Source organism: Pseudomonas sp. FW300-N1A1, from assembly GCF_058789115.1.
The window spans coordinates 1-57,377 of record NZ_JBYTBK010000004.1; the positions used below are offsets into that span (position 1 = coordinate 1).

Sequence of the window (57,377 nt, forward strand, 5' to 3'; positions counted from 1 at the left end):
ATGTCGCCCATGATCATGAAGGTCGCGGTACCGCCGGAGAAACACTCGCCCAGGTTCGGGCAGGAGGCTTCTTCGCAAACGCTGTGCAGCTTGTGTTTGCGCAGTAGGGCCTTGATCCGGTCGACTTCCGGGGACGCCGGGATGCGCACGCGAATCCAGTCGGGTTTGCGTGGCAGTTCATCGGTGGGGATGATCTTCACCGGAATCCGCGCCACCTTGTCGGCGCCGCGCAGTTTGATGCCCACTTGCACGGTTGCCGGGCTGTTGCCTGATGAGTCCACAAGCGTTCTCCTGTGCGGTGTCCTTGATAGATGAGAGGGGCAAGCTGTCGGGGGCAATGCGGGAGGCGTGCGCCTCCCGCTGCCGATCAGTTGCGGTAGACGGGGAAGTCCAGGCACATCGCGGCGGCCTGCCTGGCAACCTGTGCCTCGACATCGGCATCGCCGAGGTGATCGAGGATGTCGCAGATCCAGCCGGCCAGCTCAACGCACTGGGCCACCTTGAAACCACGCGAGGTCACGGCCGGGGTGCCGATGCGCAGGCCCGAGGTCACGAACGGCGACTGCGGGTCGTTCGGTACGGCGTTCTTGTTCACGGTGATGCCGGCACGGCCCAGTGCCGCGTCGGCATCCTTGCCGGTCAGGCCCTGGCGGATCAGGCTGACCAGGAACAGGTGATTGTCGGTGCCACCAGACACGACATCGTAGCCGCGTTCGATAAACACCTTGGCCATCGCCTGGGCGTTGTCGATCACGTGTTGCTGATACACCTTGAAGCCTGGCTCCAGTGCTTCCTTGAAGCACACGGCCTTGGCGGCGATCACGTGCATCAGCGGGCCGCCCTGGCCTCCGGGGAACACCGCGGCGTTGAGTTTTTTCTCCAGCTCCGGGTTCGACCTGGCCAGAATCAAGCCACCCCGAGGACCGCGCAGGGTCTTGTGGGTGGTGGTCGTCACCACGTCGGCGAACGGAATCGGATTCGGGTACAGGCCTGCAGCCACCAGACCGGCAACGTGGGCCATATCAACAAAGAGATAAGCGCCGACTTTGTCGGCGATCTGGCGGAAGCGCGGGAAGTCCAGGGTCTTGGAGTAAGCGGAGAAGCCGGCGATGATCATTTTCGGCTGATGCTCGACCGCCAGGCGCTCGACTTCGTCGTAGTCGATCAGGCCGGTGTCGGTGTCGATGCCGTATTGCACCGCGTTGTAGAGCTTGCCGGAGAAGCTGACCTTGGCACCGTGGGTCAGGTGCCCGCCGTGGGCCAGGCTCATGCCCAGCACGGTGTCGCCGGTTTGCAGCAGGGCCAGATAGACCGCCGCGTTGGCCTGGCTGCCGGAGTGTGGCTGGACGTTGGCGTAGTCGGCACCGAACAGTTGCTTGGCGCGGTCGATGGCCAACTGCTCGACCACATCGACGTGCTCGCAACCACCGTAGTAGCGCTTGCCCGGATAACCTTCGGCGTACTTGTTGGTCAGGCCGCTGCCTTGGGCCTGCATGACGCGCTGGCTGGTGTAGTTTTCCGAGGCGATCAATTCGATGTGGTGTTCTTGCCGCGCCTCCTCGGCATTCATTGCCGCCAGCAGTTCGTCGTCGTAGCCAGTGAGCCGGTCGTGTTTACTGAACATGGTGCGGTCCTCGATGGTGCGTGTTGGATGGCCGATGTGGCGGGCAATCAATGCCTTTAGCCGTGGTCCTGGTCGTTGATCAGGCGCTCGTAGGCGCTCTGGTCGAGCAGGTGGTGCATGGCGTCGGTGTCGTCGGGGTGCAGGCGGAAGAACCAGCCAGCCCCCAGTGCGTCCTCGTTGACCAACTCTGGCGAGGTTTCCAGGGTGGCGTTGACATCCACCACTCGCCCGTCCAGTGGCATGCCGATGTTGCTGGCGGCTTTCACCGATTCCAGCACGGCCACTTCTTCGCCGGCACGGTAGGCCCGCAACTCGGGCACCTGGACGAAGACCACATCGCCGAGTGCCTGCTGGGCAAACGGGGTGATGCCGACGGTGATCGAGCCATCGGACTCAAGACGCAGCCATTCGTGATCGACGGTAAAACGCAGGTTGCTCATATCCACTCCCCATTGTTCTGACTCGCCCGCTGCGTATGGCGGACGGCAATTGCCAGGCTTGTCCTGGAAGAGGCGCCTGGCGTGAGGGTTTAGAGCAAGGGCGATGCCAGTTCTATTTATTCGTTATAAAACAATAAGATGACGTTAATTCTTCAAGTCATATCGAACTGTTGTGTAGTGAAATCAATACAGTGCTCCGGGCACGGTCGTGGAACGGACGGGGTGTGGGCGATGGTGTCTGCGCATCAGGTATGGGTGTTAGCCGACCATTGCTTTCGCGGGCGAGCCCGCTCCCACAGGGGATGGGCCAGGTATCTGGGCAGGGCGGGAGAGGGGCCTGAATGAAGGGCGATAGCGTGCGTGTCGACTTCGCTACGTTGTATCGATTTGCAGACAGCGGTCAGTGCTTTTCCGGAATGCCGTATTTGCGCAAGCGGGTGGCGATCGCGCTGTGGGAGGTTTGCAGGCGGGTAGCCAGTAGCCGGCTGGAGGGGTAACTGCGGTAGAGCTGTTGCAGCAGGTTGCGTTCAAAGCCTTCGACGGCATCGCCCAGGCTCCCGACTTCGTCGGTGTTCTGGCGCGCGACGGCGGTCCTGGCGATGTCCAGGTCGTCGATGTCCACCAAGGGGTTCTCGCAAATGGCGGCGGCACGGAAGATCACGTTCTGCAGTTGCCGCACGTTGCCCGGCCAGCGGTTGCCCAGCAGCGCCGGGAAGGTGGCGGGGGCCAGTCGACACGGGGGGCGCTGGATCTGCGCGCAGGCTTGCTGCATGAAGTGCTGGGCCATCAACAGGATGTCATGCCCGCGCTCGCGCAGCGGCGGCACTTGCAGGTTGAGCACATTCAGGCGGTAGAACAGGTCTTCGCGAAAGCTGCCTTCACTGACCATTTTTTCCAGGTCGCGGTGGGTTGCGCTGAGGACGCGCACATTGACCCTGACCTCACGATCACCGCCGATGCGCCGGAAACAGCCATCGCTGAGAAAGCGCAGCAACTTGGCCTGCAGGTAGGGTGACATTTCACCGACTTCGTCGAGGAACACCGTGCCCAGGTCCGCCAGTTCCAGCAGGCCGAGCTTGCCGCCGCGCTGGGCTCCGGTGAAGGCGCCCGGGGCGTAGCCGAACAGCTCGCTTTCGGCCAGGCTCTCGGGCATGGCCGCACAGTTGAGCGCGAGGAAGGGCGCATCGCGCCGTGGGCTGATGGCATGGCAGGCGCGGGCCACCAGCTCCTTGCCGGTACCGGTTTCACCCTGGATCAGCAGCGGCGCGTCCAGGGTTGCCACGCGCTGGGCCCGGGCCTTGAGGGCGCGCACCGGAGGCGAATCGCCCAGCAATGCATCGAACCCGGCAGCGTGGTCGTGGTGCAGGGCGGCCACGCATTTGGAGATGCGCGCGGGCAGGTACAGGGTCAGCAAGCCGCCGGCCAGTGCCGGGCTGCCAGACTCGCCGGCGTCGCTGATCGGCATGGCATCGAGCAGCAGCGTCTGGCCGCCCAGGCTCACTTCACCCATGGGCAGGCGGAAGCCGCGTTCGATCAGGGTGGCTTGCAAGGACGGGTCATCGAACAGCGCGGTCAGTGGCTCGCCGGCCGGTTCCCGCCCGCACAGGGCGATCAAGGCCGGGTTGGCCAGCAGCACATGGCCGCGGCCATCCACCGCCATGACCGGGTCGGCGCTGGCCGCCAGCAAGGCATCGAGCTGCAGGCGTCGCCGTTGCCCCGGGAGCATGTCGACCACCGTCACCGCCTGCACGCCCTGTACGCCCAGAAAGGCTTCGCGCAACTCTTCCAGTACATCGGCGTCGAGGGTCGGGGCGTCGATGTAGACGTTGGGCGGCACCATCTCGACGGCGTCCAGGTTGAAACTGCGGCGACCGAGCAGGGCCAGCACTTCCTGGGTGATGCCGACGCGGTCGATGAAGGTGACATGGATGCGCATGGGTGGCCTGCAAGGGTGGGCATGGAATCTGCGTGAATCAGTATGCCGGGGCACGCTCGACGGTGGCGAGCGTGCCGGGCGGATTATTTCTCCCGGGGGAGGCCGGCCTTGCGCGAACAGGCGGCCAGGTCCTCGAGGAAGGCCTCGAGGATCGGCGGCGGGGCAATACCGCGCCGGGTGATGACGTCGAAAGGGGACATCAACTGCAGGCTCGACGGCGCCAGTTGCTGCATCTCACCGGTCTTGACCCACTGGGAGGCGAAGTGCACGGGCAGAAACCCCAGGTAGGCGCCGGAAATGATCAGGATCGCCAGGGCCTCGATGTTGTCCACGGTGGCGGCGGCCTTGCTGACGCCCAGGTGTTCCAGGTCGTACTGCTGCATGTAGCCCCGGGCGACAATCCGGCTGCTGCCGATTTCGGTCAGCAGTTCGTCACGTTCGGCCTGGCTGCCATAGAGCGGGTGACGGCGCCCGCAATAGAGGCCCAGGGCTTCCTGGTACAGCGGCGCCTGCAACAGGCCGGGCACATGGATCGGGAAGTGCCCGATGGCCAGGTGCAAGCGGCCATCGAGCACACGCTCCTCCAGTTCGGCGGGGGTGCCGACGTACACGTTCAGGTGCACGTCATGCCCCCGGGAGACGAAACGCTGGGTGGTCCGTGGAATCGGTGAGTCCGGGTCGGTGATGGTGGTGTCGATGATCCCCAGGTTGAGCTTGCCGCTGATGTGCTGCTTGAGCACGTCGGCGTCCATGCAGAAGTTCTCCACTGCCGAGAGCAGGCGCTGGGTGGCTTCATGGATGGCCACGCCTTGCTCGGTCAGGCGAAAGCCGCTGCGCCCGCGTTGGCAGAGCTTGACCCCGAGCCGGGTTTCCAGATGCGTCATCTGTTCGCTGATGGTCGACTGGCCCGCATTCAACGCCGCCTGCGCGGCGGAAAAGCCCCCGCACCTGACAATCGTGGCAAACACTCTGAGCAACTTCAGATCGACATCGTGCAGCTGGATCACCTTGGACCTCCCGCGTGTGGATGCATCGGTAACGCCGATATGAGTATCTGATGTTTAGCATTTTTTCCACGAAAACCTGCGCCCATAGTCACTCCAACGGCGGTCGCCTTGCAGTCCGCCTGGCCGATAACAAGAAGTGGAGAGGCTAGAAATGTCGAACAATGGTTATGAATCCGGTCGTCTGAACCTGCCATTCGTGGGGCACTGCACCTTTGGCAAATCCCCGGTGTGCACCGATTGGGATGCGCTGGATGCCGACGTGGCGATCCTTGGCGTGCCCAACGACATGGGCACCCAGTGGCGCTCCGGCGCACGCTTCGGACCACGGGGGATTCGCGAGGCATCGACGCTGTTCTCCTTCGGTCACGCCGGCGCCTATGACCACGAAGATGACGTGATGTACCTCACCGCCGCCGACGTACGCATGGTGGACGTTGGTGATGCCGATATCGTGCACACCGACATGGCCACCAGTAACGCCAACACCGAATACGCGGTGCGCAAGATTCTCGATGCCGGCGTGATGCCGGTGGTGCTCGGCGGCGATCACTCGGTACATGCCCCGGTGATCAAGGCGTTCGAGGGTCGCGGGCCGATCCACATCATTCACTTCGATGCGCACCTGGACTTCGTCGACGAGCGTCATGGCGTGCGCTACGGCCATGGCAACCCGCTGCGCCGCGCCTCGGAAATGAACCACATCGTCGGCATGACCCAGATGGGCATTCGCAACGTGTCGTCCTCCAACCGCGATGACTACGAAGCGGCCCACGAGGCCGGCTCGAAGATCCTCTCGGTGCGCGATGTGCGCCGCCTCGGTGTCGAAGGCGTGCTGGCGCTGATCCCGCAGAACATCAACTACTACATCACCATCGACATCGACGGCTTCGATCCGTCCATCGCCCCCGGCACCGGCACCCCGAGCCATGGTGGGTTCCTGTACTACGAAGTGCTGGAAATCATCCAGGCCCTGGCCAAGCGCAGCCAGGGCAACATCGTCGGCATGGACCTGGTGGAGGTCGCCCCGGTCTACGACCCAAGCGGCATGACCTCGATCCTCGCCGCCCAACTGCTGCTCAATAGCATCGGTTTCATCTTCCACGAGCGGGCCAAAGTGCGTGCGGCCGAGAGTGAAGCCACCCCGGCCTGATCAAGGACCGGATCGATCATCGAACCACAATGACCCGGCAGCACCTGACTGCCGGGCAGAGAGAATAAAAATGGACACGATCGTCAAGCACTACCTGCAGAAATACGGCGTCAGCGAAGCCACCCAGACCTTCCTCGGCAAGGTCCAGAAGATGTTCATCGCAGGCCAATGGGTCGAGGCCAGCGACGGGCAGACCTCCGACGTCATCGAGCCATCCACCGAGGGCCTGATCACACGCATTCCCATGGGCACCACCGAGGACCTGGATCGCGCCGTGCAAGCCGCCCGTGCCCAGTTCGACGGTGGCGCCTGGCGCCAGGCCAAACCCGCCGAACGCGAGCGGATGATCCAGCGCCTGGCCGACCTGATCGAAGCCAACGCCGCTGAGCTTGCCGAAATCGAGTCGATCGACATGGGCAAATCCGTGGCCTTCGCCCGGGACGTCGATATCCAGGGCACGGTCGATACCCTGCGTTACTTCGCCGGCTGGGCCACCAAGCTGCACGGGCGCACCGTCGAACCTTCGCTGCCGGGCAACTACCTGGCCTATACCCGCAAGGAAGCAGTGGGCGTGGTCGGCGCCATCGTGCCCTGGAACTTCCCGTTGCAGACCATGGCCTGGAAGCTCGGTGCCGCCTTGGCAACCGGTTGCACGGTGGTGGTCAAGCCCGCCGAACTGACGTCGCTGTCGGCCCTGCGGTTCGCCGAACTGGTGCAGGAAGCGGGCATTCCGGACGGGGTGATCAACATCGTCACCGGTCGCGGCAGCGTGGTCGGCGCGGCCATGGCCACGCACCCGGGCATCGACAAGCTGACCTTCACCGGTTCCACCCCGGTAGGCCGTACCGTCGGCCGCGCCGCGCTGGACGAGATGAAGCGCCTGACCCTGGAACTGGGTGGGAAATCGCCGGTGATCGTGCTTGCCGATGCGGACATTCCCGCCGCGGCTCAAGCGGTCGCCAACGGCGTGTTTTTCAACTCCGGACAGGTATGCGATGCCGGCACGCGGGCCTATATTCATAGCAGCGTCTATGACGAATTCCTGCGCGAACTGATCGCCTATACGCGCACCTTGAAAATGGCCCCCGGCATGGATCCGGACTGCTTCATCGGTCCGCTGGTCTCGGCCCTGCAAAAGCAGCGCGTGAGCGAGTACATCGAAACCGGCAAGCAGGAGGGCGCCACACTGGTCTACGGTGGTCAACCCGTCGATGGCCCGGGCTACTTCGTCGAACCGACCATCTTCGCCCACTGCCGCAATGACATGCGCATCGTCCAGGAAGAGATCTTCGGCCCGGTGCTGGTCACGGCACCGTTCGACGATGAGGAAGAGGCCCTGGCCCTGGCCAACGACTCGCCTTACGGCCTGGCGGCAGCCCTGTATTCCAATGACCTGGGCAAGGTGCACAGCCTGATCCCGCGCCTCAAGGCAGGCTCGGTCTACGTCAACGCCCACGGCACCCTCGATCCGTCGATGCCGTTCGGCGGCTACAAGCAGTCCGGGTTCGGCAAGGACCTGGGCGCAGAGCAGCTCGATTATCTGCTCGAAACCAAGGCAGTCTGGATCACGCTGCCTTAAGCACACTGCACCTGTGGCGAGGGAGCAAGCTCGCGCTGGGTCGCGAAGCGGCCCCAAAAAAATGGGCCTGCTACGCAGTCCAGCGCGAGCTTGCTCCCTCGCCACAAGGTCGCTCATCGCAAGGAACGCAGTTATTCCGTCATGATCTTCCAACAATAAGAGTCCATCATGAACATTGACGCCAAGCCCGCCCCGAGCGTGTCCCTTCGCGATGATCAGCCTGTCATCGAGGGGCATTCGATTGACTTCATCCCCGAAAACGAACGCAGCGACAAGCTGTCGAGCCAGGGCCCGTTCTGGTTCCTCGGCAACTTCACCTTCTTTACCATGACCATCGGCTTCGTTGGCCCCAGTGTTGGCCTGACTGCCTTGTGGACCACCCTGGCCGGCACGCTGGGCATCATGTTCGGCACGCTGTTCATGGCCTTTCACGGCTCCCAGGGCCCGCACCTGGGCCTGCCGCAGATGATCCAGTCCCGCGCGCAGTTCGGCTATCGCGGAGTGATCCTGGTGCTGTTGGCGACGCTGTTTGTGTTCGCCGGTTTCAACATCGTCAACCTGGTGCTGATGATGCAGGGCCTGCACACGCTCTTCGGTTTCAATCCCGTGGTGGTGGCCGTGGCGGTGACCCTCCCGGCGGCGGTCCTGGCGATCCTCGGCCATGACTGGATGCACCGCAGCTTCAAATGGGCGTTGTGTCTGTCGATCCCTCTGTACGGCCTGGTGACCCTGGCCGTGATGATGGGGTGGGTGCCCGATGCGCCGTTGCCGGTACTCGCGGCCGGCGAGGCAGAGGCAGCCCCCCTGGGCTTCAACTGGACCGGCTTTATCGCCCAGTTCGCGGCGGCAGCCAGCTACAACATCGCCTACGCCCCTTACGTGTCCGACTATTCGCGCTACCTGCCGAAGAACACCTCCAGCGGCAAACTGATCGCCGTGGTGTTTCTCGGGGCCTCGCTGTCCGGTGCCTGGATGATCTCGGTGGGTGGCTGGCTGGCCGATCACCTGCACTCCACCGATGTGCTGGTGGCCCTGGGGCAAGTGGGCAACACCGTATCGCCATTGATGGGCACGGCGGTGGTGGTGATTACCATCCTGGCGTTCCTGCCGGTGATCGCCATGAACATCTACAGCGCGAAGCTGACCACGCTGACCTGCGTCGACTCCATCTGGCACATCGAGCCGACCCGCAAGGCGCGGATCCTGGCCATTGCGTTCGTGATCCTGCTGCAACTGGGCGTGGCCCTGAGCATCCAGAGCAGCGGCAAGGGCTTGTCGGTGCTGGGTATCTACCTGGTGGTGATGCTGTACTTCCTGGTGCCGTGGACCTCGGTCAACCTCACTGACTACTTCTTCGTGCGCAAGGGCCGCTACGCCATCCCGCACTTCTTCATGCCCCACGGCAACATCTACGGCAGCTGGGGCCTGCGCGGCATCGCGGCGTACGCGATCGGCTTCATCTCCATGATCCCGTTCTTCTACATCTACGACGGCGTCGAGCAGCGCGAGGTGTATGTCGGGCCGCTCGCCAAGGCCCTGGGCAGTATCGACATCGCCTGGCTCGTCGGGCTGATCGTGTCGGGGCTGGTGTACTACTGGTTCAGCCGCTCCATCGACCTGAAACGCGAAGAAGCGGTGATCCAGCACATCGAAATCACCTCGCCGCAATACACCACCGGTGACTCGCTGACCCAGCGCACGTCGTCCGCATTCACTGAATCGAAGGTCGGGAGATAACCATGGCCATCCAACAATACGACTACATCATCATCGGCGCCGGTTCGGCAGGTTGTGTGCTGGCCAACCGCCTGAGCGAGGATGCGGCCACCTCGGTGCTGGTCCTGGAATTCGGCGGTAGCGACAAGAGTGTGGTGATCCAGATGCCCAGTGCCTTTTCGATCCCGATGAACACCAAGAAGTACAACTGGCGCTACGAAACCGAGCCGGAGCCTTACCTCAACGGGCGTCGCATCCACTGTCCGCGCGGCAAAGTGCTGGGAGGCTCGTCCTCGATCAATGGCCTGGTGTACATCCGCGGCCACGCCTACGACTTCGATGAATGGGAGTCGCTCGGCGCCCAGGGCTGGGGCTACCGCAATTGCCTGCCGTACTTCAAGCGGGCAGAGAGCTATGAAGCGGGTGGCGACAGCTATCGAGGGCAAAGCGGGCCCTTGCACACCACCAACGGCAACAACATGAAGAACCCGCTGTATGGCGCCTGGGTCGAAGCCGGTGCCCAAGCGGGGTACATCAAGACCGACGACTGCAACGGCTTCATGCAGGAAGGCTTCGGCGCCATGCACATGACCGTGAAGAACGGCGTGCGCTGCTCCACGGCCAACGCCTACCTGCGCCCGGCCATGGGGCGCCCGAACCTGACGGTGATCACCAAGGCAATGACCCGGCGGATAGTCTTCGAGGGCAAGCGCGCGGTGGGCATTCTCTACGACCATCAGGGCCAGACCCATGAGGTGCGCTGCAAGCGGGAAATCCTCGTGTCGGCCGGGCCGATCGGTTCGCCGCACCTGCTGCAACGTTCCGGCATCGGCCCGGCCGAGGTACTGCGCACCGCCGGGGTCGAGTTGCTGCATGACCTGCCGGGCGTCGGCGAGAACCTGCAGGATCACGCCGAGGTCTACATCCAGTTCGGCTGCAAGCAACCGGTCACCCTCAACAGCAAGATGGACCCGCTGAGCAAGCTGTTGATCGGCCTGCGCTGGCTGTTGTTCAAGGATGGCCTGGGCGCCACCAACCATTTCGAGGCCGGTGGTTTCATCCGTTCCGAGGAAGGGCTGCGCTGGCCGGACATCCAGTTCCACTTCCTGCCCGCGGCCATGCGCTACGACGGCAACAAACCGATCAAGGGCCACGGCTTCATGGTGCTCACCGGGCCGAACAAACCCAAGAGCCGCGGCTACGTGCGCGTGCGTTCCGCCGACCCGTACGAGCACCCGCTGATCCAGTTCAATTACCTGCAACGCGAAGAGGACCGCGAAGGTTTCCGCCGTTGCATCCGCCTGACCCGGGAGATCATCGGCCAGCCGGCGATGGATAGCTTCCGTGACGGCGAGATTGCCCCCGGCCCCCTGGTCAATACCGATGCCGAGATCGATGCGTTCGTGCGTGACAACCTGGAGAGCACCTACCATCCGTGTGGCTCTTGCCGCATGGGCGAGGACGACATGGCGGTGGTCGATTCCGACCTGCGGGTTCGGGGCATCGCGGGGCTGCGGGTGGTCGACTCGTCGGTGTTCCCGACGGAGCCCAACGGCAACCTCAATGCGCCCACCATCATGCTCGCCGAGCGCGCCAGCGACCTGATTCGCGGACGCCAGACGCTACCGGCCTCCGATGCACCGGTGGGGCTGGCCGATGCCTGGGAAACACGCCAGCGTACGTCGGCACCGGCGCGCAATGTGAGGGTTTGATTCCTGCGGCGTAACTGTTCGCGGACTGCTCCGATCAGGCACACGGCCTTGGCGAGCCATGCTCCCCAGGGCCGTGGCGCGTCAGGGCATGCGGTTGGCGTTGCCGCCAGCAGGGCAGGGGTGTGCGGACTGTAGTTTTCGGGTGTTTGCTATAGTCAGACGTTGCGGAGCAACGTAACCTTCGCCGGTTAAAGCATTCTACCGAGGAGTCCAGATATGCGAATCGTAGCGGCACTTGCCTGCACCTTCATGTTGTCCCTGACGTTGCCATCGATGTCATTTGCAGGTTCCGATTGTGATGATGCGGACAGTGCGAGTGAGCTCAGGAACTGTCTCAAGAACAACAGCGATTATGACAACGACAACAAAGGCAAAGGCAATTGCAATGCCAACGGCAATTGCGACAAGTCCAAGAACAAGGGCAAGAACAAAGGCGATGACGATGATTACGCGGTCAGTTGCATGGACATCAACAACCTGACCCTGCGCCGTGAGTGCATCGAGAAACGCAGGGACTGAAACCCCGATGCCCAATGGGGAGCGGACGCTGCAACAGCGCCCGCCGCTGACTGAAATACCGGCTCCGTGGGAGCCGGACACTCAGGCGGACCTTGGGCAGCCGGTCATTGCCGCTCAGCCTTCAAGGTATTCAATCACCTGATCAAGGGCACCAAGCGGCGGCGCCGCAGCCATCATGTCGCCTGGCAGGCACCATGGATAATTGAGGCGCTGTAGCCAATCCATCACCGGTTCCAGGTCCTGTGCAGGACAAGCCTGCATGTGCTCGATCGTAATGCTCAGGTGTTCTGCGAGCCCTGATTCCGGCAGGAACCGCCAAAGATAGTCCCCGCAGCCTACGCGCAGTTCGCCAGTGGCCTTGACTGACATGCCGACCAGCCATTTGCATCTATGTGTGGTCGCGCCTGTCGTTGGTGGGGCACCAAGACAGAAGGTGTAGACGTTTTCGTAGGTCTGGCCGAAGCGGCGTACCAATATGTCGGCGATGCCGGCCCGGCCGTCGACCGTCGGGGGGAATGAGATGGCACCTGTGCGCACAACCATTTCAAGGGTTGCATGGGCAGCAAAGCATTGACGCAGAAGATCGGGACGGTTGCCATCCTTGGCCAGAATGTAGTGCTCGATGGTACGGGCGGTGCTCTGCATTGCAGATTTCTCCTTGAAGTCGATGATGTCCAGTTTGATGCGTCGCGCAACCGGTTAACGGGCTGAAGGTCCGAGTATACGTTCCAGCGATCTCTCCCAGCTGCAACGGATGGCTTGCGCCTGTTGCTCAGGAGTCTTGAGGGTGACGATGGGGGGCGGGTGCGGCGGGAGGTTGTGCAACGACTGTGCAAGCCAGGCGGGCCGGCTTGCACAGCGGATCGGTCAGAGCCCTGCGCTGTGTTCGGCCACGGTCTTTGGCTTGCCGTAGTGCCATTCGTAGACCACGAATTTGAAGTCCTTGAGGTCGCCTTTCTCATCGAAGCTCAGGTCCCCGGTCGGGGTCTTGAAGGTGCCGCCATGGATCGCCTCGGCCACTTTCTCCGGGTCTTCGCTCTTGGCCGCCGCGATGGCGCCGGCAATCACTTCGACCGCCGAATAGGTGGGCAGGACAAACGGCCCGGTAGGGTTTTCCTGCTTCGCTTCGAAGGCTTGCACCAGAGCCTGGTTGGCCGGGTCCTGGTCGAAGGATTTAGGGAGGGTCACCAGCATGCCTTCCGAGGCGTCCTTGGCGATCTGCGAGATGGAGTCGTTACCCACGCCTTCAGGCCCCATGAAGCGGGCGGTGAGGCCTTTTTCCCTGGCCTGGCGCAGCAGCAGGCCCATTTCCGGGTGGTAGCCGCCGAAATACACGAAGTCGACATTGGCCTGCTTGAGTCGGGTCAGGATCGAGGAATAGTCGCGCTCGCCGACGTTGAGGCCTTCGAACATCGCAACCTTGATGCCTTCCTTGCCCAGGATGTCGCGGACCGAGGTGGCGATGCCTTCGCCGTATTGCTGCTTGTCGTGCAGGACCGCGACGCTGGCCGGTTTCAGGCCCGTGATGTAGCGCGCCGCAGCCGGGCCCTGGGCGTTGTCCAGGCCGATGGTGCGGAAGATCATCCGGTAGCCGCGCGCCGTCAGTTCCGGGCTGGTGGCGGCCGGGGTAATCATGACGATGCCTTCGTCTTCGTAGATGTCAGACGCCGGTTGGGTCGAGCTGGAGCACAGGTGGCCGACCACGAACTTGATGCCGTCGTTGACCACTTTGTTGGCCACCGCCACCGCTTGCTTGGGGTCGCAGGCATCGTCGTATTCCACGGCCACCAGTTGCTTGCCGTCGACGCCACCCTTGGCGTTGATTTGCTCGATGGCCATGCGGGCACCGCTGAACTGCATGTCACCGTACTGCGCCACCGGGCCGGTCTTGGGGCCGGCGATGCCGATCCTGATGCTGTCGGCCGCCAGCGTATGGCAGGACAGGCCAGCGAGGATCATGGCGCTGAGCAGGCGGGTGGTTGTGTTGTTGATACGACTCATGGGGGTTCCACTCCTGTGGGTAACGATTCATAAGGGGTTGCAGGTGATTCAGCGATCCCAGGGCGCGGTGCGCGCGGGGTCGGGTTTGTAGCGCCGGATCGCCTCGGCGAGTACGCCAGGGTCGAGGCCGTCGTGGTCCACCAGGCTTTTCAAGCCGGCAATGACAATGCTGTACCGGTCCACCTCAAAGAACTCCCTGAGGTTGTGGCGATTATCGCTGCGCCCGAAACCGTCGGTGCCCAGGGTGGTGTAGGGCGCTTCCAGGTATTGGGCGATCAGTTGGGGCCAGGCGCGGATGTAGTCGGTGGCGGCGATGACCGGCTGTGTGCCGCCCAGGTATTTATCCAGTTGGCTGCTGCGTTGGGCGCCGGCCTGCAGGCGATTGTCGCGCTCGACTTCGCGAGCCTGGCGTGCCAGTTCGCTGAAGCTGGTGGCGCTGAACACCTCGCTGTCGATGTTCCAGTCCCGGGCCAGGATCGCGCTGGCTTCGATCACCTCCCGCAGGATGGTCCCGGAGCCCAGCAGCCGCAGGCGAATCCGCGAAGCCTCCGTGCTGCTGCTCGAATAGCGGTACAGGCCGCGCAGGATATCGTCGTGCCGGTCGGCATCGATCGATGGCTGGGGGTAGTTCTCATTCATCACCGCCACGTAGTGGAACTCGTCGCACTGTTCCTCCAGCAGGCGGCGCGCAGCGTGGTCGAGGATCACCGCCAGCTCCCCGGCAAAGCACGGGTCCCAGGCGCGGCAGTTGGGCACCATCGAGGCCATCACCAGGCTGGAACCGTCCTGGTGCTGCAAGCCTTCGCCACCCAGGGTGGTGCGGCCGGCGGTCGCCCCCAGCAAAATGCCCCGGGAGCGCTGGTCGGCGGCAGCCCAGATCAGGTCGCCGACCCGCTGGAAGCCGAACATCGAGTAGTAGATGTACACCGGCAGCATCGGCTCGCCGTGCACCGAATAGGAGGTGGCCGCCGCGACCCAGGACGACAGGGCACCGGCCTCGGTGATGCCTTCTTCCAGCAACTGGCCATTGCGCGATTCGCGATAAGACAGGATCGAGCCGCTGTCTTCCGGCTCGTACAACTGCCCGTGGGGCGAGTAAATGCCGATCTGCCGAAACAGGCTGGCCATGCCGAAGGTGCGCGCTTCATCGGCGACGATCGGCACCACCCGTGGTCCCAGTTGCGGGGCCTTGAGCCAGGCGGTGAGTAGGCGCACGGCGGCCATGGTGGTCGACATCTCCTTGCCCTCGGCCTGCAAGGCAAAGCTTGCGGTGACGTCCAGCGGCGGCACCGGGATCGTTGGCGCCTGGTGCTTGCGCGCCGGCAATGGCCCGCCCAGGGCCTGGCGCCGGGCATGCAGGTAGCGCATTTCCGGGCTGTTTTCCGGCGGACGATAGAAGCGCAGTTGCTCGACGTCCTCATCCGTCAGCGGCAGGTGGAAGCGGTCACGGAAGGTCAGCAGGGCAGTGATATCGAGCTTTTTCGCCTGGTGCGCGGTCATTCGCGACTCGCTGGCGGCGCCGATGCCAAAGCCTTTCTTGGTCTTGGCCAGAATCACGGTCGGGCGGCCCTTGCAGGCCTTGGCGGCGGCAAAGGCGGCGTAGAGTTTGCGCAAGTCGTGCCCGCCGCGCTTGAGGGCGTTGATCTCCTCGGCGCTCATGTGCTCCACCAGGCGCCGGACGTTCGGGTCCTTCTGGAAGAAGTGCTCCAGGTTATACGCGCCGTCATGGGCGCCGAGGGTCTGGAATTCACCGTCGGGGGTCGCCGCCAGGCGCTTGAGCAGCACATGTTCGGTGTCGCGGGCGAACAGCGCATCCCACTCCGAACCCCACAGGACTTTGATCACGTTCCAGCCAGCACCGGCGAACAACGCTTCCAGTTCCTGGATGATCTGGCCGTTACCGCGCACCGGGCCGTCGAGGCGTTGCAGGTTGCAATTGACGATGAAGGTCAGGTTGTCCAATTGCTCCCGGGCGGCCAGGGACAGGCCGGCGATGGATTCCGGCTCGTCCATCTCGCCATCGCCGAACACGCCCCAGACGTGGCGCCCATCGGTCTGCTTCAGGCCACGGTGTTGCAAATAGCGCATGAACCGCGCCTGGTACACCGCGCTGATGGGGCCGATGCCCATGGACCCGGTGGGGAATTGCCAGAAGTCCGGCATCAGCCACGGATGGGGGTAGGAGCACAGGCCGGGGCCGTTGATTTCCTGGCGGTAGTTGGCCAGTTGCTCTTCACTCAGGCGCCCTTCGAGAAACGCCCTGGCATACACCCCGGGCGCCGAGTGTGGCTGGAAGAACACCAGGTCGGCATTGCGCTGGCCATCGTCGCCATCCCCGCGGAAGAAGTGCTGGAACCCCACCTCGAAGATTTCCGCCGCCGACGCGTAACTGGCGATATGCCCACCCAGTTCGCCGTAGGCCTGGTTGGCGCGAACCACCATGGCCAGGGCGTTCCAGCGCAGTAACCCGGTGATGCGCTCTTCCAGCGGCAGATCACCGGGGTAGCTGCCCTGTTGCTCCAGGGAGAGGGTGTTGCGGTAGGCGGAAAAGGCCTGGGCCTCGCGGCTGATGCCGTGTTCGCTGGCATATTCTTCCAGGCGCTTGAGCAGGTAGCGGGCGCGCTCCGGGCCGCAGGCGTCGAGGGTGGAACCCAGGGCGTCGAGCCATTCCCGGGTTTCCTGCGGGTCCTGGTCACTGAAGTCGCTGTCGTTGTCGGGGTAAGCCATGGCCATTTTCAACCTCCCTCACGCGCACACATCGAGGGCCTGGGCGACGTCGGCAAGCAAGTCGGCGCAGTCTTCCAGGCCTACCGACAAGCGTACCAGCCCCTCGGCAATACCGTGGCGGGTGCGTTCTTCAGGAGTGTAGGTGGAGTGGGTCATGCTGGCCGGGTGCTGGGCCAGGGATTCGGCGTCCCCCAGGCTGACCGCGCGGCTGAACAGTTGCAGGGCGTTCATGAAGCGCTTGCCAGTGGGCAGCCCGCCCTTGAGTTCGAACGCAATCATGCCCCCCGGCAACTTCATTTGCCGGGCCGCCAGTTCGTACTGGGCGAAGGAGGGCAGGCCGGGGTACGTCACCGATTCGACGGCAGGGTGTTCCTGCAAGAACCGGGCAATCACCTGGGCGTTGCTGCAATGGCGCTCCATGCGCAACGACAGGGTCTTGAGCCCGCGCATCAGCAAGAAAGCATCCTGGGGCGACATCACGGCACCGGTCAGGTCCTTGAGCCCTTGCAGGCGAATGCGGTTCGCCAGTGCCTGGCTGCTCACCACGATGCCGGCGGTGATGTCGCCATGGCCGCTGAGGTACTTGGTGGCCGAATGCACCACCACGTCCGCGCCCAAATCCAGCGGTCGTTGCAGGTAGGGGGTGCAATAGGTGTTGTCCACCACCAGGGTGACGTCCGGGTGATGGCGGGTGAGCCCGGCCACCGCGGCGATGTCGACCAGTTGCATGTTCGGGTTGGCCGGCGACTCGAAATAGACCATGCGCGTCGCGGGCCCGATGGCATCGCGCAGCTCGGCCAGGTTGGCCATGTCGACATGGCGCACCTTGATGCCAAACTCGCCGATGCCGTGGTGCAGCAGGGCGAAGGTGCAGCCGTACAGGGTGCCATTGACGATGATCTCGTCGCCGGGACGCAGCAGGCTCCAGAAGGTCGCGGCAATCGCCCCCATGCCGGAGCTGAAGGCTACCGCGGCCTCGCCGTTTTCCAGGGTGGCCATGCGTGACTCCAGCAGCGCCAGGGTCGGGTTGGAGATACGGGTGTAGAAATGCCCGGGCTCTTCACCGGCAAAACACCCGGCACCGTATTCGACGGTGGGGAAGGCGAAGGTGGACGTCAGGTAGATCGGCGGGATCAGTGCGCCGTTGTTGTCCAGCGGGTTGTAGCCGTGATGGATGGCGCGGGTGGAAAAGCCAAGCTCATTGTTTTTATTGTTCATGGTCAACGCTCCCTGATTTCCTACAATGCTATGCTCAATTTAAACGTGAAAAATTCCAAAATAACCGGTCAATAAACGGTTTTTTAGAATGAACATCCCTAAAAACAAGATTGAGAGGCAAGACATGCCCCATGGCCTGGACCGTACTGACAAGGCACTCCTCATTGCCCTGCAAGGCAATGCCCGACTGACTGTCGCCGAACTGGCCGATCAGGTTGCCCTGACCACCTCGCCGTGCTGGCGTCGAGTGAAACTCCTCGAGGAGAGCGGGGTGATCACGGGTTATCAGGCGGTGCTGTCGCCCAAGGCGCTGGGCTACGGCGTCACCGCGTTTGTCAGCGTGATGATGGAGTCCCATTCCCAGGACATGGCCAGGACCTTTGAACAGCGCCTGCTGGAAATCCCGGAAATCGTCGCCTGCCACAACGTCTCCGGGCGCTACGACTTTCTGCTGGAAGTGGTGGCCAAGGACCTGGAGTCCTTCGGCGAGTTCGCGCGCGAGGTGCTGCAAACCCTGCCGGCGGTGAAGGAGATCTACTCGAGCTTTTCGTTCAAGTCGGTCAAGCCGTCGCGCGTGGTCCCGGTGCTGGGCTGAGCGCGGCTCAGGGCATGAGGCTCAACAGCCCGCCGGCAACGCCGCATCCGACGACCACCAGCCAGGGCGGGAGCTTCCAGTACATCAGCGCCACCAGGGCGAGCAGTGCCAGGCCGAAGTCCGCCGGCTGCACAATGGCGCTGGTCCATACCGGCCGATAAAGCGCGGCCAGCAGCAGGCCGACCACCGCGGCATTGATCCCGAGCATCGCCGCTTGCACGCCTTGGTTGCGCCGCAGTCGTTCCCAGAACGGCAGGACGCCGAGTACCAGCAGCCAGGACGGTGCGAAGATCGCCAGCAGGCACAGCAGGCCGCCGAGCCAGCCTGACTGCGGGCCGTGCATCGAGGCCCCGAGAAAGGCGGCGAAGGTGAACAACGGGCCGGGCATGGCCTGGGTCGCACCGTAGCCGGCCAGGAAGGTCTCGTTGCTGATCCAGCCAGGGGGGACCACTTCGGCCTGGAGCAGCGGGAGCATGACGTGCCCGCCACCGAACACCAGGGATCCGCTGCGGTAGAAGGCATCCAGCATGTCCAGGGTCGGACTGGCCATCAGTCCGGCCAACAGTGGCAGGCCCGTCAGCAGGGCCAGAAAGAGTGTCAACCACAGCGCCCCCGCCCGACGACTCACAGTGATCGGCAGCGGCTCATGCTCACCCGCCTGTGGGGGCTTGCACAGCAACAGACCCGCGATGCCCGCGCCGGCCATCACGCCCACCTGTGCCCAGGCAGACGGAAGCAGTAGCACCAGGCAGGTCGCGGCCACCATCAACGTGACGCGGGGCACATCCGGGCAGAGGGTACGCGCCATGCCCCATACCGCTTGGGCGACGATGGCCACCGCGACGACTTTCAGGCCGTGCAGGGTGCCGGACGGCAGCACTTCCCCATAACCGGAAATACCCAGCGCCAGCAGGATCAGAAGCAGTGCCGAGGGCAGGGTAAAGCCGATCCAGGCGGCCAGCGCGCCTCGGTAGCCGGCCCGCGACAGGCCCAGGGCCATGCCGACCTGACTGCTGGCGGGGCCGGGCAAAAACTGGCAGAGCGTCACCAGGTCCCCATAGCTGCGCTCACTCAACCAGCGTCGGCGGACCACGAACTCCGCGCGGAAGTAGCCCAGATGGGCGACGGGGCCACCGAACGAGGTCAGTCCCAGGCGCAGGAAGATGAGAAAGACCTGCCAGGGGCTACGATCGTCGAGGTGGGTAGGGGGCATGGGCTGTTCTTCTGAAAATCATGTGGGCTGCACTGGTCATCGGGATGAGCGACGGACTCAGGGGGTCTCTACAGCCTATCAGTGGGCAGGAATGATTCACCAGACGCCGGGGAGCAATCGCCACCGCACCCGACGTGCATAGTCGGCATAGCCGGGCAGTTCGGCCTGCAACAACCGGTCTTCCCAGGCCGTGCGCAGGACCAGCAGCGCTGCCGCCAGCGCGGCGGGCACCAGCGCCCAGAACGAGCCTAGCGCCAGCGCCATGCCGAACAGCAGAAACAGCGCGCCGACATACCCGGGGTGCCGCAGGAAACGGTAGGGACCGCCATCAATCACGCGCTGATGCCGTTCGGACTGGATCCGTACACCCGGCTCGAAGAACGGATTCACCGCCTGTGCCCAGCCCGTCACCCCGATCCCCGCCAGCACACCGAGATAACCCGCCAGCACCGCCCAGGCCGGCACAGCCGAGCCATGAAACCGCCCGGCGTCGAGGGCGGCCACCGGCAGGACCGCCACCATGGTCGGCAGGAGGAGCGCCAGCAGGGCTTTGTCCCAGCGTTTGGTGCCCGCCTGAATCCGGCTGCGCGCACGGTAGATCACCGGGTTGACCCGGGCGAGCAGCAGGGCCGACACCCCAAAGCCGAGCACCAGCACGCCGAGGAATATCCACCCGGGCCGCCAGGCGAGGGTGCCGGCGGGCAGGAAGATCAGGCCCAACAGCGCCAGCGGCAGGCCGATGGCATAGGCGACGACCGTGCCCGGCGACATCGGGCTCGGGTCACGGGGTTCTTCGGTGTTTGTCATGGTGCTCACCCTTCGTGATGCAGTGTTGGGTCGTCATCGGTGTTGCAGCAGTTGTACTGTCAGTGACATCCATGTGGCACAGGCGTTCGATCTGCAACGCCGACATCCGCCAGGGGTGTTTTCTTCAATACAGCTGCCAGGGCCTCCTTCTACCTTGAGCGCCGGGATGTCCCCGGTTGTTTGAAGGAAGGTGTGCAATGAGTCTGATCATTTCCATGGCCGCGTTTGCGTTGGTCGCGTCGATCACCCCGGGGCCGGTGAACATTGTTGCCCTGAGTTCGGGGGCGCAGTACGGCTTTCGCGCCAGTCAGCGGCACGTGGTGGGGGCCACCCTGGGGTTTGTGCTGTTGCTGGTGTTGATGGGGCTGGGTTTGCATGAGCTGCTGGAACGTTGGCCGGCGTTGACCCGGGTGGTGCAGTTGGCCGGGGTGGCGTTTCTGTTGTTCATGGCCTGGAAACTGGCGACCGATGATGGCCGTCTCGGCACCAAGGACGGGGGCAAGGCACCGACGATGTTCTACGGGGCGCTGATGCAGTGGCTCAACCCCAAGGCCTGGCTGGCCTGTGTCGCGGGCATGGGGGCCTTTGTCGCTGACGGTGATGCGCGGCTGGTCTGGCAGTTTGCGGCGGTGTACCTGGTGATCTGCTACCTGTCGGTCGCCTGTTGGGCCTATGCCGGTACTTATCTGCGGCACTACCTGAACAATGCCGGCGGCATGCGTCTGTTCAACCGCTCGATGGCGTTGCTGCTGGCGCTCAGCGCCGGCTATCTGTTGCTGCCTTAGGCGGTTTAGCCGCGGTATTGCCCGGGTGTCGCGGCCAGGTGCTGCTTGAAGGCGCGCTGAAAGTGCGCTTGGTCGGCGAACCCCGCTTGCAGCGCGACGTCGGCAATCAGCTTGCCCTGGCGCAATTGCTGGCGGGCGAACTGGATGCGCTGGTTGACCAGGAACGCGTGGGGCGTCATGCCGTACTGCTGCTTGAACGCGCGGATCAGGTACGACGCCGAGAGCTGCGCCGCCTCGCAGATATCCTCCAGTTTCAGCGCCTGGGTGCAGTGCTCGCGGATGTACTCGGCGGCCCGTTCGAGCTTGAAGTTGGGTTCGCGAACCAGGACCTCGGCCGGGTTGAGCAGGGTCTGTACCTCGGTAAAGAACGCCACCGTGGCGCTGTGTTTTTGCAGGATCGACGCCTGTTCGTCGAGCAGGGTGTCATACAGTTGATTGAGCCCGTCGAACACGGCGCGGTTGTCGATATGGGTGACGGCAAAGCGCCGAAAATCCAGTTCCGCGCTGAATCCCAGCTGATGCTGGAGGTCGGTCAGCCACGGCGTATCGACATACAGCATGCGGTAGGCCCACGGCTGATCGTCGATGGGGTTGCAGGCATGGACGTCACCGGGGTTCATCAGTACCACGGTGCCGGCCGCGACCTCGAAGGCTGAGTGCTCATGCAGGTAGGTGCTGCGCCCGGCCGTGATTGCACCGATGGAGAAATGCTCGTGGGAGTGCCGGGCGTAACAGACTTCTCGACCATCGGCGATGGCGCGAGCCTCGATGAAGGGCAGGGCATCATCGCGCCAGAAGTGCGGGGACGCGTCCCCAGCCTGGGTCTTTGGTCGAGGTGAAGGGGGGGTGAAAACGCCCTTGGCCTGTGCGGCATTGCGGTCTGACATGGGGGTGGATTCCATTGTGCGCATCACGGCAGTGGCGTGCGCGATACGCGGGCAACGAGACGCTTGCGCCTCTTCTACACTGTAAATTGTTGTTTGAGAAGCGGGTGCCGGTGCCTCCCGGTGGTCCGGCACAGGTGATGAGCCCACTGCGCAAGCCACGGGAAAAATTACGAAAACTTTACGCGAGCGCACGGTTCGACCTCTGATACTGCGTGCCCTTTATCTGGCGGGTTTGTTTGATGTCTGGCTCGGCACTACGGCTTGTCGGTTTCATCCTGGGCATGTTCCTGATAACGCTGGCTGTCAGCATGGCGATCCCCATGCTCACTCTCGTGATTCACGAGCGTAGCGACGACTTGCCGGCCTTTCTCTGGTCGAGCCTGATCACCTTCATTTGCGGGCTGTTGCTGGTGGTGAAGGGGCGCCCGGAAACCGTACAACTGCGCCCCAGGGACATGTACCTGCTGACGACGGCGAGCTGGGTCGTGGTCTGCGCCTTTGCGGCGCTGCCCATGGTGTTCATCCGTCACATCAGCTACACCGACGCGTTCTTTGAAACGATGTCGGGGATTACCACCACCGGCTCCACGGTCCTGACCGGCCTGGATACCGCCTCTCCCGGGTTGTTGATCTGGCGCTCGATGCTGCACTGGCTCGGCGGCATCGGCTTTATCGGCATGGCGGTGGCGATTCTGCCCATGTTGCGGGTGGGCGGGATGCGCCTTTTCCAGACCGAGTCGTCGGACTGGTCGGAGAAAGTGACTCCACGCTCCCATGTCGGTGCCACCTACATCGTCTGGATTTACCTGGGCCTGACCGGCCTTGGCACGCTGGCGCTATGGCTCGCCGGGATGACCCCGTTCGAAGCGGTCAACCATGCCATGTCGCTGATTTCGACCGGCGGCTTCTCGACCTCGGACGCGTCCCTGGGGCACTGGACCCAACCGGCGATTCATTGGGTGGCGGTGGTCATCATGATCCTCGGCAGCCTGCCGTTCGCGTTGTACGTCGCGAGCTTGCGCGGCCATCGAAGTGCCGTGCTCAAGGATCAGCAGGTGAGGGGGTTCATCGGCTTCCTGGTCTTGACCTGGCTGGCGTTCGGTACCTGGCTGTGGCTGCACAGCGACTTCGGGTGGTGGGATGCGTTTCGCATCGTGGCGGTCAACGTGACGTCAGTGGTCACGACCACGGGGATCGCGGTCGGCGACTACACCTTGTGGGGCAGCTTTTCCGTGCTGCTGTTCTTCTACCTGACCTTCGTGGGGGGGTGTTCCGGCTCCACGGCGGGAGGCCTGAAGATCTTTCGTTTCCAGGTGGCCGCCGCGCTGCTGATGAGCAACCTCAAGCAACTGATCCACCCACGGGCGGTGATTCAGAAGCAGTACAACGGTCACTCCATTGACGAGGAGATTGTCCGGTCGCTGTTGACCTTCTCGTTCTTCTTTACCATCACCATTGCCGTGATTGCCCTGGGGCTGGCGCTCATCGGTCTGGACTGGACGACCGCGTTGACGGGGGCGGCCACGGCCGTGTGTAACGTGGGCCCGGGTGCAGGGGCGATCATTGGGCCGGCGGGTAATTTTTCTACTTTGCCTGATGCCGCGAAGTGGCTGCTGACCATTGGCATGCTCCTGGGGCGATTGGAAATCCTGACGGTGCTGGTGCTGTTCACGCCGGTGTTCTGGAAGTACTGAACCCGGAACGGAATGATTTAGCGACTACACTGGCCTGCGACAGGACTCTGTTGCTACCTGGTGCGCAACGCGCTCAATCAAACCGGAGAGGGAGTTTCGAATGCTTGAGTTCTTGCTGGGAGCGCTACGGGCGTCACCGGAAATCGCGGTGTTCCTGGCGATTTCCCTGGGCGTACTCATCGGCCGGATTCAGGTGGGCAGCTTTCACCTTGGATCGGTGGCCGGCGCCCTGTTGATGGGATTACTGATCGGGCAGATCGGTATTGAGGTGCCACAAGCCTTCAAATCGGTGTTCTTTGCACTGTTCATCTACGCGGTGGGCTTCAAGAGCGGGCCGGAGTTTTTCGGCAGCCTCAACCGCGGCACCCTGAAACTGGTGTTGCTCTCGGTGGTGCTGTGTGCAACGGCACTGGGTTCGATCCTGCTGATGAACGCGGTCTTCCATTTCGACGCCGGCTTCACCGCTGGCCTCGGCGCGGGTGCGTTGACCGACACGGCGATCATGGGGACCGCCAGCAGCGCCATCAACGAACTGTCCCTCGAACCGGCGGCCCGGAATCTGCTCAACAGCCATATGGCCGTGGCCTATGCGGTGACGTACCTGTTCGGCACCATCGGCCTGATCGTGTTTGTCGGCACTGTTGCCCCACGTCTGCTGGGGATCGACCTGAAAAGTTCGGCCCGGGAACTGGAGCGGGAGTTGGGCATCGACAATGAGGAAGACGCCATCGCCGTACCCTATACCCGCGTGGTGGTGCGTGCCCATCGGGTCGCGGCCAACGGGCCCGCGGACGGTCACCCCATTGCCTGGCTCGAACAGCAGCACGCGGGCCTGACGGTGGAGCGGGTGGTGCGCGACGGTCACGTACTGGAACGGGATGTCAGTCTGGTTCTGCGGGCGGATGACATTCTGGGGGTCTATGCGCTGCGCGAGGCCGTGGGACCTTTGAACGAGTGGATCGGACCGGAACTGGATCACCCACTATCGCTTTCGTTTGCTACCCGTCAGGCGGACATTGTCCTGACCTCGGCTGAGTTCGCGGGCAAGACCCTGCAGCAGATCAAGCGCCTGGTCACCGGCGGCGACCGCCCGGGGTGTTTTGTCAACGCCATTACCCGCCAGACGTTTGAACTGCCGCTGTTGCCCAATACCGTTCTGCGCCGTGGCGACGTGATTTCCCTGACCGGGCGTACCCGCAGTGTCGAAGCGCTGGCAGCGCGCCTGGGGCGGATCCGCAAGCAGGATTACAAGAGCGATATCGCTATTCATACCCTGGGCATGGTCATCGGCTCGCTGCTGGGGCTGCTGTCGACCCATGTCGGCATGATCCCGGTGGAACTGGGCGTCGGCGGTGGCGTGCTGGTGACGGGGCTGGTGATTGGCTGGTACAACTCCCGTCACCCTGAAACGGGTGCATTGCCCCCGGCCGCGCAATGGGCGTTTTCCGAGTTTGGCCTGACCGCTTTTGGCGCCGTGATCGGGTTGCTGGCCGGGCCTGCAGCCATCACCGCCATGCGCGAGCATGGCCTGCCACTGTTGCTTTCAGGGGTGGTGGTGACCCTGTTGCCGCCTCTGGTCGCCCTGTATTTCGGTCGATATGTCTTGCGCTTGCACCCCATGATCCTGCTCGGCGCCCTGGCCGGGGCGCAGACCGAAGCGGCGTCCATGAACAAAATCATTGAGCAGTCCGGCAGCAGCACGCCGGTGATCGGCTTTACCGTGTGTTATGCGATCTCCAACGTGCTGCTGGCCGTGTGCGGCCCCATCATCGTGTTTGTGGTCGCAGGCTAACGCCGATCTGGCCGGGGCGTCTCAGCCCTGGTCGTTGAAGGCCCGCTCGAGTGTGGCGATGTCGATTTTCTTCATGTTCAGCATGGCCTGCATGGCGCGTTGGGACTTGCTGGAGTCCTGGTCGGTCATCATCTCCATCAACGCCACCGGTACGATTTGCCAGGACAGGCCGAACTTGTCCTTGAGCCAACCGCATTGCTGGGCCTGTTCGTCGCCCCCGGCCGACAGGGCGTACCAGAAGTGATCGATTTCAAACTGCGAGTGGCAGTTGACCTGGAACGAGATGGCCTCGTTGAAGCGAAACACCGGGCCGCCGTTGAGGGCGGTGAAGGTCTGGCCGTCGAGCACGAAACTGACGGTCATCACCGAGCCTTCGGGCCTCCCGTGGAACTCGAAGCCGGCCTTGCCGTAGCGGGTGATGGCGGTGACGGTGGAGTGTTCGAACACCGAGCAGTAAAAGTGCGCGGCGTCCTCGGCCTGGTCGTCGAACCACAGGCAGGGGGTGAGTTTCTGGATACGCGACATGGCGGTTCTCCTCAACAGGTCATCACGCTGGACTATCAGCATAGTCGTTGGGTGATGCCGTCGGTCGACTCGTCGGGAGAACCGCACGCCGCCGATAGTTCGGCAGCGGCGGGAGGGGGCAACTGGCCTAGAAGTCCCACTTGGTGGTGAGCATCAGGTTGCGCGGCTCGCCGTAGAAGGTGGTGTCGAAGTTGCCCAGGCCCGTCAGGTATTTCTTGTCGAAGACGTTGTTGGCGTTGGCGGTGAAGCTCAGGTGCTCGTTGTACTGATAGCGGGTCATCAGGTCGACGAGGCTGTAGCCGCCCTGGCTGATCCGGGTGTTATCGCCCACGGTGGGGCTGTAGACCTTGCCGTAGAACGCGCTCTGCCAGCTGACCCCGCCACCGACGGTGACCTTGTCCAGGGCACCCGGCAGGCGGTAGGTGGTGAACGTACGGATCACGTGTTCCGGCTTGGTGGTGGACAGCGGGTAACCGTAGACGCGTTGATCGTCCTGGTCACGGGTGCGGGCGTAGGTGTAGCCGGCGATCAGGTTCCAGCCTTCCTGCAGTTCACCGGCCAGTTCCAGTTCCACGCCCTGGGTGGTGGCGCCATCGATGGCCTTGTAGATGCCTTCGTTGGTGACCGGGTTGGTGCCGATCGATTCGGCGACGTTGTACTGCTCGGTGCGGAACAGGGCCAGGCTGGCGTTCAGCCTGCCGTCCAGGTACGCGGCCTTGAGGCCGGTTTCATAGCTGTCGCCTTCCACCGGCGCCAGGGTCTTGCCATCGGTGTCCTTGTAGACCTGGGGCTGGTAGATCGAGGTGTAGCTGGCGTAGACCGAGTAGGTATCGTCCAGGTCATAGATCACGCCGGCGTAGGGGGTAACGACGCCATGCTCCTTGTAGCTGGCGTGGGTGTCGTCCAGGCTTGAGCCCGGGTAGTAGGCGTAGTCTTCGTTGTACTTGAAGGTGCTCAAGCGGCTGCCGAGGATGAACGACAGGTCGTCGGTCGGCCGCAGGCGGGTGGCCAGGTAAACACCGTTCTGGCTCTGGGTGCGCTCGTATTTGCCGTTTTTCGGAAATGCCTGGTACGGCAAGTCGCCGTTCCAGTCATAGATGCTGCCCGGCACCGTTTCGAAGGCGCTGGTGTCGTAGGTCGAGCCGGTCTGGCGCGAGTGGGACGCCATGACGCCGGCCACCAGGTCATGCTCGCGACCGCCCAGGGTGAAGGGGCCGGAGAGGTTGACGTCGGCGGTGTCCTGGACGCGATGGCCTTCCCAGCGGCCCCAGTACAGGAACATGCCTTCGCCGGTGGCCCGGTCCGGGTTGCCGCCACTGGCCGAGGCCAGGCGGGTGTCGTGGTCGGTGGTTTTCTCGTCGAGGCTGACTTTGAGTTTCCAGTCATTGGCCAGCGCCTGTTCCAGGGAGGCGAAGTAGGTGATGTCGTCGAAGTCGCGACGGCTCCAGTCGGCGCCCGGGTTGAAGTGGCGCGAAAAATCGGTGCGGCCGCCGTCGGAGAAATAGGTCGGGTTGCCGGTCCAGGAGGTCCCGCGCGGGGTCACGCTGGACTTGTCGATGCCGAAGGTCAGCAGGGTGTCCGGGGTCAGGTCGGCTTCCAGGATGCCGTAGAACAGGTCCTTCTTCTGGCTGTAATGGTCCAGATAGGAGTTTTTGTCCTGATAGGCGCCGACGAAGCGCCCGCGCAGGCTGCCGCTGTCGTTCAACGGCCCGGAGATATCGCCTTCGGTGCGGTAGGCGTCCCAGGAGCCGACGGTACCGCTGACCGAGGCCTTGAACGCCTTGGTCGGCTTCTTGCGAATCAGGTTGACCGTGGCAGAGGGGTCGCCGGAACCGGTCATCAGGCCGGTAGCGCCCTTGACCACTTCAATACGGTCCAGGGTGGCCGCGTCGACGTTAGTGGCCGCTTCACCGTAAACACCGTCGTAGACGCGGTTGACGCCATCGTACTGGTAGTTGGTGATGGTAAAGCCTCGGGACGAGAACTCCATGCGGTCGGTGTCGTAGGCCTGTTGCGTGATGCCCGGGGTATTGCGCAACACGTCGCCGACATCCTGTGCGCCGCGATCGTCCATTTGCTGACGGGTGATCACGGTGACCGACTGCGGTGTTTCACGCAGTGACAACGGCAAGCCGGTGGCCGAGGACGTGAAGCCGGTGGTGTAGGAGTGGGTGTCCTCGGTGGTCGCCCCCAGGCCTTGGCCGGAAATGGTCGTGGCCCCCAGTTGCAACGTGCCGTCACCCGTGGGCTCCGCTTGCAGCACGTAGCTGCCATCGGCTTGCGGCTGGGCTTGCAGGCCGCTGCCCTGAAGCAGGCGCTGCAAGGCTTCCTGTTCAGTGAAACTGCCGTTGAGCCCCGGGCTGCGCTTGCCGCTGGCCAGGTCGTTGTGCCCGGCGAGGAACACCCCGGATTGCTCGGCGTAGCTATTGAGCGCACTGACCAACGAGCCCGCGGCAATGCTGTACTGGCGCTGGCTGCTGGACTGTTCGCGGCTGGCGGTGTCAGCCGCCTGGGTGGCCACAGGGGCCAGGCTCAGCAGGGCAGCGGGAAGGGCCAGTGCCAAGGGGCGCAAGGCGAAACGAAAACGGGCGGCGACGTGGTGCGGCATGGAGGTCCCTTTGGATCGAGTCGATCGGCAATTGAAGTGCTTCTAGGGGTTAACCGAACGAAAAACGCAAAAGGGAACCGCGATCTGAAAAAAAACCGGCGCTGGCGCAATACTGTTCAGTTAAGAAAGGCTTGAAGCGGGTGAGAGACCCGTGGCGAGCGAGCTTGCTCGCGCTGGTGCGCAAAGCGCACCCAACAAAGCGACTGCGGTCTTTCATAACGAACTCGACGACAGTTTTGGGGGCTGCTCTGCAGCCCAGCGCGAGCAAGCTCGCTCGCCACGGGGGGATGTATTGAGCAACCCTATCCTTAACTGAACAGCATTGCGGTTCTGGCGATTGTTCAGGCTTTGGCATCGACGCTGACCCACCAGACCAGGGTCTTTTCGACGCGGATCGGCAGCGCCGCTTCCAGCAGGCGCAGGGCCTGGTCGGTGTCCTTGAGCGGGAAAGAACCCATCACCGGCAACTGCGCCACTGCCGGGTCGCAGGCCAGATAGCCCTGGCGATAGCGGCTCAGTTCTTCGATCAACTGGCCCAGCGGCAGGTTGTCCGCCAACAGCACGCCACGGCGCCAGGCTTCGCGGGCCATAGAGGCGGCGCGCCAGGGTTCGAAGGCCGTCTGGCTGAAAGCCATTTGCCGCCCAGCCTGCACCACGTTGACCTGATCGTTGGCCAGGCGCACCTCAACGGCTCCTTCGAACACGTTGAGCAAGGTCCGCTCATCGTCCTGGCGCACGCTGAAACGCGTGCCCAATGCCCGTAACAGGCCCTGTGCGGTCTGCACCCGAAACGGTCGCAACGGGTCCCTGGCCGTGTCGATCAGCACTTCGCCGGCGCGCAATCGCAGCAGGCGTTCACGGGCGTCAAAGCGCACATCCAGCGCGCTGAGCGCATTGAGCCAGAGCTGGCTGCCGTCGCTGAGCCGGCTTTCGCGGATCTCTCCGGTGCCGGTGGAAAGGTCGGCGGTCCAGCGGTCCAGGGTGTCCGGTAGCGATGTCTGGCGCCAGGCGCTCCAGCCGAGCAGGCTGCCGGAGGTGAGGATCAGCAGAGACTTGAGGGTCTGGCGGCGCGTGACGCTGGTCCGCCCGGTACCCCGCAAGGCCTGGCTGGCTGCGCCTGATGCGCCGTCGCCGTGCAGCGGCGCAAAGCGCTCGCCGACCCGCTCCACGTAGCGCCAGGCCGCCTGGTGCTCGCCGCTCTGGGCCAGCCAGGCTTGCCAGCGCAGGCGCTCCTGTTCGCCGACCTGCTGGTCGTTGAGTTGCACATACCAGTGGGCTGCCTGTTGCAGGCTGGCGTGGCTGAGTGTTTTCAAGGCTCCAGGCAAGGGCGCTTACTCGATCAGGAGGCCGTCGAGCTCGGCCTCCAGCAGGGCGCAATGCATCAGGGCCTGGGCCAGGTACTTCTTGACCATGCGCTCGGACACCCCGATCTCGAGGCCAATGGCCTTGTAGGGCATGCCATGCAGTTGCGCGAGGATGAACGCATCGCTGACTCGCTTGGGCAGGCGCTGCAGCATCGCATCCACTTCGTGCAGGGTCTCGACGATGATCAAGCGTTGCTCGGGGGAGGGCTGTAGGGCTTGGGGGCGTTCGCTCAATGCCTGCAGCCAGGCCTGTTCCAGCTGCCGGCGGCGCCAGTGATCAATGCACAGGCCCCGGGCAATGGTCGCCAGGTGGGAGCGCTCATGCACTTCGCACTCGAAGTCCTGCGGGCGCTTGAGGACGCGGACAAAGGTGTCGTGTGCCAGGTCGGCCGCATCGAACGCATCGCTCAAGCGTCGGCGTAATAGCTCGTACAGCCAGCGGTGGTGGCTGGTGTAGAGGTTCTGCACGAGGGAGGTTTCGACGACCATCATTGAGTGCGCATGTCCAGGAGGCGCCGTAACGCCAAGGGTGCAAATGGGAATTGGTCGCGATTAAAGCAAAAGCTCTGTGGCGATGCAAATGATATTGGTTTGCTTTTGGGTGGGGTGTCGGGTGGGTGTGTCGGGTGGAGCGTTGTTGGCTGTCGATGTGACAACTTCATGGGGCTTTGAAGAGGTGACCGCGTTTTTGTGCTGGCCGTTGGGTGACCGGTGGTCGCTCAACCCCGACCCTCAGGGAAATTGCGCTTAGCTCAATGGACAACCCGACGCGCGCGTAGGCATCCGTTGCCACAGCGACGCGAGCAAAGGACACCGAAAGTCCTGACCGCCCCGAGGAGATTGCCGTGCTGACGTTCAATATCAATGGCAAGGACCACCCCCTGGAAGTCCCTGGCGACATGCCGCTGTTGTGGGTGTTGCGTGATGTCGCGCACCTGACCGGGACCAAGTTCGGCTGTGGCATGGCCCAGTGCGGCGCCTGCACGGTCAACGTCGATGGCGCGCCGTTGCGCTCGTGCATCACGCCGGCTGCAGCGGTGGCCAGTGGGCAGAAGATTCTCACCATCGAAGGTTTGTCGAGCGACGGTTCGCACCCGGTGCAGCGCGCCTGGGCCGAGATCGATGTGGTGCAGTGCGGTTACTGTCAGTCCGGACAAATCATGTCGGCGGTAGCGTTGCTGGCGAAAATACCGGCACCGACGGACAGCGACATCGACCAGGCGCTGTCGGGCAATCTCTGCCGTTGCGGCACCTATCCACGCATTCGTGCCGCGGTCAAACGCGCTGCCGACCTCGGGGAGGCTTGAATATGGGTCCTGTCATGGATACGTCCCGGCGCACCTTTCTGAAAGGCAGCGCCGTGCTGGGTGCGGGCCTGGTGGTGGGGTTCTTCATTCCCGGGGCCAATCGCTTTGCCCAGGCTGCCGCGGCGCCGGACGCGGTGTTCGCGCCCAATGCCTTTTTGCGCATCGCTCCCGATGGCCGAGTGACGGTCCTGCTGGGGCATTCGGAAATGGGCCAGGGGATCTGGACCGGTCTGACCATGCTGATCGCCGAAGAACTGGATGCCGACTGGAGCCGCATCCGTGTTGAACACGCGCCGGCATCGGCGGCTGATTATGGACTGCCGGCCTTCGGAGGCATGCAGATTACCGGGGGCTCGACCTCGACCTGGATGGAGTTCGACCGTTACCGCCAGGCCGGTGCCGTCGCCCGGTTGATGCTGGTCCAGGCGGCCGCCAAGCGCTTCAATGTTGCACCGTCGCAGATCCGGACGGAGGCGGGGGTGGTCATCGCCGGTGACCAGCGGGCCACCTATGGCGAACTGGCCAATGAGGCCGGGCAACTGCCGGCACCGGATCCGGCGTCGATCAAGCTCAAGGAGGCGAGGGACTGGAGGATTATCGGCAAACCCACCCAGCGCCTGGACACCCCGGAGAAAATCACCGGGCAGGCGAAGTTCGGCATGGACGTGCAGTTCGACGGCTTGCTGACCGCCATGGTCGCCCGTTCGCCGGTGTTTGGCGGCAGCGTCAGGTCATTCGATGCCCAGGCCGCGCTGGCCTTGCCGGGGGTGCATAAAGTAGTGCAAGTGCCGACCGGGATCGCGGTGGTAGCCGATCATTACTGGGCGGCGAAGCTGGGTCGCGATGCCTTGAAAATCGACTGGGACCTTGGCCCCAACAAGGGGCTGGACAGCCAGGCGCTGCTGCAAAGCTTCCGCAAACTGGCCGCCACCCCGGGGACGCCCGCCAGCCAGGCCGGCGACGTCAGCACGGCGTTGGCCAAGGTAGTGAAAACCGTCGAGGCCGAGTACAGCGTGCCTTATCTGGCCCATGCCCCGATGGAGCCGCTCAACTGCACTGTCAGGATTACCCCGGACCAGTGCGAGATCTGGACCGGCACCCAGTTCCAGACCCTGGACCAGATGGTCGCGGCAAAAATCACCGGGCTCAAACCCGAGCAGGTGGTGATCCATACCGAGTTCCTCGGTGGCGGTTTTGGCCGGCGGGCCAATCCCACCTCGGACTTTGTCAGCGAAGCGGTGCAGGTGGCCAAGGCCGCGGGCGCGCCGGTGAAAACCGTCTGGTCGAGGGAGGATGATATTCGCGGTGGCTATTACCGCTCGGCGTTTGTGCATCAGGCCCGTATCGGCCCGGATGCCGATGGCTTGCCCCAGGCCTGGAAGCATGTGCTGGTCGGCCAGTCGATCATGGCCGGGACCATGCTGGAGGCGACCATGGTCAAGGACGGCATCGACAAGACCTCGGTTGAAGGGGTGGCCGACAGCCCTTACCTGACCGGGCTGGCCAACCACCGGGTGGACCTGCACTCACCGCAGACCGGGATCAGCGTGTTGTGGTTGCGTTCGGTGGGGCACACCCACACGGCCTTCGTCATGGAGTCGTTGATCGACGAACTGGCCACGGCGGCGGGCCAGGATCCGGTGGCATACCGACGTACCTTGCTCAAGGCGCATCCGCGGCACCTGGGCGTGCTGAACCTGGCGGTGGAGAAGGCCAACTGGAAGGCGCCGTTGCCGGCGGGGCATGCCTTGGGCGTGGCGGTGCACGAGTCCTTTGGCAGTTACGTCGCGCAGGTGGCCGAGGTGTCGCAGGACAACCTGAAGATCCGCGTGCACCGCGTGGTCTGTGCGGTCGACTGCGGGATTGCGGTGAACCCGGCGAGCATTGCCGCGCAAATGGAGTCCTGCATCACCTTTGGCCTGGGCTTCACCTTGCACAGCAAGCTGACGTTCAAGGACGGCCAGGTGCAGCAGTCCAACTACCACGACTATCAGGTGCTGCGCCTGAACGAAATGCCGGTGGTGGAGGTGCACATCGTGCCCAGCACCGACAAACCGGGCGGCATCGGCGAGACCGGTGTGCCGCCGACCGCGCCGGCAGTGGCCAACGCGGTGTTCGCCCTGACCGGGCAGCGGCTGCGTGAACTGCCCTTGCAACTGGCGGGGGTGTGAGATGCGGCGGCACCTGTTTTTGGGCACCGTGCTGCTGTTCGGGATGGGCGGTTACGCCCCGGAGCTGTTTGCTGAAGACCAGGCTGCATTGATCGCGTTTGCCACGGTGCAGAAGGTCTTCCAGAGCCCGCGCTGCCAGAACTGTCATATCCCTGGCGACTCACCCTTGCAGTTCGACGCAGGGGTGCCCCATGCCATGAACGTGGTGCGCGGTGTCGACGGCAAGGGGGCCGCCGGGTTGCCCTGTGCCACCTGTCACGGTACTGGCAATCCACCGGCCAGCTATGGTCCCCATGCGCCACCCGGCGCCCCGCACTGGAGCCTGCCGCCACCGGCCCACAAGATGGCCTGGATCGGTTTGCCGGCCAATCAACTGTGCCAGATGATCAAGGACCGTGACCGCAATGGTGACCGCGATTTTGCCACGCTGATCAAGCATGTCAGTGACGACAAGCTGGTGCTGTGGGGTTGGAGTCCTGGTGGCAACCGGGCACCCGTGCCGGTGCCCCACGATGAGTTCGTCACCCAGTTCAAATTGTGGGCACAAGCCGGTGGCCCGTGCCCGCTGGCGGGGAGTTAGACGGGCCGGGTTTCGAGGTTTGGAGCCGCTGGTGTGTTGGTCAAGGTTGCGGCCACCTGGTGGGCGACCCACAGCAGTTGGCGGTCGCTTCTGAATTCTGAGCTCAGTTGTAACCCGATCGGTAGCAGACCTTCTGCGCGATTCAGTGGGAGGTTCAATTGCGGCCAGCCGAACGCGCCCCAGAACTTGATGAAATCCGAGGGGCCGGTTGATGCCAGACCGGCGGGCGCGACCCTGCCGCAACTGACGCCAAGCATGGCATCGAAGGATTGGCAATGCCGGGCCAACTGTGGCGCGAGCCGGGACAGGCGAGCTTTAGCTGCTGATTCTTGTTCCCAGGTAGTGGCCCGTGCGCGCTCGAACATCGCCAGCAGGGCGTCGCTGAGTTGCTCGCGCTGGGCGTGGAACTCCTTGGCGAGTGAGCGAGCACCTTCGCAATCATTGATCAAGGCGTGATCATCGAGTACACCCGCGAATGACGCGGGCAGTTGCACCTCTTCCACCTGGTGCCCGGCGGCGCGCAGTTGGGCGATAGCGGCCTGCAGTGTGTCGGCAACGGACGGCTCGACCTGCTCCCCGTGCGGGGGGCGGCACAGGCCCAGGCGTAACGGGCGGTGTTCGCCGGTGACGACGGTAAAACCGGGAATCAGCACGCGCGCGACACGTTCTAGGTCGCGTACCGAGCGACCGTACCAGCCGACCGTGTCAAAACTCTGGGCCAAGGGTTTGACACCTTCCAGGGAAACCAGCCCGAGGGAAGGCTTGAAGGCATGGAGGCCGCAATAGGCGGCGGGCTTGAGCAATGATCCGGCTGTCTGGGTACCCAGAGCCAGTGCAAAGAAACCGGCGGCCATCCCGGCGGCCGAGCCGGCACTGGAACTGCCGGGCGTGTGTGCAAGGTTGTGGGGGTTGCGGGTGGGCCCCGTGTGCATATACGCGAATTCCGTCGTGTGGGTCTTACCCATGATCAACGCGCCGGCTTGACGCAACAGGGTGACCACATGGGCATCTCGGGAAGGCTGATGGCCGGCATACAGAGGCGAATAGAACTGTGTCGGCAGGTCGGCGCTGTCAAAGATGTCTTTTATGCCCACCGGTACGCCGGCCAGCAACCCTTGATGGCCCTCTTGCGCAAGCCCGTTGGCTTGAGCGCGCACACCCTGTGGGTCGAAAGCGGCGAAAGCCTGCACGCAGGGCTCATGCACGTCGATCCGCCGCAGGAAATGTTCGGCAACCCGGTTGCAGGACGTTTGACCACTGCGCACCGTATCACTGATACCGCTGGCATCCAGTTGGTTGAGCGGCGCATCGCGGTCATCGGCGTTTGCCAGGAGCGGCGAGGGACGGACGCTCATTTGGCGAACAACTGGTCGATATGCTTGAACGCCTTGAATTCCAGCGCGTTGCCACAGGGGTCGAACAGAAACATCGTCGCCTGCTCGCCCACCAGGCCCTTGAAGCGGATGCCGGGTTCGATCACGAAGCGTGTGCCCAGCGTTGTGAGGCGTTCGGCCAGGGACTCCCATTCCGTCATCGACAGCACCACACCAAAATGTGGAACCGGCACGTCATGGCCGTCCACCGCATTGGTGTGGGCGGATTCCTGGGTGGCGGTTTCAGGGTGTTGGTGGATGACCAGTTGATGGCCGAAGAAATTGAAATCCACCCAGTGCTCGCTTGAGCGGCCTTCTTCAAGGCCGAAAACCTGGCCGTAAAACCGCCGTGCAGCGTTTAGGTCATAGACCGGGATGGCCAGATGGAAAGGGGAGATACTCATGACGATCAGCCTCGGGGCAGGGGAGTCAGCTGATTCTAGTGGTGTTAATTTCGATTAAAAGACGATAATTTTTGCATCCAGCTCAAATAATATCGATCAATCGGAACCCTCATGCTGCGTGAACTGAAAACCTTTATCGCGGTGACCCGCTACGGCACTTTCGCTGCGGCCGGCATGCACATAGGCCTGACCCAGTCGGCGGTCAGTGCGCAAATGCGCAATCTGGAACAGGCGCTGGGGATCCGTTTGTTCGACCGTACCGGGCGCCAGGCGATTCTCAATGCGGCCGGACAGCGGGCATTGCCGATGGCGCGGGAGATGCTTGAGCTGTTCCAGCGCATGGCGGTCAGCGACGATGTCAGTGAGTTTCGTGGCGAATTGAAGATCGGCGCCGTGGCGACGGTGCAGACCGGATTGTTACCTCAGGCGTTGTTGCGCTTGCGGCAACAGGCGCCACTGCTCGAGGCGAAGCTGGTGCCCGGGGTCTCCCTTGACCTGTTGAGTCAGGTGGACACGGGCGAAGTCGACCTGGCACTGCTGATCAAGCCACCCTTCGATTTGCCCAAGGAGTTGTCGGTCCAGGTCGTGCGCAAGGAACCCTTTGTGCTGATCGTTCCGTCGAACCTTGAGGGCGACGATCCGTTGCAGTTGCTGGCTGACCATCCCCATGTCCGCTACGACCGTAATTCATTTGGTGGCCGGCTGGTGACACGGTTTCTGCGTGAGCAGCAGATCGAGGTGAAAGTGGCTCTGGAGCTGGACGAGCTGGAGGCCATCGTGAAAATGGTCGAATGTGGCTTGGGGGTGTCGTTGCTACCCCTGGCCGGGCTCTGGCTTGAGCGCAGCATGAAGGTCAGGGTTGTCGAGCTGGGTGAGCTGACGTTTTACCGGGAGATCGTGCTGTTGCAGCGTTACAGTCAGCGTACACAACCCATCCAGCAGTTGTTTGCAGGATGTCTGACGCCGATCGACCCCGATCAGTGCTGAAGTACTCATGAAAACAAAACACCCTGCGAAAGCGTAGCCCTCGCAGGGTGTGGGGGTGACCTTCTGATAAACCCGCCTCAATCGGCGGGTTTATTGTCAGAGCGTGAAGATCACTCTTCGATGCTGCCCATGGCGGTGGTGTTGAAGCCGCCGTCCACGTACATGATTTCACCGCTGATGCCGGACGCCAGGTCCGAGCACAGGAAGGCGCCGGCGTTGCCGACTTCGTCGATGGTGACGTTACGACGCAGCGGGGTTTGCGCTTCGTTGGCGGCCAGCATCTTGCGGAAGTTCTTGATGCCGGAAGCGGCCAGGGTGCGGATCGGGCCTGCCGATACGCAGTTGACGCGGGTGCCGTCCGGGCCCAGGGAGCCGGCCAGGTAACGTACGCCCGCTTCCAGGGAGGCCTTGGCCATGCCCATCACGTTGTAGTTCGGCATGGTGCGCTCGGCACCCAGGTACGACAGGGTCAGCAGGCTGCCGTTGCGGCCTTTCATCATTTCGCGGCCAGCCTTGGCCAGGGCCACGAAGCTGTAGGCGCTGATGTCGTGAGCAATGCGGAAGCCGTCACGGGTGGTGGCTTCGGTGAAGTCGCCGTCCAGTTGGTCGCCCGGGGCGAAGCCCACGGAGTGCACGATGCAGTCCAGGCCGTCCCACTTCTTGCTCAGTGCTTCGAAGACCTTGGCGATTTCTTCATCGCTGGCCACGTCACACGGGAAGCACAGCTCAGGGCTCGAGCCCCAGCCTTGTGCGAACTCTTCGACACGACCTTTCAGTTTGTCATTCTGATAAGTGAAGGCAAGCTCAGCGCCCTCGCGATGCATGGCGGCAGCGATGCCGGATGCGATGGACAGCTTGCTGGCGACACCGACGATCAGTACGCGCTTACCGGCGAGAAAACCCATGTGTTGCTCCTCTTTCAGATTATTCGGCTGTTGCTGGGGCCAGGAAAGCGGCCTCCAGCAACTGCTGGGTATAAGGATGTTGCGGTGCGGCAAAGATACCTTGCGCATCACCTTGTTCGACCACTTGGCCATGCTTGACCACCATCAGCTGGTGGCTCAGCGCTTTCACCACAGCCAGGTCATGGCTGATAAACAGATACGTCAGGTTGTACTTGCTTTGCAGTCTGCGCAGCAGTTCAACCACCTGGCGTTGCACGGTGCGGTCCAGAGCCGAGGTCGGCTCGTCCAGCAAAATCAACGCCGGTTTTAGCACTAAAGCCCGGGCAATGGCGATTCTTTGCCGTTGCCCGCCAGAAAATTCATGGGGGTAGCGGTGCCGGGTTTCCGGGTCCAGGCCTACCTCCTCAAGGGCTGCAATGATAGCCAGTTCCTGTTCGGCCTCCGTGCCGATCTTGTGTATCCGCAGGCCTTCACCGACGATCTGGCTCACGCACATCCGTGGGCTCAGGCTGCCGAAGGGGTCCTGGAAGACCACCTGCATTTCCCGCCGAAGCGGCCTTACCTGTTGCTGCGACAGGCAGTCTAGCTGCTTGCCTTCAAAGCGGATCACGCCTTTGCTGGCAATCAGGCGCAAAATCGCCAGGCCCAGCGTCGACTTGCCCGAACCACTTTCGCCGACGATGCCCAGGGTCTGGCCCTGGGGCAGGCTGAAGTTGATCCCGTCCACCGCCTTGACGTAATCGACGGTGCTGCGCAAAAAACCTTTCTTGATCGGGAACCAGACTTTCAGGTTCTCGACCTGCAGCAACGGCGGGCCTATTTCATTGGTCGCCGGGTTGCCGCTGGGCTCCGCTGCCAGCAGCTCCCGCGTGTACGGATGCTGCGGCGCGCGAAACAATTGTTCACACGATGCCTGTTCGACGATGCAACCGCGCTGCATGACACATACGCGATGCGCAATTCTTTGCACCAGGTTCAAATCGTGGCTGATCAGCAGCAGGGCCATGCCCAGGCGGGCCTGTAATTCCTTGAGCAGCTCGAGGATTTTCAGCTGAACGGTCACGTCCAGCGCGGTGGTTGGCTCGTCGGCGATCAACAGCTCCGGCTCGTTGGCCAGGGCCATGGCGATCATCACCCGTTGCCGTTGGCCGCCGGACAACTCGTGGGGCAGGGCCTTGAGCCGTTTATGCGGCTCGGGAATGCCCACCAGCTCCAGCAGCTCCAGGGTGCGCCGGGTTGCCACCTTGCCGGTCAGGCCTTTGTGAATGCCCAATACCTCGTTGATCTGCTTCTCGATCGAGTGCAGCGGGTTGAGCGAGGTCATGGGCTCCTGAAAGATCATCGCAATCCGGTTGCCGCGAATGTGCCGGATGGTTTTCTCTTTCAGGCTTAGCAGATCATGCCCGGCATACTGGATGGTGCCGCTGGGGTGGCTCGCCAGGGGATAGGGCAGCAGGCGCAGGATCGAGTGCGCCGTCACCGACTTGCCCGAGCCGCTTTCACCCACCAGTGCCAGGGTTTCCCCGCGCTTGATGTCGAAGCTGACGCCTTCGACCACCCGTTGTCGAGACTCACCGCTGGTGAACTCGACGCAGAGGTCGCGCACTTCGATCAGATTGTCCTGATTCATTTCACTTCCTCGGGTCGAAGGCATCGCGAGCGGACTCGCCGATAAACACCAGCAGACTCAACATCAGCGCCAGTACCGCAAAGGCGCTGATGCCGAGCCAGGGCGCCTGCAGGTTGGACTTGCCCTGGGCCACCAGCTCGCCCAGCGACGCGCTGCCGGCGGGCAGGCCGAAGCCGAGGAAGTCCAGCGCGGTCAAGGTGCCGATGGCGCCCGTGAGGATGAAGGGCATGAAGGTCATGGTCGAAACCATGGCGTTGGGCAGGATGTGCCGGAACATGATCGCGCCATTGCGCATGCCCAGCGCCCGGGCGGCGCGCACGTACTCCAGGTTGCGCCCGCGCAGGAATTCGGCGCGCACCACGTCCACCAGGCTCATCCAGGAAAACAGCAGCATGATGCCCAACAGCCACCAGAAGTTGGGTTGTACAAAGCTGGCGAGGATGATCAGCAGGTAGAGCACCGGCAGGCCCGACCAGATTTCCAGGAAACGCTGCCCGGCCAGGTCGACCCAGCCGCCATAGAAGCCCTGCAAGGCCCCGGCGATCACGCCGATGATCGAGCTCAGCAGGGTCAGTGTCAGGGCAAACAGTACCGAGACCCGGAACCCATAGATCACCCGCGCCAGCACATCGCGGCCCTGGTCGTCGGTGCCCAGCAGGTTGTCCGCCGAGGGCGGGCCAGGGGCCGGGACTTTCAGGTCGTAGTTGATGCTCTGATAGCTGAACGGGATCGGCGCCCACAGGGTCCAGGCGTCCTTGGCCTTGAGCAGCTCACGGATGTACGGGCTCTTGTAGTTGGCTTCCAGGGGGAATTCGCCACCGAAGGTGGTTTCCGGGTAGCGCTTGAGGGCCGGGAAGTACCACTGGCCGTCGTAATTCACGGCCAGCGGTTTGTCGTTGGCGATCAGTTCGGCGCCCAGGCTGGCGCCAAACAGGAACAGGAACAGCCACAGCGACCACCAGCCACGCTTGTTGGCCTTGAACAGCTCGAAACGTCGGCGATTGAGAGGGGAAAGGCGCATCTCAATGCTCCCGTGTTTCGAAGTCGATACGTGGATCGACCAGGGTGTAGGTTAGGTCGCCGATCAGTTTCACCACCAGCCCCAACAGGGTGAAGATGAACAGGGTGCCGAAGACCACCGGGTAGTCGCGGTTGATCGCCGCCTCGAAACTCATCAGGCCGAGGCCGTCGAGGGAGAAGATCACTTCCACGAGGAGGGAGCCGGTGAAGAAGATGCCGATAAAGGCCGAAGGAAAGCCCGCGATCACCAGCAGCATGGCATTGCGGAACACATGGCCATAGAGCACGCGGTGCCGGGTCAGGCCCTTGGCCTTGGCGGTGACCACGTACTGCTTGTTGATTTCGTCCAGGAAGCTGTTTTTGGTCAGCAGGGTCATGGTGGCGAAGTTACCGATCACCAGCGCGGTCACGGGCAGCGCCAGGTGCCAGAAGTAATCGAGGACCTTGCCGCCCAGGCTCAGCTCGTCGAAGTCATTCGAGGTCAGGCCGCGCAAGGGGAACCAGTCCAGGTAACTGCCGCCGGCAAACACCACGATCAGCAGGATCGCGAACAGGAATGCCGGGATCGCGTAGCCGACAATGATCGCCGAACTGGTCCAGATGTCGAAGTGGCTGCCATGCCGGGTGGCCTTGGCGATCCCCAGGGGGATCGACACCAGGTACATGATCAGGGTGCTCCACAGTCCGAGGGAGATCGACACCGGCAGCTTTTCCTTGATCAGGTCGATGACCTTGGCGTCGCGGAAGAAGCTGTCGCCGAAATCCAGGCGGGCGTAGTTCTTGATCATGATCCACAAGCGTTCCGGTGCCGACTTGTCGAAACCGTACATGTGTTCGATTTCCTTGATCAGCGCCGGGTCCAGGCCCTGGGCGCCCCGATAGCTGGAGCCCGCCACCGAGACTTCGGCGCCGCCACCGGCAATGCGGCTGGTGGCGCCCTCGAAGCCTTCGAGCTTGGCGATCATCTGCTCCACCGGGCCGCCGGGCGCTGCCTGGATGATCAAGAAGTTGATCAGCAGGATGCCGAACAGGGTCGGGATGATCAGCAACAGTCGCCGTAATATGTACGCCAGCATCTTATTGCTCCACGCCCGTTTGCTCTTTGCTCAGGACTTCAATCGCAGGTTTGGCGTCGGGTTTGATCCACCAGGTATTGATGCCCACATCATAGGTGGGCGGGACCTGCGGATGACCGATGTGATTCCAGTAGGCCACGCGCCAAGTCTTGATGTGCCAGTTGGGGATCACGTAATAGCCCCATTGCAGCACCCTGTCGAGCGCCCGGGCATGGGCCACCAGGCTGTTGCGCGAGTCGGCATTGATCAGCTCCTCGACCAACTGGTCGATGGCCGGGTCCCTGAGGCCGATGTAGTTGCGGCTACCGGGCTTGTCGGCGCTTTCCGATTTCCAGAACTCACGCTGTTCGTTACCCGGTGAACTGGATTGCGGGAAGCTGCCCACCACCATGTCGAAGTCCCGCGAGCGCACCCGATTGATGTATTGCGACACGTCGACCCGGCGAATCACCAGGTCGATCCCCAGGTCACTCAGGTTGCGCTTGAACGGCAGCAGCACCCGCTCGAACTCGGTCTGGGCCAGCAGGAACTCGATGGTCACCGGTTTACCGGTGGCATCGACCATCTTGTCGTCAACGATCCGCCAGCCGGCTTCCTGCAGCAACTGGTAGGCCTGGCGCTGTTGGGCACGGATCATCCCGCTGCCGTCACATACCGAATTCTGGAAGGCTTCGCTGAAGACCTGGTCGGGGATCTTGCCGCGCAACGGCTCGAGGATCGCCAGTTGTGCCGCGTCCGGCAGGCCGGTGGCGGCCATTTCCGAGTTCTCGAAGTAGCTGCGGGTGCGGGCGTAGGCACCGTTGAACAACTGCTTGTTGGTCCACTCGAAGTCCAGCAACAGGCTCAGGGCCTGGCGCACGCGCACATCCTGGAACACCGGACGACGCAAGTTGAAGATGAAACCTTGCATGCCGGTCGGGTTGCCGTTGGGGATCTGTTCCTTGATCAGCCGGCCTTCGGTGACCGCCGGGATGTTGTAGGCGTTGGCCCAGCTCTTTGCGGTCATCTCCAGCCAGTAGTCGAACTGCCCGGCCTTGAGGGCTTCCAGCGCCACGGTGTTGTCACGGTAATAGTCGGTGGTCATGACGTCGAAGTTGTAGAACCCCCGATTGATCGGCAGGTTCTTACCCCAGTAGTCCTTGACGCGCTCATAACGTACCGAGCGCCCGGCCTTGACCTCGCTGACCTTGTACGGGCCGCTGCCCAAGGGGATTTCCAGGTTGCCCTTGGAGAAGTCTCGGGTTTCCCACCAGTGCTTGGGCAGGACCGGAAGCTGGCCGAGAATCAGCGGCAGTTCGCGATTGTTGTTGTGTTTGAACCTGAACAGTACCCGCAGCGGGTCTTCGGCGATCACTTCTTGCACGTCGCCATAGTAGCCACGGTAGAGCGGGGCGCCGCTTTTCATCAGGGTCTGGAAGCTGAACACCACGTCGTCGGCACGCACCGGATGGCCATCATGAAAGCGGGCTTCGGGACGCAGGTAGAAACGCACCCAACTGTTGTCCGGGGCCTTTTCGATCTTGCCGGCGATCAGGCCGTATTCGGTGAAAGGCTCGTCCAGGCTCTGCCGGGCCAGGGTGTCGTAGATCAGGTCGATGTCGGTGGCCGCCACGCCTTTGCTGATGAAGGGGTTGAGGCTGTCGAAGCCGCCGAAGCCGGCCTGGCGGAAGGTGCCGCCCTTGGGCGCGTCCGGATTGACGTAATCGAAGTGCTTGAAGTTTGCCGGGTACTTCGGTGGCTCGTTGTACAGGGTCAGGGCATGTTGCGGGGCCGCGAGGGAAACGCTGCACATCCCGGCAAACAGCAGGCCCAGGAGGGTACGCAAAGGCATCATTGGGCTTTCTCCGAAGTCTTCAGCCACCACGCATTCAGCCCGAGGGTGTAGGGCGGCGTGGTGACGAAGGCGAACCGGTTGCGGTACGCCAGGCGATGATAATTGATATACCAGTTGGGGATCATGTAGTGCTGCCACAGCAGCACCCGGTCCAGCGCCTTGCCGGCCGCCAGTTGTTCGTCGCGCGACCTGGCCGCCAGCAGGTGCTCCAGCAGGTGGTCGATCACCGGGTTGGCCACGCCCGCGTAGTTCTTGCTGCCCTTGACCCCGACCTGACTGGAGTGGAAGTACTGCCACTGCTCGAGGCCCGGGCTCAGGGTCTGGTCGAGGGTCATGAGGATCATGTCGAAATCGAACTGGTCCAGGCGCTGTTTGTACTGGGCACGGTCCACCGTGCGCAGGTGGGCATCGACGCCGATGCTGGCCAGGTTTTCGGCGTAGGGCTGGAGGATGCGCTCCAGGTTCGGGTTGACCAGCAGAATCTCGAGGCGCAGCGGCTGGCCGGCGGCATTTTGCAAACGCTGGCCATTGAGTGTCCAGCCGGCCTCCGCGAGCAGGCCCAGGGCCTGGCGCAGGGTGTGCCGGGGGATGCCGCGGCCCTCGGTCTGCGGCAGGTTGAAGGGCACGGTGAACAACTTGGCGGGCAGTTGCTCGCGATAAGGCGAGAGCATCAGCCATTCGTGGCCGACCGGGAGTCCGGCGGCGGCGAACTCGCTGTTGGGGTAGTAGCTGGTGGCCCGTTTGTAGGCGCCGCTGAACAGCGTGCGGTTGGTCCATTCGAAGTCGAACATCAGGCCCAGGGCTTCACGCACCCTGGGGTCGGCGAAGGCCTCGCGCCGGGAGTTCATGAACAGGCCTTGAGTCTGGGTCGGAATCTGGTGGCTGATCTGTGCCTTGATCACGTCGCCACGGCGTACCGCCGGGAAGTTGTAGGCATTGGCCCAGTTCTTGGCCTGGTGCTCGATGTAGATATCGAACTCACCCGCCTTGAACGCTTCGAACGCTACAGCGCTGTCGCGGTAGAACTCGACTTCCATGCGGTCGTAGTTGTACTTGCCGCGATTGACCGGCAGGTCCTTGCCCCAGTAGTCCTTGACCCGCTCCAGCACCAGTCGGCGCCCCGGCTGGACCTGGGTAATGCGATAGGGCCCGCTGCCCAGGGGCGGCTCGAAGGTGGTGGCCTGGAAGTCGCGGCCTTTCCAGTAGTGTTGCGGCAGTACCGGCAACTCGCCCAGGCGCAGGATCAGCAGCGGGTTGCCCGCGCGCTTGAACACGAAGCGGATGCGCTGCGGGTTGAGGACGTCGACTCGCTGCACTTCCTGAAGGTTGGTGCGGTATCGCGGGTGGCCCTGCTTGAGCAGTAAACGGTAGGAGAACGCCACATCGTAGGCGGTGATTGGCTTGCCGTCATGGAAGCGCGCTTCGGGCCGCAGGTTGAATACCACCCAGCTGCGGTCTTCGCTGTATTCGACCGACTGGGCAATCAAGCCGTAGCTGGAGGCGGGTTCATCCCCCGAGGGGGCGTACTGGCCGGTGCCGACCATCAACGGCTCGTTCAGCTCGTTGATGCCGTATTGCAGGAAATTCGGCGTGGCGACCGGGCTGGTGCCCTTGAAGGTGTAGGGGTTGAGCGTGTCGAAGGTGCCAAACGCCATGACCCGCAAGGTGCCGCCCTTGGGCGCTTGCGGGTTGACCCAGTCGAAGTGGGTGAATCGGGTCGGGTACTTGAGTGTGCCGAACTGCGCATAACCATGGCTTTCGCTGATCGTGGCGCTGACCGGGGAGCTCAAGGCCAGACTGATCAGGAACAGGGGGAGGGAACGCTTCAAGTCAGAGATCCGATCCAGGCGGCTTGGGCTGTGTGGATCGTACAGTAACAGCTTGTATGCACAGGAAAAAGGTAGGGGTTAAAAGCGCTGTTGGCCGCGATTCGATACATCGACAGGCGTAGAGCCTGTGGCGAGGGAGCTTGCTCCCGCTGGGCCGCGTAGCGGCCCCAAAACCGGACAACCGACGGCGGCTAGCATAGGCTGCGAGCGCTTCGCACTCGAGCGGGAGCAAGCTCCCTCGCCACGAAACGATGCATCAGGGTCGGATCAATGCGGCTGGTAAACCGTCAGCATCTGCCCGGGCTTGAGGGCCTGGCCCACACGCGGGTTCCAGCGCTTGAGGTGCTGCATCTCGACGTTGAAGCGCTTGGCAACCATGTACAGCGAGTCGCCTTGCTTGACCTTGTACTGGGTCTGCTTCTTGGTATTGGCGGCGAGCACGGTGGTGGTCCGGCCGCTGCGTCGGGTGTCCTGCATGACCAGGGTCTGGCCGGCCTTGAGGTGCTTGCCGGTCAGGTTGTTCCAGCGTTGCAGGTCCTTGACCTCGACCTTGTTGGTCTTGGCGATGGACGACAGGCTGTCGCCGCGCTTGACCCGATAGCTGCGTTTGGCGCCTGCCAGTGCCGGGCCATCGGCCCCTTCGAACACCGGTTTGAACGAGCGTTTGCTGATCAGCTCCTCGGGTTTCATGGTCGACAGGCTGGCTGTCAGCAATTGCGCCTTGGACGTCGGCACCAGCAGGTGCTGGGGGCCGTCGATGGTGGTGCGTTGCTTGAAGGCCGGGTTGAGCTGGAACAGTTCGTCTTCGTCGATGTTGGCCACCGCGGCGACCTTGGACAGATCCATGCGCTGGTTGATTTCGACGACTTCGAAGTAGGGTTCGTTGGCGATCGGGTTGAGGTTCACGCCGTAGGCTTCTGGCGTCAGCACCACTTGCGACAGGGCCAGCAACTTGGGCACATAGGCCTGGGTTTCCGAAGGCAGCGTCAGGTTCCAGTAGTCGGTGGGCAGGCCGAGCCTTTCATTGCGCTCGATGGCCCGGCTGACGGTGCCTTCACCGGCGTTGTAGGCCGCCAGGGCCAGCAGCCAGTCGCCGTTGAACATGTCGTGCAGGCGGCTCAGGTAGTCGAGGGCCGCGGTCGTGGACGCGGTGATGTCACGACGACCGTCATAGAAGCGGGTTTGACGCAGGTTGAAGTAGCGCCCGGTGGACGGGATGAACTGCCACAGGCCCACGGCATGGGCGCGCGAATAGGCCATCGGGTTGTAGGAGCTTTCAATCACCGGCAGCAGGGCCAGTTCCAGTGGCATGTTGCGTTCATCGAGACGTTCGACGATGTAATGGATGTACAGGCTGCCGCGTTCGCCGGCGTTTTCCAGGACTGACGGGTTGCTGGCAAACCACAGGCGCTGTTGCTCGATGCGTGGGTTGACGCCCAGCCCGTCCTGCAACTGGTAACCCTGGCGCATGCGTTCCCAGACGTCCTGGGGAATCTCTGGCGTCGGCTTCTCGCTGAGCCAGACCGGCTTCTGCTTGGCGCGGACGGAAGCCAGGTGGGCCGCGTCGGTTTGCGGCACTTGACTGGTGCTTTGGCAGCCCGCCAGGGTGGCGGACACAGCCACCGCGATGGCTTGTGCCAGGCGGGTCAATGCGTCTGAGTTGATGGACTTACGAATAGATGACGACATTGGCTGGAAGTAAGTTCCGGGCAAAAATGTCGGGCGATTCTAGAAAGCGTACCGGGTGCGGTCAACCATTCAGAATTTTCCGACCTATGCCCGGCCTGTTTAGAACGTATCTTTCCAAGCCCTCAGAGCCGCAAAAACCTCACTCGGAGACCGGTTATTACGGCCGATCCGTTCGTCTATTTTTTCTTTAACAGATGTTTCTCCGGTACGCAGAAACGGGTTTGTCAGTTTTTCCAGGGCCAGGGTGGAGGGCAGGGACATGCGTCCGCCCTCGCGCAGTTGGGAGACTTTCTCGAAACGCTCGGCGATTGCGGCGTTGTCCGGTTCGACGGCGACGGCAAAGCGCAGGTTGCTCAGGGTGTACTCGTGGGTGCAATACACCAGGGTGTCTTCAGGCAGGGCCGCGAGCCGGCCGAGGGAGCGGTGCATCTGCTCTGGCGTGCCTTCGAACAAGCGTCCGCAGCCGGCGGCGAACAGGGTATCGCCACAGAACAGCAGGCCATGGTGGTAGTAGGCGATGTGGCCCAGGGTGTGGCCAGGTACCGCATACACATCGAACTCCCAGCCCAGTACGGTGACACGGTCGTTGTCGTGCAACGCCACATCCCGGGCCGGGATGTTTTCACTGGCCGGGCCGTAGACCGTGGCGCCCGTCGCTTTTTTCAACCGTTCGACGCCGCCGACGTGATCATGGTGGTGGTGAGTGATCAGAATATCGCTCAGGCGCCAGTCCGGATGCTCGGCCAGCCAGGCCTGCACCGGGGCGGCGTCGCCGGGATCGACCACGGCGCAGCACTGGCTGCGGTGGTCCTGTAACAACCAGATATAGTTGTCGGTAAAGGCGGGAAGAGCACTGATCTGTATCATCGCGGGATTCGCCAAGCGGTAAACATTAGCGCATCTTAGGGTCTGTTGACGTTGGGTGGCTAGCCGCGGGATACCGCCCATGGTTGCTCCCTGGGTTACAGACACTGGAATTCTTGGCGAGTTGGAGAATGCAATGACCGATAAAGCGTTCGCTCAGGCGGATCCGGACTGGTTGGCATTGATCAGCGCGGCCCGCGAGTGGTTGTCCGGTCCCCTCGGGCAATTTCTGCTGGATGAAGAGCGCCGGATGCTCGAAGACGAACTGGGGCGCTTTTTTGGCGGTTACCTGGTGCACTACGGTCCGTCGGCCGAAGCGCCGCCCACGGCACCCCAGGTGCAACGCAATGTCCGGCTTGGCGCACCACTGCCGGGTGTGGAGATCGTCTGCGAAGAGCAGGCCTGGCCCCTGAGTGAGCATGCCGCCGACGTGGTGGTGATGCAGCACGGGCTGGATTTCTGCCTGTCGCCCCATGGCTTGCTGCGCGAGGCAGCCAGTGCCGTGCGTCCCGGCGGGCACTTGTTGATTATCGGCATCAACCCCTGGAGCAGTTGGGGGCTACGCCATGTGTTTGCCCAGGACGCCCTGCGCAAGGCCCGTTGCATTTCGCCTTCGCGAGTTGCCGACTGGCTCAATCTGCTGGGTTTTGCGCTGGAGAAACGCCGCTTCGGGTGCTATCGTCCGCCGCTCGCATCCCCCGCCTGGCAAGCTCGCCTGGCCGGTTGGGAGCGCAGGGCCGGTGACTGGCAGTGGTCCGGTGGCGGCTTCTATTTATTGGTGGCGCGCAAGATCGTCGTCGGCTTGCGACCGGTTCGCCAGGTACGCCGCGAACCGATGGGCAAGTTGATTCCGTTGCCGATGGCCAAGGTCAATCGCCGCGACAGCAAGCCGTAACACTCTCTTTATTTTCCCGGCCGGGCTTGCCCGGCCTCAGGCGTTGTCGGTCCTCGATCGGCAAGCCGCAGACATTTTCTGGATAGATTGGCATGAGCGATAGCGTAGAACTCTTCACCGACGGCGCCTGCAAGGGCAACCCTGGACCTGGCGGCTGGGGCGCGCTGCTGGTGTGCAAGGGCGTTGAAAAGGAACTCTGGGGCGGCGAAGCCAACACCACCAACAACCGCATGGAGCTGATGGGAGCGATTCGCGGCCTGGAGGAGCTCAAGCGCTCCTGCGACGTGCTGCTGGTGACCGACTCGCAGTACGTGATGAAGGGCATCAACGAGTGGATGGTCAACTGGAAAAAGCGTGGCTGGAAAACCGCGGCCAAGGAGCCGGTGAAAAACGCCGACCTGTGGAAGCAACTCGACGAACAGGTCAACCGCCACAACGTGACCTGGAAGTGGGTGCGCGGTCACATCGGCCATCCTGGCAACGAACGCGCCGACCAGTTGGCCAACCGTGGCGTCGATGACGTGCGCGGCTACAAGCAGGACTGACGTTTACCTGATGCGCGGCGCCGCTGGTTGTTAAAAGCTGCGCAGCGCTTCGATCAGCCTCAGGCAGTGATTCAACCCCGGTGATACATCGCCGACGCGCTGGCTGAGGATGATCGGCGAGGTGGCGTTGCTTTCCAGGATCGCCGTGAAGCCAATGTCGTCGCGGTGCAGCAACTGCACCGAGGCCGGCACCAGGGTCACGCCGATCCCGGCACCTACCAGGCCGATGGCGGTCTGCAGTTCGTTGGTCCATTGCGCCACCTTGATGCTCACACCACAGGATTCGAACAACGCGATCACGTGGTCGGCATAGCTGGGCCGTGGATTGCCGGGGTAGAGCACAAAGGGTTCGTCGGCCAGTTCCGTGAGGCTGATGGGCCTGGCCAGTAGCGGATGGCCAGCGGGCAGGGCAGCGACCAACCGGTCCTCGCGCAACACGGTCTGGGTGATGGCCGGGTCATTGATGCGAATCCGCCCGAAACCGACGTCGATCCGACCCGCCTTCAGGGCCTGCACCTGTTGCAGGGTAGTCATTTCCGACAGCCCCAGTTCCAACTCCATGGCGTCATTGCTGCGCAGGCGACGGATCAGTTCCGGCAGCACGCCATACAGGGTCGAAGGCGCAAAGCCGATGCCCAGCCAGGTCTTCTCGCCCAGGCCGATGCGGCGGGTGTTGTCGCAGACCTTGTTCAGCTGTTCCAGCAGTGCCGTGGAGTGTTCAAGGAAAAACCGCCCGGCCTCGGTCAGGCGCAATGGCCGTCCACGCTCGAGCAGTATCACACCGAGTTCCTCTTCTAACTGCTGGATCTGCCGGCTCAGCGGCGGTTGGGCGATGTGCAGGCGTTCGGCGGCACGGGTGAAATTCAGGGTTTGCCCCAGTACCTGGAAATACCGCAGATGACGCAGTTCCATGGGCTCTCACTCGTCGAGGGTGGTGAATACCTTTAAGGTATCGATCCAGACCAATTCTATATTGGAACCCGGAAAAAAGCCGTACGAGAATCCATCCCAGAACTTCAAGAACCTGACGGGTATGGACATGCTTTCTTCTGCCATTGAATCGATCGAAACGATCATCGTCGATCTGCCAACCATCCGCCCGCACAAGCTGGCCATGCACACCATGCAGAACCAGACCCTGGTGATCATCCGCGTGCGCTGTGCCGATGGTATTGAAGGCATCGGTGAGTCGACCACCATCGGCGGCCTGGCCTACGGCAATGAAAGCCCGGACAGCATCAAGACCAACATCGACCGCCACTTCGCGCCGCTGTTGCTGGGCCAGGACGCGTGCAACATCAACGCGGCCATGCTGCGCCTGGACCGCAGCATTCGCGGTAATACCTTCGCCAGGTCCGGTATCGAAACCGCCTTGCTCGACGCCCAGGGCAAACGCCTGGGGCTGCCGGTCAGCGAATTGCTGGGTGGGCGGGTACGTGATTCGCTGCCGGTGGCCTGGACCCTGGCCAGCGGCGATACCGCCAAGGACATCGCCGAAGCCGAGCAGATGCTCGACCTGCGGCGCCACCGGATCTTCAAGTTGAAGATCGGGGCTGGCGAAGTCGACCGCGACCTGGCGCACGTGATTGCCATCAAGAAAGCCCTGGGCGACCGTGCCAGCGTGCGGGTCGACGTCAACCAGGCCTGGGACGAAGCGGTGGCGCTGCGTGCCTGCCGGATCCTGGGCGGCAACGGCATCGACCTGATCGAACAACCGATTTCCCGCAACAACCGTTCCGGCATGGCGCGCCTCAATGCCATCAGCCCGGCACCGATCATGGCGGACGAGTCGATCGAGTGTGTCGAGGATGCGTTCAACCTGGCCCGTGAAGGCGCGGCGTCGGTGTTCGCCCTGAAGATCGCCAAGAACGGCGGCCCGCGCGCGGTGTTGCGCACAGCGGCAATTGCCGAGGCGGCGGGGATCGGCCTGTACGGCGGCACCATGCTCGAAGGCGGGATCGGCACCCTGGCCTCGGCCCATGCCTTCCTGACCCTGAACAAGCTGGCGTGGGACACCGAGTTGTTCGGCCCGCTGTTGCTGACCGAGGACATCCTCAGCGAAGCGCCGGTGTACCGCGATTTCCACCTGCATGTTTCCAGGGCGCCTGGCCTTGGCCTGAACCTTGACGAGGAGCGCCTGGCGTTCTTCCGCCGCGACAAGACCTCCACTGCCATCCACACCGCCTGAGGAGTAGCCCATGTTGTTCCACGTAAAAATGACCGTGAACCTGCCGGTCGACATGAATCCCGAGCGGGCCACCCAGCTCAAGGCCGATGAAAAGGCCCTGGCCCAGCGCCTGCAGCAACAGGGCAAGTGGCGGCACCTGTGGCGTATCGCCGGGTTGTACGCCAACTACAGCGTGTTCGACGTCGACAGCGTGCAGGAACTGCACGACCTGCTGATGCAATTGCCGCTGTATCCCTACATGGCTATCGAAGTGAACGCGATGTGCAGGCATCCTTCCTCTATTCATGAGGATGATCGCTGATTCGTTGTTTGCCTGTTCTGTACTCTAATAAATACAAGATGAGGATTAATCATGAACGTCAGAATTTCCCACACTGCCAGCGCCCAGAAGTTCCTCGAAGACGCCAGCGGCCTGCTCAACGACCAGGGCAATCCACGGGCCAAGGCGTTGATCTACCGCATCCTGCGCGATTCGGTGAACATCATTGAAGACCTGCAGGTGACCCCGCAAGAGTTCTGGAAAGCCGTCAACTACCTCAACGAACTGGGCGCGCGCCAGGAAGCCGGCCTGCTGGTTGCAGGCCTTGGCCTGGAACACTACCTGGACCTGTTGATGGACGCTGAAGACGAGCAGGCCGGCAAGGCCGGCGGCACCCCGCGCACCATCGAAGGCCCGCTGTACGTGGCCGGCGCGCCGTTGGCCGAAGGTTTCGCGCGACTGGACGACGGGGTCGATCCGGGGGTGGTGCTGTTCATGCAAGGCCAGGTCAAGAACACCGATGGCACGCCGTTGGCCGGCGCCGTGGTGGATGTCTGGCACGCCAACACCGGCGGCACCTACTCGTACTTCGATGGCAGCCAGTCGGAATTCAACCTGCGTCGCCGGATCGTCACCGATGCCGAAGGCCGCTATCGCTTCCAGAGCATCGTGCCGTCGGGTTATGGCTGCCCGCCGGACGGTCCGACCCAGCAACTGCTCGATCAACTGGGCCGTCATGGCCAGCGCCCGGCGCACATTCACTTCTTCATCTCGGCGGACGATCATCGCCACCTGACCACCCAGATCAACCTGGACGGTGACCAGTACCTGCACGATGACTTCGCCTACGCCACCCGTGACGAACTGATCGCCAGGATCACCTTCAGCGACGATCAGCAGCGTGCGGCCGAGCATGGCGTCAGCGGGCGTTTCGCCGAGATCGACTTCGATTTCACCCTGCAGTCGACGGCACAGCCGCAAGAACAACAGCGCAGCGAGCGGGTTCGCGCACTGGAGGCCTGAAGTCGCTGAGGTCCTGGCCACGAGATAACCCACCGTTTATCTCGTGGTTTTGCGCTATGCGGTGACACGCATAGAATGTTCGGGCCCGATGTACTGGGCGGGCGCCACTCGCGACCCGCCACAGCCTATAAAAACAATGAGAGTGACCGGTTATGCAAGCGCATCTATTGAGTGAGCGCAGCAGCGTGTTTGTCCAGGCCGACCCCTACGCGGTGTCGGGCTATGTCAATCAGCACGTGGGCAGCCATTGCATCCGCCTGCCCCGCAGTGGCAGCCCGCAGGCCAGTCTCAATCACAGCAAATTCGCCAGCCTGGACCTGTGCCGTATCAGTTACGGTGGCAGCGTGCGGGTGACCTCGCCGGCGCTAGAAACCATTTTTCACCTGCAAGTGCTGCTCAAGGGCCATTGCCTGTGGCGCGGCCATCGCCAGGAACACTACTTTGCCCCCGGGGAACTGCTGCTGATCAACCCGGACGATCCGGTAGACCTGACGTACTCCGACGATTGCGAAAAATTCATCCTGAAAATGCCCGCCAGCCTGCTGGAGTCGGTCTGCCAGGAGCAACGCTGGATTCACCCGGGGCAGGGCGTGCGGTTCCTGGAGAATCGCTACCAGCTGGACGAGCTTGAAGGTTTCGTCAATTTGCTGGGCATGGTCTGTCAGGAGGCCGAGGCGGCCGAGAGCATGCCGCGGGTCCAGGAGCATTACGCGCACATCATCGTGAGCAAGATGCTCAGCCTGATGAAAACCAACGTCAGCCGCGCCGGCCTGGGTTCGCAGTCGGCCAGTTTCGAGCGGATTGCCGATTATATCGAGCGTAACCTCAAGCAGGACATCTGCAGCGAGGAACTGGCTCGCCAGGCGCAGATGAGCCTGCGCTCGCTGTACGGCCTGTTCGAGCGCAACGCCGCCACCACGCCGAAAAACTACATCCGTCAGAAGAAGCTCGAGCGGGTCCAGGCTTGCCTCAGCGACCCGACCTGCACCGTGCGCAACGTCACTGAACTGGCCATGGATTATGGCTTCCTGCACCTGGGGCGGTTCTCCGACAGCTACCGCAAGCAGTTCGGCGAACTGCCCTCCGACACCCTCAAGCGCCGACATTGATCGCGTCCTCGTTGATTGATCGTTCCCACGCAGGGAGCAAGGGAACGATCGGCCCGGCACCCGCCACTTCATTCGCGCGCCTTGCACAAAACGGATAACGATCTGCACCCAGCGGATATTGCCGTGCCGCCACCCGCCCTAGCATGAGCCTGCCTGAATAAAAACAATGGAGGCGGCGGCCATGTCCCTGCGACCCGAATACCTTCACTCCCTGCTCGAAGACGACAAAGAACAGGGCCTCTTCCGCTGCAAGCGGGAGATGTTTACCGACCCGCGTTTGTTCGATCTCGAGATGCAGCACATCTTCGAAGGCAACTGGCTGTACCTCGCCCACGAGAGCCAGATTCCGAACAAAAACGATTTTTACACCACCACCATGGGCCGCCAGTCGATCTTCATCGCGCGCAACAAGGACGGCGAGCTCAATGCCTTCATCAACGCCTGCAGTCACCGCGGTGCGATGCTGTGCCGACACAAGACCGGCAACAAATCTTCCTATACCTGCCCATTCCACGGCTGGACGTTCAACAACTCCGGCAAACTGCTCAAGGTCAAGGACCCGGCTGCGGCGGGTTATCCGGCCAGCTTCAACTGCGAGGGCTCCCACGACCTGACCAAGGTGGCACGCTTCGAGTCCTATCGCGGCTTCCTGTTCGGCAGCCTCAAGGCCGACGTGGTGCCGTTGGTCGAGCACCTGGGTGAATCGGCGAAGATCATCGACATGATCGTCGACCAGTCCGCCGATGGCCTGGAAGTGCTGCGCGGCTCCAGCAGCTACATCTACGAAGGCAACTGGAAACTCACCGCTGAAAATGGCGCCGACGGCTACCACGTCAGCTCCGTGCACTGGAACTATGCCGCCACCCAGAACCAGCGCAAGCAGCGCGAATGCGGTGACGAGAACCCGACCATGAGCGCCGGCACCTGGGCCAAGCAGGGCGGTGGTTTCTACTCCTTCGACAAGGGCCACATGCTGCTCTGGACCCGTTGGTCCAACCCCGAGGACCGTCCGTTGTACGAGCGCCGCGACGAACTGGCCAAGGACTTCGGCCAGGCTCGCGCCGACTGGATGATCGAGAACTCGCGCAATCTGTGCCTGTACCCCAACGTGTACCTGATGGACCAGTTCAGCTCGCAGATCCGCATTGCCCGGCCGATCTCGGTCAACCGCACCGAGATCACCATCTACTGCATCGCCCCCAAGGGTGAAAGCGACGCGGCGCGTGCGAGCCGGATTCGTCAGTATGAAGACTTCTTCAACGTCAGCGGCATGGCCACCCCGGACGACCTGGAAGAGTTCCGCTCCTGCCAGATGGGTTATCAGGGCAGTGCCAGCGCCTGGAACGATATGTCCCGTGGCGCCGAGCACTGGATCGAGGGTGCCGACGAGGCGGCCAGGGAAATCGACCTGCACCCGCTGCTCAGTGGCGTACGCACCGAAGACGAGGGCCTGTTCGTGCTGCAACACAAGTATTGGCAGGCAACCATGCTCAAGGCCTTGAGCGAAGAGCAGTCGGCGCTGATCAAGGTGGAGGAACTGGCATGAACATGACCTACGACGCCGTGCGCGATTTTCTCTACCGCGAAGCGCGCTACCTCGACGACAAGGACTGGGACAACTGGCTGGAGCTGTATGCCGCCGACGCCAGCTTCTGGATGCCGTCCTGGGACGATAACGACGAGTTGACCTGCGATCCGCAGCGGGAAATCTCGCTGATCTGGTACGGCAACCGCATGGGGCTTGAAGACCGGATCTTCCGGATCAAGACCGAGCGTTCCAGTGCCAGCGTGCCGGACACCCGCACCTCACACAACATCAGCAACATCGAGCTGCTCGAACAGGCCGACGGCCTGTGCAAGGTGCGCTTCAACTGGCACACCCTGAGTTTTCGCTACAAGACCGTCGACAGCTACTTCGGCAGCAGCTTCTACACCCTCGACGTGCGCGGCGACAGCCCGCTGATCAAGGCCAAGAAAGTGATCCTGAAGAACGACTACGTTCGCCAGGTCATCGATGTCTACCATTTGTGAGGCGCTCGCCATGGCTCATTCCATTGCACTGAATTTTGAAGACGGCGTCACCCGTTTCGTTGACGCCAATCCCGGTGAGACCGTGGCCGATGCGGCGTACCGCCAGGGCATCAACATCCCCCTGGATTGCCGCGACGGCGCGTGCGGCACCTGCAAATGCTTTGCCGAAGCCGGCCGTTACGAGTTGGGCGAGGAGTACATCGAGGACGCCCTGAGTAGCGACGAAGCTGACGCCGGCTTTGTGCTGACCTGCCAGATGCGCGCCCTCAGCGATTGCGTGGTTCGGGTGCCGGCGTCTTCGGACGTGTGCCGGACCCAGCAGGCCAGCTACAGTGCGGCGATCAGCCAGGTGCGCCAGTTGTCGGACAGCACCATCGCGCTGTCGATCAAGGGCGAGGCCTTGAGCAAGCTGGCCTTTCTGCCGGGGCAGTACGTCAACCTGGGCATTCCCGGCAGTGAGCAGACTCGCGCCTACTCGTTCAGCTCGTTGCAGCGTGACGGCGAGGTCAGCTTCCTGATCCGCAACGTCCCCGGCGGCCTGATGAGCAGTTTCCTCACCGGTATCGCCAAGGCGGGCGACAGCATGAGCCTGGCGGGACCCTTGGGCAGCTTTTACCTGCGGGACATTCAGCGCCCCTTGCTGCTGCTGGCTGGCGGTACCGGGCTGGCGCCGTTCACCGCGATGCTGGAGAAAATCGCCGACCAGGGCAGCGAGCATCCTTTGCACCTGATCTATGGCGTGACCAACGACTTCGACTTGGTGGAACTGGACCGCTTGCAAGGTTTTGCAGCGCGGATACCCAACTTCAGCTTCAGTGCCTGCGTGGCCAACCCGCAGAGCGTCCACCCGCTCAAGGGTTATGTGACCCAGCACATCGAGCCCCGCCATTTGAACGACGGCGATGTCGACGTCTACCTCTGCGGCCCGCCGCCGATGGTCGAGGCGGTCAGCCAGTACATCCGTGAGCAGGGCATTGCACCGAAAAACTTCTACTACGAAAAATTCGCCGCCAGCGCGGCGTAGGCACAGGAGATCGGCATGAACAGGTTTCACGAAAAAGTCGCGCTGATCACCGGTGCAGCCCAAGGCATCGGGCGCCGGGTTGCCGAACGCATGGCGGCCGAGGGGGCGCGGCTGGTGCTGGTCGACCGTTCCGAGCTGGTGTTCGAGCTGCAAGAACAACTGGGCCAGCACCATGAAGTGCTGACCCTCACCGCCGACCTCGAGCAGTTCGCCGAGTGCAACCGGGTGATGCAGGCGACCATCGAGCGTTTCGGCCGTCTGGACATCCTGGTCAACAACGTTGGCGGGACCATTTGGGCCAAGCCGTTCGAACACTATGAAGCGCAGCAGATCGAAGCCGAAGTCCGCCGCTCGCTGTTTCCCACGCTGTGGTGTTGCCATGCCGCGCTGCCATACATGCTGGAGCAGGGCAGCGGTGCCATCGTCAATGTCTCCTCGATTGCTACCCGCAGCATCAACCGCGTGCCGTATGGCGCGGCCAAGGGCGGGGTCAATGCGCTGACGGCGTGCCTGGCCTTCGAAACCGCTGAGCGCGGCGTGCGGGTCAACGCCACGGCGCCCGGCGGCACCGAAGCACCCCCCCGGCGGATTCCGCGCAATAGCGCCGAGCAGAGCCCGCAGGAGAAAGTCTGGTACCAGCAGATTGTCGACCAGACCGTCGATAGCACGCTGATGAAGCGCTACGGCACCATCGATGAGCAAGTCGGGGCGATCCTGTTCCTGGCCTCGGACGAC

Annotated in this window: 49 protein-coding genes and 1 pseudogene (1 of these 50 running past the window's edge); 23 read left to right on the forward strand and 27 right to left on the reverse strand. The window is 62.9% G+C overall.

Going from position 1 to position 57,377, the window contains the following annotated elements:
* From AC3WQN_RS04745 to AC3WQN_RS04765, 5 genes and pseudogenes are all read right to left on the reverse strand, one after another.
* Positions 1-281 (reverse strand): annotated as a pseudogene (locus AC3WQN_RS04745) (lipoyl synthase); the annotation flags it as partial.
* A gap of 86 nt (positions 282-367) precedes the next feature.
* Complete coding sequence (gene glyA, locus AC3WQN_RS04750) at positions 368-1,624, reverse strand: serine hydroxymethyltransferase (RefSeq protein ID WP_103401649.1); 1,257 nt, start codon at positions 1,622-1,624, stop codon at positions 368-370.
* A gap of 56 nt (positions 1,625-1,680) precedes the next feature.
* Positions 1,681-2,064, reverse strand: coding sequence for a glycine cleavage system protein GcvH (gcvH, locus tag AC3WQN_RS04755; RefSeq protein ID WP_095146599.1), 384 nt, complete (start codon positions 2,062-2,064; stop codon positions 1,681-1,683).
* 400 nt (positions 2,065-2,464) lie between these two features.
* The gene (gcsR, locus tag AC3WQN_RS04760; RefSeq protein WP_103401632.1) at positions 2,465-4,000 is read right to left on the reverse strand and encodes a transcriptional regulator GcsR; all 1,536 of its coding nucleotides are present in this window, start codon (positions 3,998-4,000) and stop codon (positions 2,465-2,467) included.
* 83 nt (positions 4,001-4,083) lie between these two features.
* Complete coding sequence (locus tag AC3WQN_RS04765) at positions 4,084-5,007, reverse strand: LysR family transcriptional regulator (protein WP_103401633.1); 924 nt, start codon at positions 5,005-5,007, stop codon at positions 4,084-4,086.
* Positions 5,008-5,158: 151 nt separating this feature from the next.
* Here AC3WQN_RS04765 and speB point away from each other — a divergent pair, with 151 nt between their 5' ends.
* From speB to AC3WQN_RS04790, 5 genes are all read left to right on the forward strand, one after another.
* Positions 5,159-6,157 carry an agmatinase gene (gene speB / locus AC3WQN_RS04770; RefSeq protein ID WP_103401634.1) on the forward strand — a complete coding sequence of 333 codons (999 nt, stop codon included), beginning with the start codon at positions 5,159-5,161 and terminating at the stop codon, positions 6,155-6,157.
* A gap of 70 nt (positions 6,158-6,227) precedes the next feature.
* Positions 6,228-7,736 (forward strand): aldehyde dehydrogenase family protein, encoded by a 1,509-nt coding sequence (locus AC3WQN_RS04775; RefSeq protein WP_103401635.1) that lies wholly within the window; start codon positions 6,228-6,230, stop codon positions 7,734-7,736.
* Positions 7,737-7,904: 168 nt separating this feature from the next.
* Positions 7,905-9,473: a purine-cytosine permease family protein gene (locus AC3WQN_RS04780; protein WP_103401636.1), complete on the forward strand. Its 1,569-nt coding sequence runs from the start codon at positions 7,905-7,907 to the stop codon at positions 9,471-9,473.
* Positions 9,474-9,475: 2 nt separating this feature from the next.
* The gene (gene betA / locus AC3WQN_RS04785; protein ID WP_095146594.1) at positions 9,476-11,164 is read left to right on the forward strand and encodes a choline dehydrogenase; all 1,689 of its coding nucleotides are present in this window, start codon (positions 9,476-9,478) and stop codon (positions 11,162-11,164) included.
* A gap of 216 nt (positions 11,165-11,380) precedes the next feature.
* Positions 11,381-11,683, forward strand: a complete 303-nt coding sequence (locus AC3WQN_RS04790; protein ID WP_095146593.1) for a hypothetical protein — start codon at positions 11,381-11,383, stop codon at positions 11,681-11,683.
* Between the two features lie 114 nt (positions 11,684-11,797).
* On the opposite strand, the gene AC3WQN_RS04795 is transcribed toward AC3WQN_RS04790, so the two are convergent.
* The 4 genes from AC3WQN_RS04795 to AC3WQN_RS04810 form a co-directional block, all read right to left on the reverse strand.
* A complete protein-coding gene (locus AC3WQN_RS04795) occupies positions 11,798-12,328 on the reverse strand; it encodes a hypothetical protein (RefSeq protein WP_095146592.1) in 531 nt (176 codons plus the stop codon).
* 222 nt (positions 12,329-12,550) lie between these two features.
* On the reverse strand, positions 12,551-13,684 hold the full coding sequence (locus AC3WQN_RS04800) for a branched-chain amino acid ABC transporter substrate-binding protein (RefSeq protein WP_103401637.1): 1,134 nt from the start codon (positions 13,682-13,684) through the stop codon (positions 12,551-12,553).
* Between the two features lie 48 nt (positions 13,685-13,732).
* Positions 13,733-16,417, reverse strand: coding sequence for an alpha-ketoglutarate dehydrogenase (mdeB, locus tag AC3WQN_RS04805; protein ID WP_218277366.1), 2,685 nt, complete (start codon positions 16,415-16,417; stop codon positions 13,733-13,735).
* Between the two features lie 12 nt (positions 16,418-16,429).
* Positions 16,430-17,629, reverse strand: a complete 1,200-nt coding sequence (locus AC3WQN_RS04810) for a methionine gamma-lyase (RefSeq protein ID WP_103401638.1) — start codon at positions 17,627-17,629, stop codon at positions 16,430-16,432.
* Between the two features lie 124 nt (positions 17,630-17,753).
* Here AC3WQN_RS04810 and AC3WQN_RS04815 point away from each other — a divergent pair, with 124 nt between their 5' ends.
* On the forward strand, positions 17,754-18,224 hold the full coding sequence (locus AC3WQN_RS04815) for an Lrp/AsnC family transcriptional regulator (RefSeq protein ID WP_103401639.1): 471 nt from the start codon (positions 17,754-17,756) through the stop codon (positions 18,222-18,224).
* Between the two features lie 7 nt (positions 18,225-18,231).
* Here AC3WQN_RS04815 and chrA read toward each other — a convergent pair whose 3' ends face one another.
* Together chrA and AC3WQN_RS04825 are read right to left on the reverse strand one after the other, a co-directional pair.
* On the reverse strand, positions 18,232-19,437 hold the full coding sequence (gene chrA, locus AC3WQN_RS04820) for a chromate efflux transporter (protein ID WP_103401640.1): 1,206 nt from the start codon (positions 19,435-19,437) through the stop codon (positions 18,232-18,234).
* 96 nt (positions 19,438-19,533) lie between these two features.
* Complete coding sequence (locus AC3WQN_RS04825) at positions 19,534-20,244, reverse strand: methyltransferase family protein (protein ID WP_256587337.1); 711 nt, start codon at positions 20,242-20,244, stop codon at positions 19,534-19,536.
* Positions 20,245-20,441: 197 nt separating this feature from the next.
* Between AC3WQN_RS04825 and AC3WQN_RS04830 the strand changes: the two genes are divergently transcribed.
* Positions 20,442-21,029 carry a LysE family translocator gene (locus AC3WQN_RS04830; RefSeq protein WP_103401641.1) on the forward strand — a complete coding sequence of 196 codons (588 nt, stop codon included), beginning with the start codon at positions 20,442-20,444 and terminating at the stop codon, positions 21,027-21,029.
* A gap of 5 nt (positions 21,030-21,034) precedes the next feature.
* Here AC3WQN_RS04830 and AC3WQN_RS04835 read toward each other — a convergent pair whose 3' ends face one another.
* Positions 21,035-21,916, reverse strand: coding sequence for a helix-turn-helix transcriptional regulator (locus AC3WQN_RS04835; RefSeq protein ID WP_103401642.1), 882 nt, complete (start codon positions 21,914-21,916; stop codon positions 21,035-21,037).
* 239 nt (positions 21,917-22,155) lie between these two features.
* On the opposite strand from AC3WQN_RS04835, the gene AC3WQN_RS04840 reads away from it, so the two are divergent.
* Positions 22,156-23,610 carry a TrkH family potassium uptake protein gene (locus AC3WQN_RS04840; RefSeq protein ID WP_103401643.1) on the forward strand — a complete coding sequence of 485 codons (1,455 nt, stop codon included), beginning with the start codon at positions 22,156-22,158 and terminating at the stop codon, positions 23,608-23,610.
* A gap of 100 nt (positions 23,611-23,710) precedes the next feature.
* Positions 23,711-25,402 (forward strand): aspartate-alanine antiporter, encoded by a 1,692-nt coding sequence (gene aspT, locus AC3WQN_RS04845; RefSeq protein ID WP_103401644.1) that lies wholly within the window; start codon positions 23,711-23,713, stop codon positions 25,400-25,402.
* Positions 25,403-25,423: 21 nt separating this feature from the next.
* Here aspT and AC3WQN_RS04850 read toward each other — a convergent pair whose 3' ends face one another.
* The 4 genes from AC3WQN_RS04850 to AC3WQN_RS04865 all read right to left on the reverse strand — a co-directional run bounded on the left by AC3WQN_RS04850 (position 25,424) and on the right by AC3WQN_RS04865 (position 30,391).
* Positions 25,424-25,927 carry a VOC family protein gene (locus tag AC3WQN_RS04850; RefSeq protein WP_103401645.1) on the reverse strand — a complete coding sequence of 168 codons (504 nt, stop codon included), beginning with the start codon at positions 25,925-25,927 and terminating at the stop codon, positions 25,424-25,426.
* Positions 25,928-26,054: 127 nt separating this feature from the next.
* Positions 26,055-28,535, reverse strand: a complete 2,481-nt coding sequence (locus AC3WQN_RS04855; RefSeq protein WP_178081944.1) for a TonB-dependent siderophore receptor — start codon at positions 28,533-28,535, stop codon at positions 26,055-26,057.
* A 341-nt stretch (positions 28,536-28,876) separates the two neighbouring features.
* Positions 28,877-29,848, reverse strand: a complete 972-nt coding sequence (locus tag AC3WQN_RS04860) for a FecR domain-containing protein (protein WP_492589293.1) — start codon at positions 29,846-29,848, stop codon at positions 28,877-28,879.
* A gap of 18 nt (positions 29,849-29,866) precedes the next feature.
* A complete protein-coding gene (locus tag AC3WQN_RS04865) occupies positions 29,867-30,391 on the reverse strand; it encodes a sigma-70 family RNA polymerase sigma factor (protein ID WP_103401648.1) in 525 nt (174 codons plus the stop codon).
* A 353-nt stretch (positions 30,392-30,744) separates the two neighbouring features.
* Here AC3WQN_RS04865 and AC3WQN_RS04870 point away from each other — a divergent pair, with 353 nt between their 5' ends.
* From AC3WQN_RS04870 to AC3WQN_RS04880, 3 genes are read left to right on the forward strand one after another with little or no spacing between them, the layout of a single operon-like run.
* Entirely contained in the window at positions 30,745-31,206 is a 462-nt protein-coding gene (locus AC3WQN_RS04870; RefSeq protein ID WP_103401905.1) for a (2Fe-2S)-binding protein, read from the forward strand.
* A 14-nt stretch (positions 31,207-31,220) separates the two neighbouring features.
* Entirely contained in the window at positions 31,221-33,377 is a 2,157-nt protein-coding gene (locus tag AC3WQN_RS04875; RefSeq protein WP_103401908.1) for a xanthine dehydrogenase family protein molybdopterin-binding subunit, read from the forward strand.
* A gap of 1 nt (position 33,378) precedes the next feature.
* Entirely contained in the window at positions 33,379-33,957 is a 579-nt protein-coding gene (locus AC3WQN_RS04880; protein WP_103401904.1) for a hypothetical protein, read from the forward strand.
* Here the strand turns inward: AC3WQN_RS04880 and AC3WQN_RS04885 are convergent.
* Complete coding sequence (locus AC3WQN_RS04885; RefSeq protein WP_103401903.1) at positions 33,954-35,312, reverse strand: amidase; 1,359 nt, start codon at positions 35,310-35,312, stop codon at positions 33,954-33,956. The two genes, AC3WQN_RS04880 and AC3WQN_RS04885, sit on opposite strands and share 4 nt — an antisense overlap.
* On the reverse strand, positions 35,309-35,734 hold the full coding sequence (locus tag AC3WQN_RS04890) for a VOC family protein (RefSeq protein WP_103401902.1): 426 nt from the start codon (positions 35,732-35,734) through the stop codon (positions 35,309-35,311). Before AC3WQN_RS04890 ends, AC3WQN_RS04885 begins: the two co-directional genes overlap by 4 nt.
* 111 nt (positions 35,735-35,845) lie before the next feature.
* Between AC3WQN_RS04890 and AC3WQN_RS04895 the strand changes: the two genes are divergently transcribed.
* Positions 35,846-36,721 carry a LysR family transcriptional regulator gene (locus tag AC3WQN_RS04895; protein ID WP_103401901.1) on the forward strand — a complete coding sequence of 292 codons (876 nt, stop codon included), beginning with the start codon at positions 35,846-35,848 and terminating at the stop codon, positions 36,719-36,721.
* Positions 36,722-36,831: 110 nt separating this feature from the next.
* On the opposite strand, the gene fabI is transcribed toward AC3WQN_RS04895, so the two are convergent.
* The 8 genes from fabI to gloB all read right to left on the reverse strand — a co-directional run bounded on the left by fabI (position 36,832) and on the right by gloB (position 47,571).
* Positions 36,832-37,626: an enoyl-ACP reductase FabI gene (gene fabI, locus AC3WQN_RS04900; RefSeq protein ID WP_103401900.1), complete on the reverse strand. Its 795-nt coding sequence runs from the start codon at positions 37,624-37,626 to the stop codon at positions 36,832-36,834.
* 19 nt (positions 37,627-37,645) lie between these two features.
* Positions 37,646-39,256: an ABC transporter ATP-binding protein gene (locus tag AC3WQN_RS04905; RefSeq protein ID WP_103401899.1), complete on the reverse strand. Its 1,611-nt coding sequence runs from the start codon at positions 39,254-39,256 to the stop codon at positions 37,646-37,648.
* Between the two features lies 1 nt (position 39,257).
* Positions 39,258-40,277, reverse strand: coding sequence for an ABC transporter permease (locus AC3WQN_RS04910; protein WP_103401898.1), 1,020 nt, complete (start codon positions 40,275-40,277; stop codon positions 39,258-39,260).
* Between the two features lies 1 nt (position 40,278).
* Positions 40,279-41,352, reverse strand: a complete 1,074-nt coding sequence (locus AC3WQN_RS04915) for a microcin C ABC transporter permease YejB (protein ID WP_095146572.1) — start codon at positions 41,350-41,352, stop codon at positions 40,279-40,281.
* Between the two features lies 1 nt (position 41,353).
* Entirely contained in the window at positions 41,354-43,186 is a 1,833-nt protein-coding gene (locus AC3WQN_RS04920) for an extracellular solute-binding protein (protein ID WP_103401897.1), read from the reverse strand.
* Positions 43,183-45,015: an extracellular solute-binding protein gene (locus tag AC3WQN_RS04925; RefSeq protein WP_103401896.1), complete on the reverse strand. Its 1,833-nt coding sequence runs from the start codon at positions 45,013-45,015 to the stop codon at positions 43,183-43,185. The genes AC3WQN_RS04920 and AC3WQN_RS04925 overlap by 4 nt, the downstream gene beginning before the upstream one ends.
* A gap of 267 nt (positions 45,016-45,282) precedes the next feature.
* The gene (locus tag AC3WQN_RS04930; RefSeq protein ID WP_103401894.1) at positions 45,283-46,704 is read right to left on the reverse strand and encodes a transglycosylase SLT domain-containing protein; all 1,422 of its coding nucleotides are present in this window, start codon (positions 46,702-46,704) and stop codon (positions 45,283-45,285) included.
* Positions 46,705-46,803: 99 nt separating this feature from the next.
* Entirely contained in the window at positions 46,804-47,571 is a 768-nt protein-coding gene (gloB, locus tag AC3WQN_RS04935) for a hydroxyacylglutathione hydrolase (RefSeq protein ID WP_103401893.1), read from the reverse strand.
* A gap of 133 nt (positions 47,572-47,704) precedes the next feature.
* Here gloB and AC3WQN_RS04940 point away from each other — a divergent pair, with 133 nt between their 5' ends.
* Positions 47,705-48,463, forward strand: coding sequence for a class I SAM-dependent methyltransferase (locus tag AC3WQN_RS04940; protein ID WP_103401892.1), 759 nt, complete (start codon positions 47,705-47,707; stop codon positions 48,461-48,463).
* A 92-nt stretch (positions 48,464-48,555) separates the two neighbouring features.
* Positions 48,556-49,008: a ribonuclease HI gene (gene rnhA, locus AC3WQN_RS04945; protein ID WP_095077139.1), complete on the forward strand. Its 453-nt coding sequence runs from the start codon at positions 48,556-48,558 to the stop codon at positions 49,006-49,008.
* A 30-nt stretch (positions 49,009-49,038) separates the two neighbouring features.
* Here the strand turns inward: rnhA and AC3WQN_RS04950 are convergent, their stop codons facing one another.
* Positions 49,039-49,920, reverse strand: a complete 882-nt coding sequence (locus tag AC3WQN_RS04950) for a LysR family transcriptional regulator (RefSeq protein ID WP_103401891.1) — start codon at positions 49,918-49,920, stop codon at positions 49,039-49,041.
* A gap of 127 nt (positions 49,921-50,047) precedes the next feature.
* Between AC3WQN_RS04950 and AC3WQN_RS04955 the strand changes: the two genes are divergently transcribed.
* The 8 genes from AC3WQN_RS04955 to AC3WQN_RS04990 form a co-directional block, all read left to right on the forward strand.
* Positions 50,048-51,196 carry a muconate cycloisomerase family protein gene (locus AC3WQN_RS04955; protein ID WP_178081947.1) on the forward strand — a complete coding sequence of 383 codons (1,149 nt, stop codon included), beginning with the start codon at positions 50,048-50,050 and terminating at the stop codon, positions 51,194-51,196.
* Between the two features lie 10 nt (positions 51,197-51,206).
* Positions 51,207-51,497 (forward strand): muconolactone Delta-isomerase, encoded by a 291-nt coding sequence (gene catC, locus AC3WQN_RS04960; protein ID WP_103401890.1) that lies wholly within the window; start codon positions 51,207-51,209, stop codon positions 51,495-51,497.
* 51 nt (positions 51,498-51,548) lie between these two features.
* Entirely contained in the window at positions 51,549-52,478 is a 930-nt protein-coding gene (gene catA / locus AC3WQN_RS04965; protein WP_103401889.1) for a catechol 1,2-dioxygenase, read from the forward strand.
* Between the two features lie 152 nt (positions 52,479-52,630).
* A complete protein-coding gene (locus AC3WQN_RS04970) occupies positions 52,631-53,587 on the forward strand; it encodes an AraC family transcriptional regulator (RefSeq protein ID WP_095146563.1) in 957 nt (318 codons plus the stop codon).
* A gap of 181 nt (positions 53,588-53,768) precedes the next feature.
* Positions 53,769-55,133, forward strand: coding sequence for a benzoate 1,2-dioxygenase large subunit (benA, locus tag AC3WQN_RS04975; RefSeq protein ID WP_103401906.1), 1,365 nt, complete (start codon positions 53,769-53,771; stop codon positions 55,131-55,133).
* Complete coding sequence (gene benB / locus AC3WQN_RS04980) at positions 55,130-55,618, forward strand: benzoate 1,2-dioxygenase small subunit (RefSeq protein WP_103401888.1); 489 nt, start codon at positions 55,130-55,132, stop codon at positions 55,616-55,618. The genes benA and benB overlap by 4 nt, the downstream gene beginning before the upstream one ends.
* A gap of 10 nt (positions 55,619-55,628) precedes the next feature.
* Positions 55,629-56,642, forward strand: a complete 1,014-nt coding sequence (benC, locus tag AC3WQN_RS04985; protein WP_103401887.1) for a benzoate 1,2-dioxygenase electron transfer component BenC — start codon at positions 55,629-55,631, stop codon at positions 56,640-56,642.
* Positions 56,643-56,657: 15 nt separating this feature from the next.
* Positions 56,658-57,377, forward strand: partial view of a 1,6-dihydroxycyclohexa-2,4-diene-1-carboxylate dehydrogenase gene (locus AC3WQN_RS04990; RefSeq protein WP_103401886.1) — the 5' portion only. 54 nt of this gene lie beyond the right edge of the window; only the first 720 of its 774 coding nucleotides appear in the window; its start codon is at positions 56,658-56,660; its stop codon lies off the right edge, out of view.

Excerpts from the sequence above, each read along its gene's own strand:
- catA (WP_103401889.1), top strand. The coding sequence starts at position 51,549 with ATGAACGTCAGAATTTCCCACACTGCCAGCGCCCAGAAGTTCCTCGAA.
- aspT (WP_103401644.1), top strand. The coding sequence starts at position 23,711 with ATGCTTGAGTTCTTGCTGGGAGCGCTACGGGCGTCACCGGAAATCGCG.
- mdeB (WP_218277366.1), bottom strand. The coding sequence starts at position 16,417 with ATGGCCATGGCTTACCCCGACAACGACAGCGACTTCAGTGACCAGGAC.
- AC3WQN_RS04895 (WP_103401901.1), top strand. The coding sequence starts at position 35,846 with ATGCTGCGTGAACTGAAAACCTTTATCGCGGTGACCCGCTACGGCACT.
- benB (WP_103401888.1), top strand. The coding sequence starts at position 55,130 with ATGAACATGACCTACGACGCCGTGCGCGATTTTCTCTACCGCGAAGCG.
- chrA (WP_103401640.1), bottom strand. The coding sequence starts at position 19,437 with ATGCCCCCTACCCACCTCGACGATCGTAGCCCCTGGCAGGTCTTTCTC.
- catC (WP_103401890.1), top strand. The coding sequence starts at position 51,207 with ATGTTGTTCCACGTAAAAATGACCGTGAACCTGCCGGTCGACATGAAT.
- rnhA (WP_095077139.1), top strand. The coding sequence starts at position 48,556 with ATGAGCGATAGCGTAGAACTCTTCACCGACGGCGCCTGCAAGGGCAAC.
- AC3WQN_RS04855 (WP_178081944.1), bottom strand. The coding sequence starts at position 28,535 with ATGCCGCACCACGTCGCCGCCCGTTTTCGTTTCGCCTTGCGCCCCTTG.
- benC (WP_103401887.1), top strand. The coding sequence starts at position 55,629 with ATGGCTCATTCCATTGCACTGAATTTTGAAGACGGCGTCACCCGTTTC.
- AC3WQN_RS04795 (WP_095146592.1), bottom strand. The coding sequence starts at position 12,328 with ATGCAGAGCACCGCCCGTACCATCGAGCACTACATTCTGGCCAAGGAT.
- benA (WP_103401906.1), top strand. The coding sequence starts at position 53,769 with ATGTCCCTGCGACCCGAATACCTTCACTCCCTGCTCGAAGACGACAAA.
- glyA (WP_103401649.1), bottom strand. The coding sequence starts at position 1,624 with ATGTTCAGTAAACACGACCGGCTCACTGGCTACGACGACGAACTGCTG.
- AC3WQN_RS04930 (WP_103401894.1), bottom strand. The coding sequence starts at position 46,704 with ATGTCGTCATCTATTCGTAAGTCCATCAACTCAGACGCATTGACCCGC.
- AC3WQN_RS04775 (WP_103401635.1), top strand. The coding sequence starts at position 6,228 with ATGGACACGATCGTCAAGCACTACCTGCAGAAATACGGCGTCAGCGAA.
- AC3WQN_RS04790 (WP_095146593.1), top strand. The coding sequence starts at position 11,381 with ATGCGAATCGTAGCGGCACTTGCCTGCACCTTCATGTTGTCCCTGACG.
- AC3WQN_RS04885 (WP_103401903.1), bottom strand. The coding sequence starts at position 35,312 with ATGAGCGTCCGTCCCTCGCCGCTCCTGGCAAACGCCGATGACCGCGAT.
- AC3WQN_RS04830 (WP_103401641.1), top strand. The coding sequence starts at position 20,442 with ATGAGTCTGATCATTTCCATGGCCGCGTTTGCGTTGGTCGCGTCGATC.
- AC3WQN_RS04920 (WP_103401897.1), bottom strand. The coding sequence starts at position 43,186 with ATGATGCCTTTGCGTACCCTCCTGGGCCTGCTGTTTGCCGGGATGTGC.
- AC3WQN_RS04970 (WP_095146563.1), top strand. The coding sequence starts at position 52,631 with ATGCAAGCGCATCTATTGAGTGAGCGCAGCAGCGTGTTTGTCCAGGCC.
- AC3WQN_RS04810 (WP_103401638.1), bottom strand. The coding sequence starts at position 17,629 with ATGAACAATAAAAACAATGAGCTTGGCTTTTCCACCCGCGCCATCCAT.
- AC3WQN_RS04890 (WP_103401902.1), bottom strand. The coding sequence starts at position 35,734 with ATGAGTATCTCCCCTTTCCATCTGGCCATCCCGGTCTATGACCTAAAC.
- AC3WQN_RS04880 (WP_103401904.1), top strand. The coding sequence starts at position 33,379 with ATGCGGCGGCACCTGTTTTTGGGCACCGTGCTGCTGTTCGGGATGGGC.
- AC3WQN_RS04955 (WP_178081947.1), top strand. The coding sequence starts at position 50,048 with ATGCTTTCTTCTGCCATTGAATCGATCGAAACGATCATCGTCGATCTG.
- AC3WQN_RS04940 (WP_103401892.1), top strand. The coding sequence starts at position 47,705 with ATGACCGATAAAGCGTTCGCTCAGGCGGATCCGGACTGGTTGGCATTG.
- AC3WQN_RS04950 (WP_103401891.1), bottom strand. The coding sequence starts at position 49,920 with ATGGAACTGCGTCATCTGCGGTATTTCCAGGTACTGGGGCAAACCCTG.
- AC3WQN_RS04910 (WP_103401898.1), bottom strand. The coding sequence starts at position 40,277 with ATGCGCCTTTCCCCTCTCAATCGCCGACGTTTCGAGCTGTTCAAGGCC.
- AC3WQN_RS04780 (WP_103401636.1), top strand. The coding sequence starts at position 7,905 with ATGAACATTGACGCCAAGCCCGCCCCGAGCGTGTCCCTTCGCGATGAT.
- AC3WQN_RS04905 (WP_103401899.1), bottom strand. The coding sequence starts at position 39,256 with ATGAATCAGGACAATCTGATCGAAGTGCGCGACCTCTGCGTCGAGTTC.
- gcvH (WP_095146599.1), bottom strand. The coding sequence starts at position 2,064 with ATGAGCAACCTGCGTTTTACCGTCGATCACGAATGGCTGCGTCTTGAG.
- AC3WQN_RS04865 (WP_103401648.1), bottom strand. The coding sequence starts at position 30,391 with ATGATGGTCGTCGAAACCTCCCTCGTGCAGAACCTCTACACCAGCCAC.
- AC3WQN_RS04825 (WP_256587337.1), bottom strand. The coding sequence starts at position 20,244 with ATGACAAACACCGAAGAACCCCGTGACCCGAGCCCGATGTCGCCGGGC.
- gcsR (WP_103401632.1), bottom strand. The coding sequence starts at position 4,000 with ATGCGCATCCATGTCACCTTCATCGACCGCGTCGGCATCACCCAGGAA.
- fabI (WP_103401900.1), bottom strand. The coding sequence starts at position 37,626 with ATGGGTTTTCTCGCCGGTAAGCGCGTACTGATCGTCGGTGTCGCCAGC.
- gloB (WP_103401893.1), bottom strand. The coding sequence starts at position 47,571 with ATGATACAGATCAGTGCTCTTCCCGCCTTTACCGACAACTATATCTGG.
- AC3WQN_RS04815 (WP_103401639.1), top strand. The coding sequence starts at position 17,754 with ATGCCCCATGGCCTGGACCGTACTGACAAGGCACTCCTCATTGCCCTG.
- AC3WQN_RS04800 (WP_103401637.1), bottom strand. The coding sequence starts at position 13,684 with ATGAGTCGTATCAACAACACAACCACCCGCCTGCTCAGCGCCATGATC.
- AC3WQN_RS04835 (WP_103401642.1), bottom strand. The coding sequence starts at position 21,916 with ATGTCAGACCGCAATGCCGCACAGGCCAAGGGCGTTTTCACCCCCCCT.
- AC3WQN_RS04915 (WP_095146572.1), bottom strand. The coding sequence starts at position 41,352 with ATGCTGGCGTACATATTACGGCGACTGTTGCTGATCATCCCGACCCTG.
- AC3WQN_RS04850 (WP_103401645.1), bottom strand. The coding sequence starts at position 25,927 with ATGTCGCGTATCCAGAAACTCACCCCCTGCCTGTGGTTCGACGACCAG.
- speB (WP_103401634.1), top strand. The coding sequence starts at position 5,159 with ATGTCGAACAATGGTTATGAATCCGGTCGTCTGAACCTGCCATTCGTG.
- AC3WQN_RS04875 (WP_103401908.1), top strand. The coding sequence starts at position 31,221 with ATGGATACGTCCCGGCGCACCTTTCTGAAAGGCAGCGCCGTGCTGGGT.
- betA (WP_095146594.1), top strand. The coding sequence starts at position 9,476 with ATGGCCATCCAACAATACGACTACATCATCATCGGCGCCGGTTCGGCA.
- AC3WQN_RS04840 (WP_103401643.1), top strand. The coding sequence starts at position 22,156 with ATGTCTGGCTCGGCACTACGGCTTGTCGGTTTCATCCTGGGCATGTTC.